This window comes from Sphingomonas sp. PP-CE-1G-424 (genome assembly GCF_004341085.1).
Classification (GTDB): domain Bacteria; phylum Pseudomonadota; class Alphaproteobacteria; order Sphingomonadales; family Sphingomonadaceae; genus Sphingomonas.
The window spans coordinates 627,187-683,235 of the sequence record NZ_SLXW01000002.1 but is presented as its reverse complement, the minus strand read 5'-3'; the positions used below and the strand labels follow the sequence as shown (position 1 = coordinate 683,235).

Sequence of the window (56,049 nt, the reverse complement as noted above, 5' to 3'; positions counted from 1 at the left end):
TGGTCAGATCGGCGGAAAGCTCCAGCTTCTTGAAGTCGAATGCAGCCACCGCCAATCCGCTCAATCCAGCGACCATTGCTCCCACGATCGCCATAACCGTCCCGGCCGAGCCCGGAAAAAGCCTCGACAGGGCGGCGACGCCGGCAGCAATCACGCCGATGCCGATCAACCAAGGTCGCCCGCGCTCCAGCGTCTTTACGCGATCGGTCAGCTTCTTCTGAACGCCGCTGCGATTTTCACGCAGCCTTTCCTCTAAGTGGTCGAAAACGCTCATCGTCGTAGTTAGCCAGGGTTCAACGAACCGGGCAAGCCGCGTCCTATATTAATCGACGCCGCAAGCGTCGACCAGGCAAGCAGGTCGACAAGCGGACGGTCGTCAAGTGGGACGAAGCGGTCGTTCCCGGGGACGGTGGCGAACGGCCGTTCTACCATCTGTTCGTTTTTAATCTTCGTGGCCAGCGAAGTCCTCGCTCGAGACAGGCCGACGTTCCCTTGGTCGGTGTTGCGCGTTAGATTGGCAAGAAGGGGAACCGCGTGACTCACCACGAACTGGCGCTGATGCTCGCCGACATGGCGGGCTTGGAGACTAATTCGCTCCGCGAGGAGCAGCTTGATACGATTAGCCAAGGTCTGGCCCTCTGCGTCAGCATCGCTCGCAAGCAGATGTCAGATCATATCGGAATGTGCGATGCCCACCGGCGCGGTTTCGGTATCCTGCGCTTTAACGAGCAACGCTTCTACAGCGTCAAGCTAGGCAATTTCACGCGCGACAGATTGGGCGCGCTTGGCCTTAGCGGCGCGGTCCTTACGAGTGGCGGGACGCTCGCCGGGCTCGTCGCCGCCGGAGCGTTGCCTAGCTGGGCTGGCGCGGGTGCACTGGTGGCCATCATGCTCGCACTGACCGGCCGGGCGAAACCGCTGGTTACGTCTTTTGGGCTCGACGAAGCCGTCACGCTCGACTTGGCATGGCGCGAAGCGAAGCTCGAACATAACTTTCGGCTGGTCGAGGTCGATGCGCTCGTTGCGCGGATCGTCGACGTCGAAGCGACCTACGGCAATGCCGGTTTCAGCCCAGCGAAACTGACGAACGCGCTCAACAAACTCGAAGCGATCGGGATGATCAAGGGCGCCGGCATCAGGCGCTACCAACTGATCGAGCGCCTCATAATCTCCGACGCCGATCAGCTCGACCTGCAACCGGCATGAACTTCGACCAGCCTTCATTCCTGCGCAGCGTGCGCAGCGCAGGCGTCTTCCACTCATATGGCCAGCGTGGAGTTCCTTTCGATGACAGCGCCGGACGCTTCACGGGCCACCGGTGCTTCGGAGGGTGGGGCATTGTCAGACGCGCCTGAGACGCCCGACCAGTTTGCCGACCGCATCGCCCGAGGCTTTTGGCGCGGACCGCTCGACGACACCGACCCGATGGGCGTGCGCGATTTACTGGTCGAGCGGCAGGCGCGTTATGGCTATCCGCTCGATGCCGACGGCTTCGAGCAAAGCGGCGGCGGACAGGGCCTCATACAGCTCGTTGAGCGCTTCTACGGCGAATTATTGACGCATACGCCGACGGCATTTCAGCGCTTCTGCGCGGCGCATGTTAGTGTCCGCGGCGTACCCTCCTTCACAATCGAGGGCGCGGTCTACGCTTCCGGCCATGGCAGTTACGCCGTAATCGTCACGACCGCGTTCATGACTTTCCTCAACAAGATGAAGAAGCTGCTGTTCGCCGAAACAGACCCGAGCGTGGTTGAGTATTGCAACCGCATGCCTGCCGCCGATCTGACTCCCGACATTGTACGCGGTATGCGCGACGAGGTAGTCGAGGCCTTCAGGCATGGCGATCCCCGCGGCCCCTTACTGCTACTCGATCTAGACCGCGCTGCTGCGGTCACCGTCATGCTGGACATTCAGGAAGCCTTTCTCGTCGCCCATGAGATCGGTCATCTCCTGTCCGACTATCTACTGCGTTCGATGCTGGCCAATACACTCCATGAAAGTTTCGGATCAGCGGACCACCGAGCCGAATATTGCGCCGATATGATTGGATTCGCGCTTACCCTGCGGCGGTCGCTGACCGATACTCTCCTGGCGCCGGACCCAATTTGGAAGAGCCGCACCACCAGCGACAGCGCGCCCGGCATGACTCCGCAGACGACTGACAATATCAATTTTGTGCCGAAGCGCCAGACGCCGACGCACCGCGAAACGGTCCGGATTGCCTCGATCTGCGAGTTTTTCGAGATACTGGAGCTGGCATCGCCCGCAGCCTCGCCTTCCCACCCCGCGCCCGTCGACCGGGCAGCCAACCTACTCGCGACCTTCTACGGCGAGCATTTCGCGGCTCACTATAATGCGGTGCGCGCCGGCGAGGCGCGCTATGATTGGGCGTCGCAGTTCGCCAAAGGGGTGAAGCCGTCGGGCCTTGGGCGAACATGCATGGCCTTGCTAGCTAACGAGAAGGCGTTCGAGGAACTGGTCGAGCTGGCCGCCATCGACGGTCCGGACGCTCTGAAGACTCGTATTGCGTCATCAGCGCCATACGGTTCGGAAGTCTGACCACATCGACGGCAATTCTAATCGGTTACAGTAGGCAGCGAAAATCAACGCTGACTTCTCGAACGCATGCTAGGATTTTTGATCGCCCGTGATTTGAAAACTGAGCTGCTCCGCTTTCTCCTTTTTTATACCAAGATCCCTCATTCACTCGAAGGTCTGGACGGCGAGGGTACGCGCTTGCTTGGCTACTTCGACTGTGGCCGGTCGGCGCAAATGGACGTGGATATCGGCGGGGCTGGTCCCGCGCTCTTGCGCGGCGGCCAGTACTTGCTCTTCCACCGCCCGAAGGGCTGGCGTCGGCACGCTGAGGTCGATCGAACTTGGCTTGCGGAAAGCGCCATCAGGACCTTGATCGACATAAAGCGCGGCACTGCGCACGAATAGCCCGAAATCTAGCGGTGTCCTCGCAAGCTTCGCGAGATGGCCGTCTTGGTCCGTAGAAGCGGCGAGCATCATGAGCTGAACGAGCTGGGCCGACTTGGAGCCATGTAAGCGAAAGCGCTGCCAGAAACGTTTTCACTTTGACGCTGGACCCTCAATCAATCCTTTCGCGCAGATTTCCAGCACCGCGAACTTGCTGAGCTCCCTGCAGGCAGTGTGCAGCAAGGCATAGGCGCGCGCATGCCGCCCGTGCTCTGTTAGAATATCGGCTTCGGCGATAAGCTCGCGGGTGTTGTCGCGGCAGGCTATCATGCCGAGCGCCATCGCCTCGACCAAGACAAGTTTGCTCATAGTCTTTACTGACGAGCGAGGGAGAACAGCGGCGACGGCTTGGCCGCGGTGAATCTCATCGTAACTTCAAGAGTGCCTGAAGTGTCCGTATCGCCATCCCGTAACCAGTGTTCGAAAGCCGGTAGGTCCGGATGCCATTCTTAGTTGACGCTATTTCGTAGAAGGCGTAAAAGTTCTGATTAAAATAACGGCTGACATTGTCCTTGTGCTTTGGCCGAACCGACGGAAGCGCCTTGTTAATTAAACCGGCGATCTCAGTTGTGGTATAAAATTGACGAGCCTCGTCGCTCTCCCAGACGCACAGCAACGCGATCAGAACTGCTTCCTGCAATCCGACTTCGGTGACTTGGTCCAGCCTCGCAAGCCCGGTCGCAACGTCGATATCGATGCCTTGACTATTTTCTGCCAAAACATTGATGTCGCTCAGATAAGCCTCGAGACCCTGCTCGTTACCGATTGGCAAGGTGTCAGCAGCGTGTTCGATCGCATCAAGTCCCATTCTCCGCTGTTGCAGGTCGCGATGTCGAAAATCTTTTAGCGAGATGCCATCCCCAGGACGGCCGCGGCCTTTCAGGCGACGAAAGCGCACATCCTCACCCGCCCGAACGAAACGCCGGCTGAACGCTTTGCCCATGCTTTTCATCGCTCCCTCGAGGTAGGCGACCTCGTCCGGAGAACGAAAACCGGAAACGACGATCGGAGACTCCGGATGAAGACGCATGTATTCAACGATCTTCTCCGCTGCGATCGTCGGCTTCTCTACGAGAGCCATTTCGGCGAAGTCGCCAATCGCGGTCGGCCCCTGATAACCATGCCGATAATAGTAGGCCAAGTGCATGAAGTCGCTGGCTTCGATGTGGAGATACCCAAAGCCGCGAGCGAGGTGTTGGCTCGCGGTCGTCTTTCCAGAGCACGTATATCCGCACAATATGATATTTGTCCGCCGGTCGAGCGCTAGCTCGAACTGGGTCCGTGGGACAGAAAAATAAAAGCGCGCCTCCAGAAAATCGAATAATTGCTCGAGCGACTTTCGCCTGAAGTCTAGCCGGTCAGCAACTTCAATCGAAAGCGCACCCAGTGGCAGCGCCGCGCCGTCGGGAACGAACCATTTGTTGAACGAACGGTTGTCGAGCCACGGATAAACAAGATTTGCTGAGAATTTGTGCTCGACTTCGACGATCCTACCGGTCTGCTCTCCCGTGAACAGGACAAAGTCGCCTTTGAAACCCCAGCTCGATTTAAAGCTTTGCGGAACGTGCAGCAGTATATCGGATCGGACTAGCGCTCGACGATCGTTCCCGGCGTTGCGAAGCTTCTCGTCCAAGCTGGTGAACGCCTGATCTTCCATCCAGTATTTGACATCGACACCAGGAATTTCAGCGTCCAGGCTGCTTAGCGCTTCAATTCGAACCGACGTGTCTTCGAGGATGAAGGGATGGCTGGTTTCCGAATATCCAGCTTTTGCCAGCTGCTCTTTGGCACTCTCATAGCTCGCTTGCAGGATGGCGTCGCGCGTTGCCAGCCGAGGCTCCACATAATCGGCATGGTAAGTGCGTTGGCGAAACCCCTTGATCTGAATCTGACGTCCTTCGGCCACATAGCGGGCGTGGGCGAGCTTCGTCTGATTCGTCGTGAAGAAGGTCAGCTCACGCATTCAAGGATCTCAGCACACGCCCCCGATTGACCGGACGGACCTCTCTAACCTCACAATCTAGACTTTGCGCGACCTGCGATAAGCGCGCAACGTCTCCGGCATCGGCAAGGCAGAATAACAGCGGTCCCAAGCTCGACATGCCGACGCAGCGGGCGCCTGCGTCGAGCAGACCTTCGCTAATGGTTGCCAGTGCCACGCCATATTCGGCGCGCTCGGCCCCTTTCCAAGACGAAAGCTGCATCCTCTCGACGCCGCGACAAAATGCTGCAAAATCGACTTCAGCAGCCGCTGCATAAAGCTCGAATAGCGCGACGTAACTGGCTTTGTAGCTCGCGTACGCCGGAAGGGGCGTGGTTCGTGCGAAAAAAGCAATTTCATCGCCCTGCGTCTTCGATTGAAGGCGTTTCGGCAGGCATAGGAGGATAGGCCAATCGGGCATCCGCACCGAAGGCAGCGCGAGGGCTAACGGCGCTGTCCTCACCTGCGAGGACGGAGCAAAGGGACCACCGCTTTTCCGGCCGAGGTCGCAGACTAGTCCGCCATCGAAGTAGCTGTTCACGCCGATGCCGGACGTGCCACCACGACCCGATGATGCGACCAACACCGCTCGGTCCGCCTCTCTCCCATTTGCCAACGCGAAGGCTTCGAGCGCCGCCAATCGGATGGCAGTTGCCGAACCCATCCCAACATGCGTGCGCATCTCACCCTCCAACTGGATCGAGACACCGCCCCGCATGCAAAGGCGGTCGGCAAAAATAGTCAGGGCTGCGCGAAGTTGATCGAGCTCCGCCGCACCCATTGGCCATCGTCGATGATCTTCAACCGTGACGCTGGCTGCCGGCTTGCCGATGACGGTTGCCTGAGGCCCGTCTATCGCGAAGCCGATACCGCCGTTCATTCGCGGAGCGTCTGCATGCATCGACAAGAGACCGAGGTGCAGCCGGGGGTAGACGGCTATTTCTATGTCAGACAATGTTCGCACTGTCCCACAGACCCTCGAAATAGGCACTGTATTTCTGGCCGAACAGGGTGCGCGTCAGCACGTGAACTGCGGGCGCATGACGGCTCTTGTCTTCCTCGAAAATCGGCCCTGCGACCAAGTCGTCGTCGGCGATCACAAAGCTATGCCGGGCTTGATCGTCGAAGCGCCGCAGTTCAACGCGATTACCGACCGACGTCGTAAGCGCGGCAAGCGTCTTCATGGTCGCTGCCGTCGCATTCCTAACTTCTTGGCTCATATGTGTGTCAGTTGGAATGAGAAGCCGAATGCGAAGTTGTCGACGCCTGTTGAGCGCGTTGATTAGGATGGCGTCATCGTCATCCGGATCAAGAAAATCGCGAACGAACCGGTTGCATGACGCGCCGAGGACATCGACCTTGTAGCGGCTAGTTTTCAATAGCTTCCGATAATAGTCTTTATCGTGTCTGTTTGAGAGGAGTGCTTTAATTCCCATCCGATGGAACCGGTCGAGTTCAATGATTGGACGCAGCAGCGTGATGTAGGTGAACAGGTAAACAATCAAGCCGGTCAGCAGGCCACCGGCGAGTCCCAGCAGCTTCCCGTCTGCCGCATCGATTCTGTAATACCAATAGCCAATGCCGATTGTGATGACAGAGAGGACTATCGTGAGAATCATCCAAAGCGGAACGCGGAAGCGATCAATCTCGAAGTTCATTTGGGCAATCCGATTAACAAGAGCTCTCGCTTTTTTGTCTTGCTGAGCGCGTGGTTATGCGCGGCCGAGTGGACCGACACTTGGTCGAAACGAGACTCAAAATAAGCGAAAAGTTCGGCTTCGCTGGGGATAGCACCGGAAACATATGAAAGCGCCACGATCGAGCTTCGATGCGCATCGATAAAGCCAAACAATCGATCCTTAAATTTGGCCTTTCGGCTCCAGTCTGCAAACCAACTCGAGGGAGGTGCCAACCTTATGTCCGACGTCAGATCGATTGCCGTTGCCCAACTCTCGTAGCCGGCTAGGCCCTCGAGAAAATGATAACGACGCCAGTAATCGTCCCGGTTGTAGCGGTCTTCGCAATTGATGTAGGGTGGGTCCATGTATACCAGATCATAGCCTGGCCTGATGTCCGAGGCATCGCCCGCGGGAAGGATAATCGCAGGCTGGCGAGTTCCGATGTCCGCCTTGGCTAGCTCGTCAAATGCCTGCAGCGCATGGTGACCGAAGCTCCGCTCCCAAGTTGCCGCATTGCCGAAACTGCGTTCGACGCCGTCCTTCGTTCGAAGATTCAAATTTGCTCGGTGAAAGAGGTTGAACGGCCTCTTCTTAAGGCACGCCTGATAGATCAAATACCGCAGCAACGAACGCGCTGGCGGCGCAAGTTCCGCGCCACCAAGCATGGCGCTGAAGCCATCGAGCCACGCATTTTCTTCTGGTTTATAGAATATTCCTTCGAAGTAGCACGCAATGACCCCCGCAATCGGCTCAACAGCTGCCAGCGCTATTTCGACCTGAGATCGCGTAAGCGCGGGCTTGGATGAAAGGACAGTCCGTGCGACATCTTCATTAAAACGAAAGCCATCATGGTAGGTCACGTGCTTATTCATGGCTTGAAACAGTAAGGAGACCGATCCCGTCCCCCCGAACGCATCCAGAACCGTGTTGAACCGTAGCGCGCCGAAGTGGCCGTACATCCAGCGCAGAAGCTTGCGTTTACTGCCATAATACCGGGTGGTCGGAAATCGAGCGATCCGATCAATGACCGGAACGATTACGCTCAGCGACGCACTCTGTCGGTCGCAAGCCGCAAATGCGGACGCGGCTTGACCGACCCTACTGATAACCATTCCTCCCCAACCCGCCTTTTCATCGACGATGCGACCAATCATGCCGCTATACTCAGGTGGTATCGTGCAGCACGAAACAAGGAAAGAAGCGATTACCATCACGCTCGATTATCGAGCTCTGCCTTCAATACAAAGGTGACCTGCCGATATCGTATGAACTCGTCTGAGAGCGTGTGTCCGGCACGCTTTCACATAGATAACGGCTTTCGGGACCGCTGTGATTCATCCAAACTACTGAAGGTGAAGCACATAGCTGACAACCAATTGAGCGTGAACGAATGGCAAGTTTTGCCGATTTGGCGCTCGAAGAAATCTGAGCCGTAATTCACCCGACGAGGCGGCTGCGTGGCCCCCCGCCCCTCAGCCTGAACGAACGTCCGCTTACGCCGATCGCCGCCCGAAAGCGGACAGACCGTTATCCACCAATTTCGTCGGTTCAAAGTTGCACACCCTAATACGGCGAAAGAACCCCCGCCTCGCCCGTTAGCTTCCCATGTGCCTTTTGATGCAATCGGGGAATCTGATGCGCGGCGCGCATAATCACTTGGCCCCCACGCCGCCATGATTCATCCTCCGGTGATGCGAACCGATGCACCCGCAACCCCATTTAACACGCTTATCCCCCCGCCTCGCCCGCGTACTTTCTGTGTCGCAAAAGGTGCAATCCCAGACCGCCCGGAAGCCGGCCCATGTCCTAGGCCGCGCGGCGTTTAGAACTGGCGCGGCGTGGGTGCAGTTTGGTGCACTTCCGGGGGTGCCAGGTGCAGCCTGTGGGGAGTGGCAGTCGAGGGGCGTTTGGGAAGGCCCCGGCACCCAGCCGCACTGGCACCCCGGCCCCGCGTGTCGGATCGATCCCCTCACACCGGCCGCCCTGTCGTAGCCCGCCTCGTGGCTCTTTCGTCTCGTTACCCGAAATACGGCGCAAGAACCCCCGCCTCGCCTGCGAGCTTTTTAGGCGGCTTTGGATGCAGTCTGCGCATCTGCCGCAGACTCGCAGAAAACCACGCCTTTAGGGGCTGTTTCGAGCGCATCGGTTGGATGCAGATTGCTGCAGCTACAGGCTTATTCCGGAGAGCCGATGTCAGATCCCCCCGGAGCCGAATTTAGCTCTTCCATTTGCTTGTCGAGCGCGTCGGCAATTCACGCAACATCGGCGCTTATGCTGCGACAGATTAATCCTTGATCTCAACAAATTCAGCTTTTTTGTCCTTGGTTGAGACCGGGACTGTGATCGAGATGTACGGTTCACATTCCCGACCATCGACATCGAAGGTTGAGTACACCCTGAACTCGACCTCAAACGAAGCCGGCACTTCGGGTGTGCCAATCCTGTTAATGGTCGTGTTCCCTTGAACCTCTAACGTCGTCGGTACGGCGTCCTTACCGTTGATGAACTAGATCTTCCCGTTCGATACGAAGGCGGTCTTAAGCATCACGATGGCGACTGTCTTTAGGCGCGAGAGAATACCGCGGGACCATGTTGCGAACCAGTGCTGATCGGCATCTGGTGAGAATCCTTTGGGGGTCAGTCCGGAGTACCCTTGATCTGGCATACAAGCGTGGCATTACCACCACCTCTGTCGTCCAGATAAAGTTGCGCATAGGGGTTGCTAGCAAGTCCCCTACTGTAGTGGCGGATCTTGTACTTCTTGTAGGATTGAAAATCTATCTGCAGACGGGCGGCATTGACGGCCTGGTTCACGGTCACGCCGTTGTCGAAGACAGTGACGTACATCGCGTTCGCATCGCCGATCATGCCGTTTAACTCCACCGATCGGACAGGCAAGCCGAGAACGGTTAGGCCGGAGGGTGCCGCGATCTTGCCCCCCACGCTCTCAAGATCGCCGTCGCGCCCTTCCCGCGTGAAGCCGAGCGACTTGAGCAGCGTCACGTCGCGTGCGCGCTCGGCTCGCCCCGCCTCCGTCTTATGATAGGTCTGCACGGCAGTGGTGAGCTTCTCGTCGAAGTCGCACGATAGTGCCTTCACGTATTTCGCCGGCAGGTTCTTGCTGGCCACAGCCGACGTTCGGATCGTGTCCTTGCCCGGTTGCGAACTAGCCGCATCAGGGCTTGCCGCGTTGGTGGGAAGGTCCACGTCGGATCGATCCTTAGTTGAGCCACACGCGGTCAGCGCGATCAAGCACAGCAGGAAGGCCTTCATCGCCGGTGCGTCCTTCATCGAGAAAAGTTCACATCGACACCAAATTTGGTGCTTTTCGATAACCGATTGACCAGCCTTCTGACTTCGATCGCGGTCGGCCACAAATGTCTTGGCAAGAGGTTGCTGTTGGGGTTCGTACTCATCTCCGTCCTGAGATCCGAATTGCGGCGGCCAGACGTAACCCCGCCTTGCCGGTTGGCGGGGATGAAAGCGTCCGGCCGCTGAAGCAACAGGCCCTCGCGCCCGTCCGGCTTGAAATAGCCGACACCGGGGTGGCTGTATTCGTCGGGTAGCCCGATGCAGTGACCGAATTCATGACTGAATGTCCACGCCTGTTCGGTCGCCGCGATGTGCATCTCGATCCTGTGCGATTGAGTCCAGGCGCCTGACGTGACGAACGGCGGCCGGTCGGTCCTACCTGGGACCATGGGAAGATCGTTCTGTGTTGGGTACACGCACAAGACGTAGTCGGCGCTCGCCATCGACCGAGTCCATCTGATCCGAAACTCGACATCCAGGCTGCGTGAGACGTCGGTGGACCGTCCTCGCTCGTCCAGCACGAACAATATCAGTCTCAACCTGCGCTGGTTCCACAGCGACCGGACCTGATCAACCAGCGTATCCTTGGCTCTCTGCATCTCGCCCGCAGTCGAAGAAAAGCCGTAGCCAGATAAGGCGAAGAAGTTCAGAGTGACCAGAACCTTTCTTCTGGACGAAGCCATGACGCTTAGGCTGGCCTTATAACCGGGAGCTCGCTCGCCGATCCTGTTCGCGCCTGCCGTATCGGAGTAATTGTTGTAATATACGCCTGCGCTGTTGCTAGTATTTATCCGCCCCAGCGCATCCGGCCAGTGTTGGTCACTCATGCCGCTTTCCTAAATCCATGCCGCGTTTGGCATCTCCCCTACGTAGTCTAACTTACGCGACGCCGCATCGAAGTCCAGCGCCGCGCGACGACCACACCCCACCAATTCCGCGAAATGCGAATGGCCTGTTGGCAGTAAATCACGTTTGGCTTCTGGCACTTTGACAACCTCAATCGCGATGCCTCAGCCGCTACCCGGTCCCCTAACTGCTATGGCGCGCGCCCAGGCCAAACGCCCTCTAACCGAGGATATCCGCGAGCATGGACGTCCGCGGCTGAAATGGCACCGAATTTGCGCATCCTCCCCAGGATGCACGGGACGGCGCAAGCCGGCTCGCTCACCCGCGGTCGCTGGATGTTGAACCCGTCGGGTTAGGGGCCTCGGAGGCTTGGTGGAGCAGCAAATCTGCGCACGCCAACGGCGTTCCTTTTATATTTAACCTTGTAGGGTCGGGTTCTGACCACCCGGTGAATTCGCGTTACAAAGATCTACGCGACGGCCTAGCGAAGCGAGAGCTTTCGCGAGAGGGGACTCGTCGCCGGCACGGAACGCCGCCAGATCCTCGGCCGAGATCGTCGCCAGCATAGCCGCGGTTTCCTCTTCGTTGGCCTTCCTGCGGGTTACCTCGTCGTCTGGCATCGGCCCCTTGCCCATCATGCGGCGGACCATGTCGGCCGCTTCCTTTGGCAAGCCGAACCAATACGCGTTCGTCACCTGCTTCACCTGGGGACCGAAGGCGTCGGGATCCTCGATCGGTTCGAACCGCCGAATCCAGTTGAGGAAGCCATGCTCCTTCAGACGCGCGAGCGCCTTGACGATCGCGCCGCGCGAACGGCTTAGCCGCGTCGCCAACGTCGCGATGGCGGGTTCGAGCCTGCCCGTCTTGAAGTCGATCATTCGCATCAGCTCGCGCAGCACGTCTACGCCGATCGCGCCAAGCGGCCCGTTACGCTTGCCTGCGATCTTGTGCTTCCGGTCGTAGGTTTCCGCAGCACGCATGCGCGCGTTGCGTTCAGCCTTGTTGAACGGCCGCCAATACCGCTGCTCGCGCTCGCCTGCACGATAGCTGCTACGGCGGACCGGCTGCCCGGTCCGATGGCCCTTTGAGGCTTTGCCGCCGACGATCTTGAAGAGGGAGCGCGCGGTCATGCCACTGCTCCCTGACGGGTCAGGCGTGTTGCCGTAGCCCCGTCAGCAATGATTCTAGCGGTGCAAGGTCCTGCACCAGCATATCCGCCCATTCCTGCGCCAGCTCGCGCCGACGCGGCATGTATGCGGCACGGTTGTAAGCGGCCTCGACGCTGTTGCTCGGCACGTGTGCCAGCATGAGGTCGATGATCGCACGATCCCCTACCCTGCTCTCTACCCCTGCCAGTTCGTTCATAACGGTCGAGAAGGTCGATCGCCAACCGTGCGGGACGTGAAGTCCGGTAAACCCGGCCTCGCGATATGCCTTGCTCAACGTACTGTCGCTCAACGGGCGGCGCGGATGGCGCACGCTGCGAAAGATCAACGGCCCCTTCCCAGCGAACTCCATTGCGACCCTCACTGTGTCGACGGCCTGCCGGGAGAGCGGGACGATGAATTCGAAGGCTGCATCTTCCTTCTGGTCGATAACCAGTTTCATCTTGGCTGCCGGGATACGCCAGATCGGCTCCGGCCCGCCCAGTCCCTCGAATTCCTTTGGCTCGGCCATGCGCAACACGCCCGATCGCACGGCCGTCAGCGAAAGGAAGCGCGACGCGAGCTTGGTAAGCGGATGCGCCGGCTGTTCCTCGACCTTCCGCAGGACGATCCGTGCGGCTTCCACCGTCCGCACCGCGGGCTGTTTGCCCCGCTTGATCGGCGACAGCGCACGTTGCGCCACCCCGGCCGGATCCGCCGCCACGATGCCGCTGCCGATCGCTCGCGCGAACACCTCCGAAATCCGCTGCCGGATACGATGCGCCGTCTCGATCGCGCCGCGCTCCTCGACCGGACGTAGAACCTTCAGCACCAACGGCGTGGTGATCGCGTCGATCGGCAAGTGGCCGAGCTTCGGATACACGTCCTGCACGAAGCTGTTCTTCACGTTCTGCGCATACCGCTTGGAGCAGGTCGCTTCTTGGCTGACCAGCCAGTCCTCCGCGATCGTCTTGAACGTTGCGCCCACGCGAGCGACCTGCGCTGCCGCCTGTTGCACTTTGTGGATCGAGGGGTCGACCCCGTCCCGCAGTAGCTTGGCCGCGTTCTCCCGCATGGCGCGCGCGTGAAGCAAAGTCTTGTCCGGGTACGAACCGAAGACCAGGCGCTTCTCCCTGCCCCCGTATCGGAACTTCATGCGCCAGCTGCGATATCCGCTGGGCATGATGTATAAATATAAGCCGCCTGAGTCGCCGAGATTGTAAGCCTTGTCCTTCGACTTGGCCTTTTTGATGGCCGTGTCGGTCAGCATTCGGTGCCCCCACCCAAAGGAATTGGTGCCCCCAAAGTGCCCCCAAATGATAGTCGCTGCATGGTGACAGTGGGATGGAGTGGGACACCGCACAACCCTGTACCAACACCACAAACCGCCCCTTGCGGGACGGTTTGGGATGCGTTGGAATTCGTGGTTGGTGCCCCTGGCCGGAATCGAACCAGCATGCCTTGCGGCAACCGATTTTGAGTCGGTCGCGTCTACCAATTTCGCCACAGGGGCAGCGGCGGGTTGGCTAGACGAAGCTTTCGTCCGCCGCAAGCGGGTTTAGTTGCGCCTTTAGTTGCGGGGCGGCTGGCGGCGGTAGCTTAGCGCTTCGGCAATGTGGATGCGGCCGACTGTTTCGCTGCCGGCGAGATCGGCGATGGTGCGAGCGACCCGGAGGATGCGGGTGTAGCCGCGCGCGGTCAAACGCATCGCTTCGGCAGCCTGGGCGAGGAGTTTGCGACCGGCTTCGTCAGGCGTGGCAACAGAGTCGAGCAGCGCGCCATCCGCCTCTGCGTTCGTTCGAACCGGGTGGGCGCGGTAGCGCTCAGTCTGAATTGCGCGGGCGGCGGCGACACGAGCCGAAAACTCCGCCGAACCTTCGGTGGGCGGCGGGAGGATCAGGTCGGCGGCGCTGACCGCCTGGACGTCGATATGCAGATCGATTCGGTCCAGCAAAGGGCCGGAGACATTTGCCTGATAGTCCGCCGCGCACTTCGGCGCTCGCGCGCAGGCGAGGCTCGCGTCACCGAGATGCCCGCACCGGCACGGGTTCATCGCGGCGATCAATTGTACGCGGGCCGGGAACGTAACGTGCGCGTTGGCCCGAGCGACGCTGACCGTGCCGGTCTCCAGCGGCTGGCGCAGCGAATCGAGGACGGCGCGCTGGAACTCGGGGAGTTCATCGAGGAACAGGACGCCGAGATGCGCAAGGCTGACCTCGCCCGGCTTTACCTTCAGCCCGCCCCCGGTGAGTGCCGCCATCGATGCGGAATGGTGCGGCGCGCGGAAAGGCCGCGTGCGGGTCAGGCGTCCACCAGACAGCGTGCCCGCTACGGATTGCACCATCGACACCTCGAGCGCCTCGGCAGGGTCGAGCGGCGGCAGGATACCGGGGAGGCAGGAAGCCATCAGCGACTTGCCGGAACCCGGCGGGCCAACCATCAGCAGATTATGCGATCCGGCAGCAGCGATCTCCAGCGCGCGCTTGGCGGTCTCCTGCCCCTTCACCTGCCGCAGGTCTGGACCACGGTCGGACTGTTCCGCGATGCCGGGCTTGGGTGGGCTGAGCAGGCCGTGGCCCTTGAAGTGATTCAGCAGCGCCAGCAGGTCGGGCGCGGCGATCACCTCGATCTCGCCGGCCCACGCCGCCTCCGAGCCCTGCGCCGCGGGACAGACGAGCCCCTTACCCACTTCCGACGCGTGCAGCGCCGCGAGCAGCACGCCCGGCGACGCGGTGATCCGCGCATCGAGCCCGAGCTCCCCGACCACAACATAGTCCGCCAGCGCTTCGGCATCGACCACGCCCATCGCCGCGAGCAAAGCGAGCGCGATAGGAAGATCGAAATGCGATCCTTCTTTCGGGAGATCGGCGGGCGACAGGTTCACCGCAATGCGTTTCGGCGGCAGCGACAGTCCCATCCCGGCGATCGCACCCCGTACCCGCTCGCGACTTTCGCCGACCGCCTTATCGGCCAAGCCCACGACGTTGAACGCAGGAAGTCCTGGAATCAGTTGGACTTGCACCTCGACGGCGCGTGCTTCCAGCCCGAGATACGCCACCGTCGCTACGATCGCCGCCATGCCCGCTCCCCCGCGACACGACGTCACGCCTTATTCATACCCGATTTGCCATGTCTGCAAGGACGGGTCGCACCGATCGCCCCACCGTCTTGCCATCCTAATACACCGGACCCACATGCCTTCCGTGAAAGCAGTCCGCTCCCCCGTTCTCCGCTTCGGCCAGTTGCTGCTCGGAATACTGTTGATCCTGAGTGCGCCGATTCTCGCGCCGCTGCCGGGACCGGCGGGGATGTTCCTGTTCGCGGGTGGGATGGTGCTGGTGCTGCGCAATTCGCGCTGGGCGCGGCTGAAATGGGCGCGGCTGAAGCGGCGCTGGCCCAAGACCGGGCATTTCGTCGATCGGATGATGCGTCGGCAGAGCGCGATGCGCCGGCACGAGCGGGCGAAGGCGTTGAAAAGCTCGGCTGCCAAGGTCGGTGTGAATTGACTTACCGCCGCCCTTTCCGTAAGCGCCCAGCCATCAAGGCCGTCCCCGTGGCGGCCGTTTTCTATTTGATGACCTAGGGAATGACCAATGAAGCGGACCTTTCAGCCGAGCAACCTGGTACGCGCACGCCGTCACGGCTTCCGCGCACGGATGGCGACGGTCGGCGGCCGGGCAGTGATCCACGCACGCCGCGCCCGCGGTCGCAAGAAGCTGTCGGCCTAACCATTCTAGATAAGCGCCGCGATTTTCTCGCGGCGAACGCGGGGAAGCGCGCACCGATGCCGGGATTCGTCCTGCTCATGCGCCCCCGCGATGACGGTGATGCGACGATGCGAATCGGCTTCACCGTCACCAAGAAGATCGGCAACGCCGTCGTTCGGAACCGCATGAAACGGCGGTTGCGGGCGTTGGCGCGTGAGCTGTTGCCGGAGCGCGGCGTTGCTGGGGCCGATCACGTGTTGATCGGTCGTAACGGCGGCGTCGAGCGGGACTTCGCGCTGTTGCGGACCGAGCTCGGCAAGGCGTTTCGCAAGGTGACGCCGCAAGCTGCCGACACGTCAGCAGGTAAGGTGGCCACTCCCGCGAACACCACCACCCCGGCGAAGGCCGGGGCCCAGGTGGGAAAGCGCCTGTGATGCAGCACCGCCCTTCGTTAGCTACGCCCCCCAACTCGGCCCCGGCCTCCGCCGGGGTGGTAGCAGGCGTGGGACAGCGCGGTTGCGAGTTCCAACTTACCGTCACCCCCGCTTCCTTGTTCTCCCGCGAAGGCGGGAGCCCAGACTGGGTCCCCGCCTTCGCGGGGAAACAATCTTGCAGCGTGCGCGAGCGTCGGTTTTGACATGCTAGCCCGCCTCCTCATCCTCGTTTCCCGCGCATGGCAACTCGGCCCTTCGCTCGTCCTGCCGTCGAGTTGCCGCTACGATCCTTCGTGTTCCGCCTATGCAATCGAGGCCGTTGGGCGCTATGGCGCGCTCAAGGGGGGCTGGTTGGCGGCGAAGCGTATCGCGCGTTGCCATCCGTGGGGCGGGTACGGACCTGACCCGGTCCCTGACCCAGTCGCCGATAACGACAAGAAACTGAAAGACGCCGCCCTGTGAAAGACGACAAGCAGAATTTCGTGCTGTTCGCGGTGATCGCGGCGCTGATCCTGTTCGGATGGCCGATGATCCAGGGCAAGTTCTTCCCGACCGCGAATCCGCCGGTCACGAAGATCGAGAGCGGCAAGACCAAGGCCGTCGCCAATCCCGCCGCCGACCCGGCCGCGGACGGTGCCGCCGCAGTCCGCGATCGCGCCGCCGTGATCGCCGAAACGCCGCGCATCCGCATCGAAACCCCCCGCGTGTCCGGCTCGATCAACCTGAAGGGCGCGCGTATCGATGATCTCGTGCTCAAGGGCTATGACGAGACCGTCGCGAAGAACTCGCCGCCGATCCGCCTGCTCTCGCCCGCCGGCGCACCAGACGCGTATTTCGCAAGCTTCGGCTGGCGCGCGCAAGGCCTGACCCCGCCCGCCGCCGACGCGGTCTGGACGCCCTCGGGCGCGACCACGCTGACGCCGACCACGCCGGTCACGCTCGACGCGACCAACGCCACCGGGCAACGCTTCCGTATCCAGATCGCGGTCGACCAGGATTACATGTTCACGGTCCGCCAGACCGTCCTCAACGCCGGCACCGCGCCCGTCCCCGTCGCCACCTATGGCCTCGTCAACCGCGTCGGGATCTCGAAGGATCCGTCGTCGATGACGATCCATGTCGGGCCGATGTCGGTCGACAATGGCGGCGCGCATTACCGCCCGAACTACAAGGACATCGACGCCGCCGCGCAGAAGTTCACGACGACCGGCGGCTGGCTCGGCTTCACAGACAAATACTGGCTGACCGCGATCATCCCCGACCAGGGTCAGTCGTTCGACGGCCAGTTCCGCGCCGGCGCCAACAAGGCGTACCAGGCCGATTACGCGCTCCAGCCCAAGCAGCTCGCACCCGGCCAGGCGATCACGCAGACCTCGCGCTTCTTCGCGGGCGCCAAGGAAGTCCGGCTGCTCGATCGCTACACCGACAAGGAAGGCGTCGCGAAGCTCGACTACGCGATCGACTGGGGCTGGTTCCGGATCGTCGAGAAGCCGATCTTCTATTACTTGGACCTGTTGTTCCGCACGATCGGCAACTTCGGTGTCGCGATCATCCTGCTGACCGTGACGATCCGCGGCCTGTTGTTCCCGATCGCGCAGCGTCAGTTCAAGTCGATGGCCGCGATGCGCGCCGTCCAGCCCAAGGCCAAGGCGCTGCAGGAAAAGCACAAGGACGACAAGGTCCGGCTGCAGCAGGAGACGATGGCGCTCTACAAGGCCGAGGGCGTCAACCCGCTCGCCGGTTGTGCCCCGACGCTGCTGCAGATCCCGATCATGTACGCGCTGTACAAGGTGCTGATGCTGACGATCGAAATGCGTCATCAGCATTTCGTGCTGTGGATCAAGGATCTGTCCGCACCCGATCCGCTGACGCCGCTCAACCTGTTCGGCCTGCTCGCCTTCACGCCGCCGCACATGATCGCGATCGGCGTCGTGCCGATCATCCTCGGCATCAGCATGTACTTCCAGTTCAAGCTGAACCCGACGCCGATGGACGACACGCAGAAGCAGGTCTTCGCGCTGCTGCCATGGGTGCTGATGTTCGTGATGGCGCCGTTCGCGGTCGGCCTTCAGGTGTACTGGATCACGTCGAACTGCCTGACGATCATTCAGCAGAAGCTGCTCTACGCCCGCCATCCGGGCCTGAAAGTGCCGGTGACCAAGTGAACGACGTTCCCAACTTAGGTCCTGACCTTGAGCAGACCGACGCACCGTTCACCCCCGAGATGCTGGAGCATGCGCGCAAATTGTTTGCCGGGCATGTCGGCTTCCTGAAGTCGGCGCCGACGCTCGAGTTCCTGCCCGATGCATCGGTGCCGGAAGTGGCGTTCGCGGGTCGCTCGAACGTCGGCAAGTCGTCGCTGTTGAACGCGCTGACCGGTCGCAACTCGATGGCGCGCACTTCGAACACGCCGGGCCGCACGCAGGAGCTGAACTTCTTCGACGTCGGAGCGCCACTCGCGTTTCGCCTCGTCGACATGCCCGGCTACGGGTTTGCCAAGGCCCCCAAGGACGTCGTCAAGAAATGGCGTTTCCTGATCAACGACTTCCTGCGCGGGCGTGACGTGTTGAAGCGTGCGCTCGTGCTGATCGACTCACGCCACGGCATCAAGGACGTCGACCGCGAGATCCTCGAGATGCTCGACAAGGCCGCGGTCAGCTACCGCATGGTCCTGACCAAGGCGGACAAGATCAAGGCCTCGGAACTGGTCGAGGTCACCGAGCGCACGGCGATCGAGGCGCGGAAGCGCCCTGCCGCGCATCCCGACATCCTCGTGACGTCGAGCGAATACGGCATGGGCATCCCCGAACTCCGCGCCGCGGTGGTCGAAGCGGTCAGCTAAAAGAACGATTGCGGATCGATCGCCTGATTCCGCCTGACACCGTTCGTCAAACTCCGTAACGCCCCGTCAAAGGGGAGAATGCGGGATGCGTATGCGTGCAGGGGCGATGCTGGCGATGGCGGCTATGCTGTCGGGCTGTGGGGGTAGCGACAGCGGGTCGGTCTCGACGGGGGGCAGCACATCCGCAACTCCGACGCCAACCGCGACTGCGGGCTGCTCGTTACGGGAGCGCCAGGACTGGGCCGCCGCACAATTGCGCGAATGGTATCTCTTCCCGGACACGTTGCCCGCAACGCTGAGCCCCGCGGCGTACAGCACGGTCGACGATTACATCGATGCGTTGACCGCCACCGCGCGGGCGCAGCGCAAGGACCGGTATTTCACCTATCTGACGTCGATCAAGGAAGAGACCGCCTATTATACGTCGGGCTCGAGTGCGGGGTTCGGCATTCGGTTCGCGCTCGACCAGACCGGCCAGCGGCTGTTCGCGACCGAGTCGTTCGAGGGGGCGCCCGCACTCGCGGCCGGGATCGATCGCGGCACGGAGATCCTGGCGATCGGCACGACGGCGGCTAATCTGCGCACGGTCAGCGCGATCATCGCCGCCGAAGGCACCGCAGGACTGACCACGGCCTTGGGTCCCGACACCACCGGCACGGCGCGCGTGTTCCGCGTGTCCGATGCTGCGGGAGCCCGGAACGTGACGGTTGCCAAGGCCGACTTCACCTTGCTGCCGGTGTCGACGCGGTACGGCGCGAAGATCATCGACGATAACGGCCAACGCGTCGGCTACATCAACCTCCGCACGTTCATCTCGACCGCCGAACCCGCGCTGAAGGCTGCGTTCGCCGACTTCCGCGCCAAGGGCGTGACCAACGTCATCGTCGATCTGCGCTACAATGGCGGCGGGCTGGTCGGGACCGCCGAATATCTCGGCGACCTGCTGGGCGGCGGTCGATCGACGTCGGAAGTGTTCGACTACACGACGTTCCGCACCGAGAAGGCGTCGAACAACACGACGCGCTTTTTCGCACCCCAGCCCGAATCGATCGCCCCGACACGGATCGCGTTCATCGGCAGCGGGGGGACGGCGTCGGCGAGCGAACTCGTCATCAACGCCTTCACCCCCTATCTCCACGGCAATTCCGCGCTGATCGGCACTAACACCTACGGCAAGCCGGTCGGCCAGGTCGCGCTCGACAAACCGGCCTGCGACGATCGCCTCCGCGTGATCGCGTTCGCGACGCAGAATTCCGCGCGCAACGGCAATTACTTCGATGGTCTGGCGTCGACCGTCGAGGCGACCTGCCGAGCGGACGACGACATCGGCTATCCGCTCGGCGACTCGCGTGAAGCCTCCACGCGGCGCGCGCTCGACTTCCTCGCAGGCCGCACCTGCTCGGCGATCACCAGCGATGTCAGCGCGCAATCGGCACGGACCACCGCGAGCACGCGGAAGGACCTGCTGATCCCCGCCGCCCCGACCACCGCGCAACGGATGGTCCCCGGGTCGTTCTAACACGGGGGCGCATACCGGGGACGTCGCCCGCACAGCAACAGGCGACGTCCCGCCGGTGAACCGAGGTCCGCTCGATCCCGTTCAGCCAAGCGAAAGCCAGTCCGGCCGACGGGGGTCGCTTGTTCTTCCCGATGTGATACGCGTTCGCCGACCATGAGTGACGTTTCCATTACAGCCACCCGGCCGCGCGCCGCCGAGTACCGTACCACCGCGCCCGCGAACGCCAGCCTGCCCGACTACGGGTGGTGGGTCGGCGGCGGCATGATCCTCAGCCTGGCGCTGTTGACGGCGATGATGCGCATCGCCGGTCTCTCGATCGATCCGTACGACGCGGACAACATGCCGTTCTACGTCAGCGGCATTGGCCTGTTTGGCGTGCGCTTCGGCCTTCGCGACCGGCCCTGGCGCCATGCCCGCGCGGTCGCCGACTGCGCCGAATATTACGGTTTCTTCACGCTGCTGGCACTGATGGGCGCGGTCGCGAGCTATCCGGTCGCGGCGATGACCCACGGTTTCCACGACGCCGCGCTGCAGCGGATCGACGCGCTGCTGCAGTTCGACTGGCTCGCCTGGTATCGGCTCGTCGCGGCGACGCCGATCCTGCAATCGCTCGGTCTCGCCGCGTATCGCAGCATCTACCTGACGCCCGTCATCCTGTTCGCGACCTTCGCCATCACCGGAGACCGCGTTGCCGCGCACCGTTTTCTCGCAACGTTCTGGCTGACCGCGATCGGCACGCTGATCCTCTACGCGTTCATGCCGGCGATCGGTCCGTTCTCGTATCTGTGGCACGGCCCGATCGCCTATATGCCGGAGAGCGAGCAATGGCAGCAGGGGCTGATCCCGGCGCTCCGCGATCACAGCGTGCGCGTGGTCGATCTCGGTCACCTGCGCGGCATCGTGTCGGCGCCGAGCTTCCACGCTGCCGCCGCGACGCTCTACATCAACGCGGCATGGCGGTTGCCGCGGCTGCGTTGGCCGGTCGTCGCGCTCAACGCCGCTATGCTGCTGTCGACGCCGGTCGAAGGCACACATTATCTGATCGATATCATCCTCGGCACGGTCGTGGCGCTGGCCGCCATCGGTGTGCTCCACCGGATCATGCCGCGTGAACGCGCGGGTGTCGCGGCTATGCCCGACGTTGCCCCCGCCCGCCGACGCGGCTAGCACCGCTGCCATGAAACTGATCATCGGCAACAAGGCCTATTCGTCCTGGTCGCTTCGCGGCTGGCTCGCCTGCAAACAATCCGGGCTGCTCTTCGAAGAGGTGGTCGTGCCAATGTACGACGCCGATTGGGAAAAGCGCCGCTCGGGCGACGAGTTCGCACCATCGTCGGGCAAGGTGCCGATCCTGTGGGACGGCGACGCGGTGGTGTGGGACAGCCTGGCGATCGTCGACTATCTCGCGGACAAGGTCGGCCGCGACCGCTTCTGGCCCGAGGACGACGCCGCACGCGCGATGGCACGGTCGATGGCGGCCGAGATGCATTCGAGCTTTGCCGCGCTGCGTCGCAAGCACAGCATGAACGTCCGCCAGATATTCCCCGCGCAGCAACCCGACGACGACGTGCTGGTCGAATTGCAGCGGGTCATGGAATTATGGGCGCAGGCGCGCGCGCGCTTCGGTGGCGGCGGCGATTTCCTGTTCGGCCAGTTCGGCGCGGCGGACATCATGTTCGCGCCGCTCGTGACGCGGATCGTCACCTATCAACTGCCGATCGCGCGCTTTGCGGCGGGCTACATGCAGGCGATGTTCGAACACCCGTTCATGCAGGACTGGATCGCCGCCGCGCAGGAAGAGGAATGGGTCCTCGAGCAATTCGAGCAGCCGGTGCCGACGCCTGCATGAGCGGCCCGATCGACCCGGTCGCGCTGACACAGGCGTTGCTCCGCGCGGATAGCGTCACGCCCGCGCGCGGCACCGTCTTCGATATACTGGAAGCCGCGCTCGCCCCACTCGGTTTCGCGGTCGATCGCTTCATGAGCGGCGAGGCGCCCGACGGTCCGGTCGAGAATTTGCTCGCGGTACGCGGCGACGGGCCCCGCCATCTCGCCTTCGCCGGTCATGTCGACGTCGTCCCGCCCGGCGAAGGCTGGACCGGGTCGCCCTGGTCCGGCGAGGTTCGCGGCGGTCTGCTGTACGGACGCGGCGCGGTCGACATGAAGGGCGCGGTCGCCGCCTTCGTCGCGGCGGCGAGCCGGAGCGAGGCCGGAACGCTGTCGATGATCATCACCGGCGACGAGGAAGGCCCCGCCACCTACGGCACCGTGGCATTGCTGGAGCGGATGGCAGCGCGTGGGATCGTGCCGGACTTGTGTCTGGTCGGCGAACCCACCTCGACCGCGCGCCTCGGTGACATCATCAAGATCGGCCGGCGCGGCTCGGTCAACATCTGGATCGACGTGCCGGGACGTCAGGGGCATGTCGCCTACCCGCATCTCGCCGACAATCCGATCCCGCGGCTGATCGCGATCCTCGCGGAGATCGATGCCGTGGTGCTCGACGAGGGGACCGAGTGGTTCCAGCCGTCGAACATCGAAGTCACCGACATCACCGTCGGCAACCCCGCGCACAACGTCATTCCCGCCAAGGCGTCCGCGCGGCTCAGCATCCGGTTCAACGATCGCCACCGCGGGGCGGATCTGATCGACCGTATCCGCGCGATCGCCGAGCGTCACGCGCACGGCGTCGTGGTGACGGGCAAGCTTTCGGGCGAAGCGTTTTTGACCGCGCCGGGGGCGTTCTCGACGCTGTTGTCGGAGGCCATTGCGGGTGCGACCGGGATCACCCCGGAACTGTCGACCACCGGCGGCACATCCGATGCGCGCTTCCTGTCGAAACTCTGTCCGGTCGTCGAGTTCGGGCTGATCAACGCGACGATGCACAAGGTCGACGAGGCGGTCGCGGTCGAGGATTTGCGGACGCTGACGGATATATACGCGGCCGTGATCGCGCGCGCACTGGCCTGAGTCGGATATTCCCGTTCGATCCTTCCCGCCAGGGAAGGATCAATGCACTCGTCTACTCCCGGCCGCGGCGCAGGACGATATACAGCGCGCCCTGCCCACCGTGTCGCGGATGCGCGCCGCGGACCGCCGCGATCGAATCTGCGTGACGCGAACCTGCCAGCCAGTCGGCGACCGCGGACCGGATAGCACCTCTGGCGTGCGGGCGTTCGCTTTCGGGTCGGGGCGGCTTTCCCGTGACCAGCAGCAACACGCGGTCGCCACGGGCGATCGCCCGCCCCAGCCCGACATCGAGCAGCGCATGCGCGGACGCCAGCGTATGCCCGTGCAGATCGATCGAACTGTCGGGACTCACCACGCCTCGCGTGAGGCGCTTGTCCCAGCCACCATCGAGCGTGTTGGCGGTGATCGGTTTGGCCGCGGGCCGCGCGACGACAGGCTTGGCCCCCGCACCGCCCCCCGCCCTTGCCGCGTACGGCGTGACGACCGTACGGACGAGCGGCTTCACGCGCCCCATCGGCGCAGGCGGCGCGGGCACGATCTTGCCGTTGGGACCGATGATCGGCTTGGGCGGGGGCGGCAAAGGCGGCGCGCGCTCGGGAATCAGTACGGCGACCACGCGCATCGGTCGCACGGTCTCCATCACCCTTGCCCAAAGCTGGGCTTCGTCAGGGTTGAGTGATCGGCCCGCCATATCGCGCCCCATTACCCTGAGCGTTCAGCCGCGCGACCGTCCCGATCGGCAGCAGCAGATACGCCGTGCCACGTCCGGCCATGCCGCCCGCCGTCGCCTCTGCCGCCGCGCCCGCACCCCAGAAGGTGTCGAAACGATTGCTGCCCTTGATCGCGCCGCCGGTATCCTGCGCAATCCACAGGCCGCTCGCGTCCTGACGATCGAGCGACAGGAACACGGGCGCACCGAGCGGCACGAACTTGACGTCGGCGGCGGCGCTCACCTGACCCGTGACCGGCAAACCGAGTGCCCCCAGCGGTGCCCCCTCCAATTCGCGGAAGAACACGAAGCTCTTGTTCTCGCGCATGATCGCCTGCCCGTCGGCGGGATGCGCGTGGAGCCACGCGACGATGCCCTGCATCGAGGTCTGGCCCGGCTGGAGCAGCCCGCGCGACTTCATCAGCGCGCCGATGCCGGTATAATCACGGCCGTTCTGCGTTGCATAGCCGATCCGCAGGATTTCGCCGTCGGGCAGCCGCAACCGCCCGGACCCCTGGATCTGGAGGAAGAACAGTTCGACGGGATCGCGCGCCCAAGCGAGAATCGGCGCACGCCCCGATATCGCGCCCTGCTCGATCGCAGTCCGGTCGTAATAGGGGACGAGGTTGCTGCCATCGACGCGACCGCGAACCTTCTTGCCCTTGAGCGCGGTCGAAAACGCGCCGAGATCGACATCGATCAGATCGTTCGGCCGCCCGTAGATCGGCGCATAGCCATCGCGGCGCTCGAGCGACCCGGCGATCTCGGGTTCGTAATAGCCCGTCGCGAACGCCTTGCCGTCGCCGATCTGCGCCGCCTCGAACCATTGCGCGAAGAACGCCCGCGCATCGCGACGATCGGTCGACGCCGCCGCGGTGCACGCCGGTTGCCAATCCGTACCGCGCGTCAGACCCGAGGCATCGTTTCGGCGCATCAGCGACGGACAACTCGTGACGAACGCGGCCAGCGCGGCCTGCGCCTGTACGTCGTCGAACGGCAACGTGGCGACCGCCGGTCCCGGCACCGCGCCGGCCGCAGCAGCGTTCAAAGGCTCGATCGCAGGCACGACCGGTGCTGCCAGCATAGGTACCGCACCGACGATCCGCGCCGGCGTTTGAATCCCGCGAATGTTCGGTGAAGCCCCGGTATCACGCGAGGGATGGACGCGGACCGGTTCGCTCGGTCGCTCCGCTGGCCGCCCAGTCGGACGGTCGATCGGCCCCGGCCCGGATCGGGGCGGTTCGACGCCGCCGACGCACGCGCTCAACAGCAGCGCCAGTCCCAGGCTCGCGAGCCCGCCCCCCCTGAAATCGCGCATCAGGCTTCGTCGGTGTCCGCGAGCTTCCAGTTCGGATCGCTGCTCTTCAGCGTCCGCGCGAACGTCCAGACGTCATGCGTCTCGACGGCGTCGGTCAGCGAGCCGGCGAGGACGACGCCCTCCGCGTCCCGCGTGACCGCTGCAATGTCCGCATCGAAGCGTACCGTGATCTGGGCGTCGCGCCCTGAAACGCTCGCATCAGCGATCACCGCGCGCTCGATCGACACCAGCCGGTTGTCGAGCACTTCGCCCGCCTCGCGACGCGCGGCGATCGCCTCTACGAAGGCGGCGCGGACGTCGTCGATCGCGAGATCGGCCAACGCATCCTCGTCACCCTTCCAGAACGCTTCGAGGATCATGCGGTACGCGGCCTGCGACCCTTCGAGGAAGCGGCCGACGTCGAAACCCGGCTCGCCCGCGACGATCGCGCGAAGCCCGGCTTCCGCCTGCGGCTCGATATTGCGGTTGGCGACGTCGCGCGGCTCGGCGACGGCATCGATCGTCCGCGGTACCGACACCGGTACCGGACGCTCTTCGGCCGCACGCGGCAACGGCTGTTCATGCCCGGTTCGCTTACCAAGCACGCTGTAAAGACGCATGGCGAGGAACCCGGCCACCATCGCGAGAAGAACTACGTAAAACAACGGTGCCTCCGATCTTGCGTCCAACATAGGCCAAAGCTGTGGTTATTCAAACCCGCGCCCGTTGAAACACCCCCCCGGCACTGCTAATCGCACCGGCTCGACCGATGGGAACGCGCCAGCGATCCGGTTCGGTCCCGATTTTACGGCCTAGCCATAGCTTCAAGGACATGACGAATGGATGACCAGGATAACGGCGTGACGACGCCCGACCAGATGCTGGCGAACGGCGAGGACACGATCCCCGCCGCCGGGCTGATCTCGCAATACGTCAAGGACCTGTCGTTCGAGAACCCGAACGCCCCTGCCGTCTACCAGAACCAGACGCCCCCGGCGATCGACGTGCAGTTCAACATCGGCGCGGCGCAGGTCGGCGACGAGGTGCACGAGGTCGTGCTCAAGATCGATGTCCGCGCCGAGAGCGAGGGCCAGGTCGCGTTCATCGTCGACCTTTCGTATGCGGGCCTGTTCGGGCTGCGCAACATCCCGGCCGAGCATGTCCAGCCGTTCCTGCTGGGCGAGGCGCCGCGCCTGCTGTTCCCGTTCGCGCGCCGCGTGCTGTCGGATGCGGTGCGTGACGGTGGCTTCCCGCCGCTGCTGCTCGAGCCGATCGACTTCGGCCAGCTGTACCTGACGCAGTCGGAGCAGCAGGGCGTCCAGCCGAACGTCGGCGATTTCGGCCAGGCCTGAGCGACCGGAGGCGGAATACATGAACCTTACCAAGGCGCTGGGATCGGTCGGCGGGCTGACGCTCGCCAGCCGGATCCTGGGGCTGGTACGCGACTCGCTGTTCGCGCGGTTCGTCGGCGCAGGGTTCGCGTCGGACGCGTACCTGATCGCGTTCCGCCTTCCCAACATGTTCCGCGCCCTCTTTGCCGAGGGTGCGTTCTCCGCCGCGTTCATCCCGATGTTCAACCGGAAGGTCGGCGACAAGTCCGGCCGCGGGCTGCCCGACGGGATCGCGTTCGCCGAGGATGCGCTGTCGGTGCTGCTGCCGACGCTGATCCTGATGACCGTGCTCTTCGAGATCGCGGCATGGCCGCTGACGTGGCTGCTCACCTTCGGCTTCAACGGCGCGAGCGCGGAGCGGTTCGACTATGTCGTCCATCTTTCGCGGATCATGCTCCCCTATCTGCCGCTGATCAGCCTGGTGTCGCTGCTCGGTGGCATCCTCAATTCGCTGCACAAGTTCTGGATCAACGCCGCGGCGCCGATCCTGCTGAACGCGACGCTGATCGCCGCACTGCTGCTGTTCCACGAACACCAGCCGCTGCTGACCGCCCGCAACCAGGCGATCGCGGTCACCGTCTCGGGCGCGCTCCAGCTGCTCTGGCTGATCTACGCGTGTCGCGCGTCCGGGGTGAAGCTCCGGCTCAAGCGTCCGCAGCTCAACCCCGACGTGAAGAAGCTCATGTCGCTGATCTGGCCCGCCGCAGCCGGCGCGGGCGCGGTACAGATCAACCTCGTCGTCTCGACCGCGCTGGCGGCCGCACTGCTGCCTGCGGGCTCGGTGTCGTACATCTATTTCGCCGACCGACTGAACCAGCTTCCACTCGGGCTGATCGGGATCGGGCTCGGCACCGTCCTGCTGCCGACCATCTCGCGCCAGCTCGGCCGCGGCGAGGACGCCGAGGCGATGACCACGCAGAACCGCGGGATGGAACTGGCGCTGTTCCTGACCCTGCCCGCGACGGTCGCGCTGATCGTGTGCGGCGGGCCGATCATCGCCGCGCTCTTCCAGCACGGCAAGTTCACCGCCGCGCAGACGCTGCCGACCGCGCAGGCGCTCGCCGCGTTCTCGATCGGGTTGCCGTCGTACATCCTCGTGAAGGTCCTGACGCCGGGCTATTACGCGCGCTCCGACACGAAGACGCCGGTGCGTTATGCGACGATGTCGATGGTCGTGAACCTCGTGCTCAACCTCGCGTTCATCAAGCCGCTCGGCCACATGGGCCCGCCGCTCGCCACCGCGATCGCCAGCACGGTCAACGTCGCCATGCTGTACCGGACGCTGGTCCGTCGCGGGCACTTCACGCCCGACGCGCGGCTGCGGCGGCGGACGTGGCGGCTGCTGGTCGCCGCACTGATCATGGGCGTCGTGATGTATTTCCTCAACGACCTGTTCCAGCCGTTCGTGACGGGCATCAGCATCCAGCGCTGGGGGGCGATGCTCGTGCTGGTGACGACCGGCGGTGTCGTCTATGCGATCGCGACCCTGCTCACCGGCGCGTTCCGGCTGGGCGACATCTCCACGCTTCTGCGTCGTTCCAAGTAAGGTTTCTCCATGCGCGTCCTGTCCGGCATCAAGCCCACCGGTAATCTCCATCTCGGCAATTACCTGGGGGCGGTGAAGCAGTGGGTGACGCTGCAGGACGACGTCGCGGCGCAGGGTGGCGAGTCGATGTTCTTCATCGCCGATCTCCACGCGCCGACCGAATGGATCGCGCCCGCCGAGCTCTCGTCGCACACGATCGAGGTCGCCGCGACGATGATCGCAGCGGGGATCGATCCGGCAAAGTCGATCCTGTTCAACCAGGCGCGCGTCCCCGCACACAGCGAAATGGCATGGCTGCTCAACACCGTCGCCCGCGTCGGCTGGCTCAACCGGATGACGCAGTTCAAGGACAAGGCGGGCAAGAACCGCGAGGGCGCGAGCGTCGGGCTGTACGATTACCCGGTGCTGATGGCCGCCGATGTGCTGCTCTACAACGCGACGCATGTGCCGGTCGGCGAGGACCAGAAGCAGCATCTCGAACTCGCGCGCGACATCGCCACCAAGTTCAACGGCGACTACGGCGTCGACCTGTTCACGCTCCCCGCGCCGCTGATCAGCAAGGCCGCGCCGCGGATCATGAGCTTGCGCGATGCGTCGGCGAAGATGTCGAAGTCGAATCCGTCCGAGCAGTCGGTGGTCAAGCTGATCGACAGCGACGACACGATCGCCGACAAGTTCCGCAAGGCGAAGACCGATCCGGACGTGTTGCCCGCGACGGTCGAGGAGCTCGGCGACCGTGCCGAGGCGCGCAACCTGCTGACGATATACGCGGCGCTGGCGGATAGCGATGTCGCGACCGTGCTAGGCGAGTTCGGCGGCAAGGGCTTCGGCGCGTTCAAGCCAGCGCTGGCGGATCTTGCGGTGGCAAAACTGGGCCCGATCCGTGACGAGATGGTGCGGCTGCTCGATGACCGCAGCGCGGTGACGGCGGTATTGCAGGCGGGTGCGGAAAAGGCACGTGCGTTGGCCGCTCCGGTGCTGAAGCAGACGCAGGACGCAATGGGGCTACAGGTTTAACCCGAACCGACCTGCCCCCCTCCCTGGAAGGGAGGGGTTGGGGGTGGGTCGGCTTCCGCAGTGTGGAACCGGTGTGCCTCAAACCGACCAACCCACCCCCAGCCCCTCCCTTCCAGGGAGGGGAGCAGAAATTAGTACGGACATCAGCATGTTCCCCCGCGAAGGCGGGGGTCCCAGTCTGGGCTCCCGCCTTCGCGGGAGAACAAGGAAGTACGGGCTAGCCTAGCCTTCGAGTTCGCGCATCAGCACGCGCACCGCGGCATCGATATCGCGGTCCGAATCACGCAGCTCCTCGATCTTCCGCACCGCATGGATCACCGTCGAGTGGTCACGTCCCCCGAATTTCCGCCCGATCTCCGGCAGCGACCGCGTCGTCAGCCGCTTAGCCAGGTACATCGCGATCTGCCGCGGCCGCGCGACAGCCCGGGCGCGCCGCGCGGAAATCAGATCAAGCGGCTTCAGTTCGAAATGCGCCGACACCAGCTTCTGGATCTCGTCGATCGTCACGCGCTTCTGCGCGCCGCGCAACACTTCGCCCAACGTCGCCACCGCGAAGTCGAGGTCGATCGTGTCGCCGGTCAGCTGCGCATACGCCACCACCCGATTCAGCGCGCCCTCCAGCTCGCGGATATTCGCATGGATGCGCGCCGCGAGCAGGTCGAGCACGTCGGTCGGCACCCGCATGTCGGGCAGGTCGACGAGTTTCCGGTCGAGGATCGTCCGGCGCAAAGTAAGATCAGGCGCCTTTATATCCGCGACCAGGCCAACCGACATCCGGCTGACGATCCGCGCCTCGACGCCTTCGAGCGCTTGCGGGCAGCGGTCGGCGGAGATCACCAGCCGCTTGCCCGCCGCCATGATCTCGTTGACCGTATGGAAGAATTCTTCCTGCGTCGCGTCCTTGCCGGCGATGAACTGGAGATCGTCGATCAGCAGCAGATCGGCACCGCGCAGCCGCTGCTTGAAGGCATGCGTATCGCGCGCGCGCATCGACGCGACGAAATCGTACATGAACCGCTCGGCGGACATGCACAGCACGATCGCGTGCGGGTTATGCTCGAGGAACGCGTGACCGATCGCGTGCATGAGGTGGGTCTTGCCCTGCCCCGTGCCGCTGTGAAGGAACAACGGGCTGAACCGGACCGGGCCCGGCTCGGCGAGCACCTTGGCCGCGTTGAACGCGACCTTGTTCGACGGATCGACGACGAATCGCGCGAACGTATAGCGCGGATCGAGCGGCGGCCGCTCGGCCGGCACGCCAACGGGCGCGGAGGCCACGACCGGCGCCGGCGCAGGCTTCAGCGAAGGATCGACACCGAACTTCATCGAGACCTGCGCAGGCTCCGCGACCGGCTTGGGAGCCGGCTTGGCCTCGACCGGTACCGGATCGGCGACGGGCTTGGCTGGAATGGCGTCGGCGACCGGCTCGATCGCGAGCACGACGGGCGCGCGACCCGGCGCCCGGGTCTCGATCTGAACGGTGCGGACGTGGGGCAGGATCTGCTTGAATTCGAGCACGAGTCGGTCGGCATAGTGATTGCGGACCCAGTTCGTCATGAACGCCGAGGGCAGCGCCAGCCGGATCGTATCGCGATCGTCACCCGGAACGAGTTCGATCGGTTTCAGCCACTGCTCGAACAGGCGTGCCCCCGCCGACTCGCGCAAGGATGCACGCACGCGGGCCCAGGCCTTCTCGGCCTCGGTCGCGTGCGTCATTGATCCTTGCCACTTCGTCACGCGCACGCTTCTCCGACCCCGCGAGATTGCTCGCGCGGGTGATATAGTCCCGACAGAAAATGGTCCCCCGACGACCCCAAGGGTCATCCGGCATCTTCGCCCTGTGTGTTTGATGCAGCGGTGGAAACCACCGTCGCTGTGAGCCCCGTTATGAAGCGATCGGCGATCCGGGCAAGACCCCGACGCGTCACATTTTCGAAATAAAGCGGGTTGACTTGATCAAGCCGCGGAAATGCGTCGATATTTTTATAAGTGGCTGTGTTTACGTATTTTTTGCGAATTCAATCATTCCATGACTTGACTTCGGACCACTCGAATCGCGGGGAATCCGTGGGTTACGCACCGTCGCACTTGGTTCCTTTCGCAGACGCAAAAAACCCGCCGGGAATGTCCCGACGGGTGATCCGCTTTCGACAGTGATCGGTCGCTTAGGCGAGCCCGGTCACGGCCTTGGTCAGACGCGCGAACTTGCGGCTCGCGGTGTTCTTGTGCAGCACGCCCTTGGCGACGCCACGCTGCAGCTCAGGCTGTGCGGCCGCGAGTGCGGTGGTCGCTGCGCCCTTGTCGCCCGATGCCAGTGCGGCCTCGACCTTCTTGATGAAGGTACGGATACGGCCGACGCGGTTGCCGTTCACTTCCGCGCGACGGTCGTTGCGACGGATACGCTTTTTCGCCTGCGGCGTGTTCGCCATGAAGCCCTCTGGATGTTCGAATGAATAAAAAGGGGCGCCGGATTGCTCCTACGCCCTCTCGAAGCCGCGGCCCTAGCCACTTTGTCCTAGATCGTCAACCGCGTTGGCACTTCGGACACCAGAACGTCGAGCGCCCGCCCTCGGTCCGCCGCTTCACGGTAGCACCACATTCGCACGGCTCGCCCTCGCGCCCATAGACGCGCCATTGCTTCGAGAAATAGCCGAGTTCGCCGTCCGGCCGGACGTAATCGCGCAGAGACGAACCACCAGCCAGGATCGCCGCCGTCAGCACCGTCCGAATCACCTCGACGAGCCGCTCGAGTCGAAACAGCGAGATCCGCCCCGCCGCGCGTGACGGCGCGATCTTCGCCATGTGCAGCGCCTCGCACACATAGATGTTGCCGAGACCCGCGACGATTCGCTGGTCGAGCAGCATCGCCTTGATCGACGCCCCCCGCCCTTCGAGCGCCTGGAGCAGATACGCGGCGGTCAGGTCCGGCCCGAGCGGCTCCGGCCCCATGCTGAGGAATGGCGGGTAATTCGCGATGTCGTCGGTCGCCCACAGATCGAGAAAACCGAATCGCCGCGGATCGTTGAGCGCGACCGTCCGCCCCGCCTCGGTGCCGATCAGCACATGATCGTGCGCAAGCAATTCGCTCGGATCGACTCGCCAGCGCCCCGACATGCCGAGGTGGAAGACGAGCGTATCGCCGCGATCGGTATCGATCAGCCCGTATTTGGCGCGCCGCCCCAGCGTCGTGACGGTCGCCCCGGTCATGCGCTGGCGCAGGTCGACCGGGATCGCTTTGCGCAGGTCGGCGCGGCGCGGCTCGACCGAGGTCAGGCGCTGGCCCTTCAGCACGGGCTCCAGCCCGCGCACGGTGGTTTCGACTTCTGGTAATTCTGGCACGGTTTGCAGCTAGGTTGCGTTTGCTCGCGCCACAAGGCGCGGCTAGAGCGCAGGATATGAACGACTTGATCGCGCCCGCGCCCGCACTCACGCCCGATACCGTCTCCTTCGGCTACGAAGACATCCCCGCCACCGAGAAGACCGCCCGCGTCGGCGGCGTCTTCTCGAACGTCGCAGGGAAATACGACCTGATGAACGATGCGATGTCGGGCGGCATGCACCGCCTGTGGAAGGACCGCTTCGTCCGCCGCGTGAAACCGCGCGAAGGCGAGCAGATTCTCGATATGGCCGGCGGCACGGGCGACATCGCCTTCCGCATGGAGCCGTCGGGCGCGTCGATTACGGTCGCCGACATCAACCCGCAGATGCTCGAAGTCGGCATGCAGCGCGCGCAGAAGCGCGGGATCGACGGCCTCGTCTGGACCGAAGCCAACGCGGAAACGCTGACCTTCCCCGACAAGTTCTTCGACGCCTACACGATCGCGTTCGGTATCCGTAACGTGACCGACATACCCAAGGCCTTGCGCGAAGCCCACCGCGTCCTGCGCCGTGGCGGGCGGTTCTACTGCCTCGAATTCTCGACCACCGTATGGCCCGGGTTCGCCGAGGTATACGACGCCTATTCGCACAAGATGGTCCCCAAGCTCGGCCAGCTCCTGGCGCAGGACGCCGACAGCTACCGCTACCTGATCGAATCGATCCGCCGCTTCCCCGACATGCCCAAGTTCAAGGGCATGATTGCCGACGCCGGCTTCGTGCAGACCAAGGTCGAACCGCTGCTGGGCGGCCTAGTCGCGATTCACAGCGGGTGGAAGATCTAGTGATCACGCGAAGGCGCGCGAAGATTTGTTCGCGCAGAGGCGCAAAGGCGCGGAGAGTAAGTGGGCGCGAGGGCGCCAAGGCGGCTCTTGCGCATCAGCGCTATGACGCCCTGACGTTGGTTATTAAAAGCCGCATCCGCGGCGAAGAACAACACCCCCGCGCCTCTGCGCCTCTGCGCGAACCAGTTCTTCCTTCTCTCCGCGTCTCCGCGTCTCCGCGTGAACCAATCTCTTCTCTTCGCGTCTCCGCGTCTCCGCGCGAACAAAACCCTTCTCAAGGCGCCCTCGCCCAGTGACCGCGTCCACAACCCACGTCTGGCGCCTCCTCAAATGGGGCCGCATCCTCGCCCGTCACGGCGCCCTGCGCGGGATCGAGCGCGACCCGAACACCCCCGCCCCTGTCCGTCGCCTCGCGCGGATCGCGCGGTTCGGAGCGCGCGTGCCGGCAGTGCCGCGCTATGCGGATGCGTTCCAGGCGATCGGGCCGGCGGCGATCAAGCTCGGGCAGACGCTCGCCACGCGGCCGGATCTCGTCGGCGAGGACGCCGCGCATGACCTGCTCAGGCTCCAGGACCAGCTCTCCCCCGTCCCCTACGAGACGATCGAGGCGGCGATGCTGGCGAGCTTCGGCAAGCCGCTGGAAACGCTGTTCTCGCGCATCGAACCGATCCCGGTCGGCGCCGCATCGATCGCGCAGGTCCACCGCGCCGTCACCACCGACGGCCGCCAGGTCGCGGTGAAAGTTCTCCGCCCCGGCGTCGAGGACGATTTCGCGCGCGCGATCGACACCTATAGCTGGGCTGCAGCACAACTCGAGGCACTCAGCCCCGAAGCGATGCGCCTGCGCCCGCGCCTGACGATCGAGACGTTCAAGCGCTGGACCCTGCGCGAACTCAACTTCCGCCGCGAAGCCGCGTCCGCGTCCGAACTCGCGGAAGGCATGACCGCTGAGCCCGATTTCGTCATCCCCGCGATCGACTGGGCGCGCTCGACCGCCAAGGTCATGACGATCGAGTGGATCGACGGCATCAAGCTGTCCGACCGCCCCGCGCTGGTCGCCGCCGGCTACGACCTCCCCGCGCTCGCGCAGACATTGGTCCGCGCGTTCCTCCGCCAGGCGATCGCCGACGGCTTCTTCCATGCCGACATGCACCAGGGAAACCTGTTCGCGCTGCCTGGCAACCGCATCGCCGCGATCGACTTCGGCATCATGGGCCGGATCGACCGGCGCGCGCGCGTCTGGCTCGCCGAGATTCTCTACGGCCTGATCACCGGCAACTACAAACGTGTCGCCGAGATCCATTTCGAAGCCGGCTACGTCCCCGCGCATCACGACGTCGCCGAGTTCGCGACCGCACTCAGGGCTGTCGGCGAGCCGATGCGCGGGTTGCCGGTCAAGGACATGTCGATCGGCATGATGCTCGACAGCCTGTTCTCGATCACGCGCGATTTCGACATGGTGACGCAGCCGCATCTGCTGCTGCTCCAGAAGACGATGGTGATGGTCGAGGGCGTCGCGACCAGCCTCAACCCCGACATCAACCTGTGGGAAACCGCCGAGCCGTTCGTCCGCGACTGGATCCGCGGCGAGCTCGGCCCCGAGGCGATGATCGCCGAACGCCTGATCGCCGACGTCCAGACGCTGACCCGGCTCCCCGAACTGGTCCGCCGGATCGAGGCGCACTACCCCGCCCCCGGTGGCGCTCCCCCGACGATGCCGCTGCGCGAGATCGAGGTGATCCGGATCGGTGGCGGCTGGCGTTACGGTCTGGTCGCGGTGCTCGCCGCCGCTGCCGGGGTCGCGACGACGCTGCTTCTTGGTTGAGAGCATGAAGACGCGCCGCGGCGCTCCGGTATGGACGACCGGCGCGACCCGGTTCGCGGGCATGCCGTCGGCGCACGCGCGGATCGGTATCGTGGTGTTGCTGGTGTTCCTGGCGGCGTGCCTCGGCGCGATCACCTCACCCGGCCCGCGACCGAGCAGCGCGTCCGGGATCGCCGCCGGTTCGGTGGCTGCCGACCCGCCGCCGCCGGGCCAGACCGACCTCCTGCTGTATCAGTCGATCGTTGCCGGAATCCGCGGCGGCTCGCCCTACTACACCGCCGCCGCCGAGGCGCAGCGCATGGGGCATTACCCCCTGAAACCCTTCTTCGCGGTCCGCCTGCCGACGCTGGCGGTCGTCGAGGCGGCTCTGCCCCCGATGCTGGTGAACCTGCTGCTGCTGGGGTTGTGCGTCGGAACGATCCTCGCCTGGGTCGCGCGGCTTCGTCCGGCGATGACCGGCTTGGTGCCGCTCGGGGCGGCGGGCTTGCTCGCCGTCGCGGGGCTCTTCGTAAACCTCGATCCGAGTTTCGTGGTGTTCCACGAGGTGTGGGCGGGCCCGCTGATCGCAGTGTCGCTCGCGCTGCGCCGTCCCGGCCACTGGTTGCCCGCGGTCGCGTTCGGGCTGTCGGCGATGCTGATCCGCGAGACCGCGTTGCTGTACGTCGCGATCATGGCGGTGTTCGCGTGGCTCGAAGGCGAGCGCCGCGAGACGCTGGGCTGGCTCGGTGCTATCGCAATCTTCGCGGTCGTCCTTGCCGCCCACGCGCACGCGGTGTCGCTGGTCGGCGGGCCGCTCGACCGCGTGTCGCAAGGCTGGAACGGGCTCGAAGGGTTCGGGTTCTACGTCCGGCTCGCGACCATCTCGTCGGGCCTCGATATCCTGCCGCAATGGCTCGCTTCGCTGGTCCTCGGCATGGCGCTGTTCGGCTGGCTCGCGTGGCGCGATGCGGTCGCGACGCGCGCGCTGGTCGTGTTCGCCGCCTATGCCGCGCTGATTTCGCTGTTCGCGCGCAGCGACAATTTCTACTGGGCGCTGATGACCACGCCGGTGCTGCTGGTCGGGCTGGTGTTCGCGGTCGACGGCTTGCGCGACATGATCGCCGCCGCACGCGATACGCGACGCATTACGGTGACGCGCGTTATCCGCTAGAACTGCGCAGATGAAACGCATCCTCCTGATCGTCGGCGGCGGGATCGCGGCCTACAAGGCCGCCGAACTGATCCGCCTGCTCAAGACCAGCGGCCACGCGGTGCGCTGCGTGATGACCGAGGCGGCGCATCATTTCGTGACGCCGATGACGCTCGCCGCGCTCAGCGAGGACAAGGTTTACACGACGCTCTGGGACCTGAAGGACGAGGCGGAAATGGGTCATATCCAGCTCAGCCGGGAAGCCGACCTGATCGTCGTCGCCCCGGCGACCGCGGATCTGATCGCGCGTATGGCGAACGGCATGGCGAACGATCTCGCGACGACGCTGCTGCTGGCGACCGACACGCGCGTGCTGGTCGCGCCGGCGATGAACGTCCGCATGTGGCAGCACGCCGCGACCGTCCGCAACGTCGCGCAGCTTCGGGCCGACGGGATCACGGTCCTGCAACCCGACGAGGGGATGATGGCCTGCGGGGAATTCGGCCCCGGCCGCCTGCCCGAACCACCGGCGATCATGGCGGCGGTCGAAGCGATGCTGGCCCCGCCCCGCCCTCTCAGGCTGCGCGGTCGTCATATCCTCGTCACCGCCGGCCCGACGCATGAGCCGATCGACCCGGTTCGCTACATCGCCAACCGATCCTCCGGCAAACAGGGGTTCGCGATCGCCGCGGCGCTGGCCGATCTCGGCGCGCGCGTCACGCTGGTCGCCGGCCCGGTCACGCTTCCCGCGCCTGCCGGAGTCGACCGGATCGACGTCGAGACCGCGCGGCAGATGGCGAGCGCAGTCGACGCTGCGTTGCCGGTCGACGCCGCCGTGATGGTCGCGGCGGTCGCCGACTGGCACGTCGACGCCGCTCCGCAGAAGATCAAGAAAAACGGTGCGACCCCGCTGCTCTCGCTCGCGGAGAACCCGGACATCCTCGCCACGCTCGCGCACGGTCCGCAGCGGCCGGCGCTGGTGATCGGCTTCGCGGCGGAGACCGAAAACGTGATCGAACACGCGACCGCGAAGCGCCTCCGCAAGTCGGCCGACTGGATCGTCGCGAACGACGTATCGGGCGACGTGATGGGCGGCGCCGACAACAGCGTCCACCTGGTCACCGCGACCGGCATTGAAAGCTGGGAGCGGCTGCCGAAGGATACGGTCGCGGCACGACTGGCGGACCGCATCGCCGATGCGCTAGAACCCGAGTCATGATCGGGATCGAACTCAAACGCCTGCCGCACGGCGAAGGCCTGCCGCTGCCCGCCTATGCGACCGATGGCGCCGCCGGGATGGACGTGGTCGCCGCCGAAGCGCTGACTCTCGCGCCCGGTGACCGCGCTGCGGTCGCGACGGGGTTCGCGATCGCGATCCCGCCCGGTCACGAAGTCCAGGTCCGCCCGCGCTCGGGCCTTGCGCTGAAACACGGCGTCACCTGCCTCAACACGCCCGGCACGATCGACAGCGACTATCGCGGCGAAGTGAAGGTGATCCTCGCCAATCTCGGCCGCGAGCCGTTCGCGATCGCGCGCGGCGACCGCATCGCGCAGCTCGTTCCCGCGATCGTCCTGCGTGCAACGCTGATCGAAGTCGCGACGCTCGACGACACGACGCGTGGCGCAGGCGGATTCGGATCGACCGGACGATGATCGGCGCCCTGCTCGCCCTCCTCCAGGTCGTCGCCCCACCCGGTGCGATCATACCCACGCCTCCGGCTGCACAGACATCGCCCAGCACGCCGTCGAGCGGCGGGGCCTCTGCTGGCGTACCGCTGGCGCCGCAGGATTGGAGTGCCTTGCCGGTCCTGCGCATCCGCCAACGCTCGACGACGCTGGCCAACACGTCGGCCTATGTGCACGGCGAAGTCATGGCCGGGCGGTGCGCAAGGGCGATCCGGACGACACAGGGCTGGACGCTCAGCATCGACCTTGCGGTGCTGATGACCCCCGATGGTCGCGTCCGGCGGATCACCCCGCGTGCGATCGACTGCCCGACGGTCGAGCAATATGCGGCCGGCGTCATCCTCGGCGCGCGCGATGCGATCGACGTGGTCGATACCGATACCGACACTTGGTATCGCACCAGCCTGACGTTCGCCTGGGGCGCATGATCCTCTCCGACGACGAACTCACCCGGTATGCGCGGCATATCGTCCTCAAGGAATTCGGCGGCACCGGCCAGGCGCGACTGAAGGCCGCGACCGTCGCTATCGTAGGGGCCGGCGGCATCGGCTCGCCCGCACTCCAATATCTTGGGGCTGCCGGAGTCGGTCGACTGATCCTGATCGACGACGATTCGGTCGAACCGTCGAACCTGCAGCGCCAGACGATCTTCACGACCGCCGACACCGGCGTCGCCAAGGTCGACGCGGCGGCGGCGGCGGTCGGGCGAATCAATCCTTACGTGACAGTCGACGTGCACCGCACACGCATCGACCCGACCAATGCCGCTGCACTGTTGGCGGGCGCCGACGTCGTGCTCGACGGATGCGACAATTTCGCTACGCGGTTTTGCGTCGCGGATGCCGCCTACGCGCTACGCATCCCGCTCGTGTCGGCCGCCGTCGGCCAGTTCGAAGGACAGTTCGCGACCTACCGGGGGTGGGAACTCGACAAGCCATGTTACCGCTGTTTCGTCGGCGACGATCCCGAGCGCGCCGAGACGAGCTGCGCGGAAGACGGCGTGCTGGGCCCGGTCACCGGCGTGCTTGGCAGCCTCGCCGCGCTCGAAGTCCTGCGCGCGATCGCACCGTTCGGCGACGATCAGGCGGGCAAGTTGCTGCTGATCGACTTGCTCGGCCTGCGATTCCGCACGATCAGATTGCCCAAAGACCCCGGATGCCGCGGCTGCGGGCGAAATGCCTCGCAGCCCCCCAACGAAGTTAGCTGATCGGCCCGCCCCGTCCTCGCTGAAAGAGACTGGGCGGGCCGGTTCGGCTCAGCCCTGAAGCAGGCCCTTGGCGAAGTCGCGAACCGCCGGACCGATATCGGCGCGCGACAGCGCAATCGCGAGATTGGCCTGGATGTACCCAGCCTTGTCGCCGCAATCGTAGCGCTGACCATCGAAAGTGAAGCCGTGGAACGGCTGGTTGCCGATCAGCTGCGCCATCGCGTCGGTCAGCTGGATCTCGCCGCCCGCACCCTTTTCCTGCGTCTCGAGGATCCGCATCACGTCGGGCTGCAGGATGTAGCGGCCGGGGATCATCAGGTTCGACGGCGCAGAACCCTGTTTGGGCTTTTCGACGAGCGCCTTCACTTCGGTCAGCCGGCCATCGATCGCGCCGGGCGAGATGATGCCGTACTTGTCCGTTTCCGAATCGGCGACTTCGAGCGCACCGATCACGTTGCCGCCGACCCGGTTATACGCCTCGACCATCTGCTTCATGAAGCCCGGCTTGCCTACCATCAGCTCGTCCGGCAGCAGCACCGCGAACGGCTCGTCGCCGACGATCTCGCGCGCGCACCAGACGGCATGGCCGAGGCCCAGCGGCTCCTGCTGGCGGACATAGACGGGCGAACCCGGCTTCATCCGGATATGGCTGATCGCATCGAGCGACTTGCCCCGCGCCTTCATCGTCGCTTCGAGCTCGTACGAGATATCGAAATGATCCTCGAGCGCGCCCTTGCCGCGGCCGGTCACGAAGATGATCTGCTCGATCCCCGCTTCCAGCGCTTCCTCGACCGCGTACTGGATCAGCGGCTTGTCGACGACGGTGAGCATTTCCTTGGGCATCGACTTGGTCGCCGGCAGGAAGCGCGTGCCGAGTCCGGCGACGGGAAATACGGCCTTGCGAAGCGGCTTGATCGTCATTCGGAGCTCCAATTATGTCGTCGAGGTCGTTTAGTTGCGGTGCACCATTTACCGATCGTTACGCACCCGCGCAATTCCGAACAGCCGACCAAAGAAACGCTGTAACCGGTTAGCGCGTCCTTAAATATCCTGGGCTAGAGAGGTTCCATGTCCAAGATCCTCGTCATTTTCGGAACGCGCCCCGAAGCGATCAAACTCTTTCCGGTGATCCGCGCGCTGGCGGCGATATCTGGGCTCACGGTGCGAACCTGCGTGACCGCCCAACATCGCGGGTTGCTCGATCAGGTGCTCGCGATCGCCGACCTCGCTCCCGACATCGATCTCGACCTGATGGAGCCGGGGCAGACGCTCGACCGCCTGACCGCGCGCCTGCTGACGGGGCTCGGCGAGGTGATGGATGCCGAACGCCCCGATCTGGTCGTCGTCCAGGGCGACACCGCCACCGCGATGACCGGCGCGCTCGCCGCCTATTACCGAAAGGTGCCGGTCGCGCATGTCGAGGCGGGGCTGCGCTCGGGCGACATCTACCAACCCTGGCCCGAGGAAGTGAACCGCCGGATCGTCGCGCCGATCGCCGCGCTCCACTTCGCGCCGACCGACACTGCGGCCGAGGCGCTGCGCCGCGAGACGATCGCCGCCGAGACGATCCACGTGACCGGCAACACGGTCATCGACGCGTTGCACTGGACCGCCGACCGGGTCGCCGCCGATCCTTCGCTGGCTGCCGGGCTCGACGACATCGCGATGCGGTTCGCGGGGAAACGCCTGATCCTGGTGACGACGCATCGCCGCGAGAATTTCGGCGACGGCATGGCGGCGATCGCGCGCGCGATCGGGCGAATCGCGGCGCGCGAGGATGTCGCGGTCCTGTTTCCGGTCCATCCCAACCCGAACGTCGTCTCGGTGATGGACGCGGTCCTCGGCGACCGCGCCAACGTCGCGCGGATCGCGCCGCTCGATTACCCGCATTTCGTCCGCGCGCTCGGGATGGCCGACATCGTCCTGACCGACTCGGGCGGCGTGCAGGAGGAGGCGCCCGCGCTCGGCAAACCCGTCCTGGTAATGCGCGAGACGACCGAGCGACCCGAGGGAATCGCCGCCGGCACCGCCAAGCTGATCGGCACAGACGAGGACCGCATCGTAACCGAGATCTTTACACTGCTCGACGACCCCACCGCCCATGCCGCAATGGCGCGCGCGCACAATCCGTTCGGCGACGGTCACGCCGCCGCGCGGATCGCCGACGTCATTGCCCGAACTCTCGCCCGAATTCCCGCCCCGAAGGACGCCGCCGCGCATGCTCTCTGATCCCGAACTCTCCGTCGTCGTCATGGGTCTCGGCTATATCGGCCTCCCGACCGCGGCGGTGATCGCCCGCACCGGCGCGCGCGTGCTCGGCGTCGACGTGACCGAATCGGTCGTCGAAACGGTGAACTCGGGTCGCGTGCATATCGAAGAGGTCGATCTCGACGGCCTCGTCTCGGGCGTCGTCGCGCGCGGTACGTTACGTGCGTCGATGACGATCGAGCCGGCCGATGTGTTCGTGATCGCGGTCCCGACGCCATTCGACACCGACCACGCGCCCAACATCGGCTATGTCCTCGACGCCGCGACGACCATCGCGACAGTGCTGAAAGCCGGCGATACGATCATCCTCGAATCGACGTCCCCCGTCGGCACCACCGAACAGGTGCGCGACGTATTGGCCAAGCTGCGTCCCGATATCCGGGTGCCCGGACGCGCGGGCGAACAGGCCGACATCGCGATCGCCTATTGCCCCGAACGCGTGCTGCCCGGCCGCATTCTGGTCGAGCTGATCGACAACGACCGCGTGATCGGCGGAATCACACCTAGGTGTGCGCGGAAAGCGCTGACCTTCTATCGCCGCTTCGTCCGCGGCGCCTGCGTCACCACGACCGCGCGCGCGGCGGAGATGACCAAGCTCACCGAGAACGCGTTTCGCGACGTTAACATCGCGTTCGCCAACGAATTGTCGCTGATCGCTGACACGATGGGCGTTGACGTGTGGGAGGTGATCCGCCTCGCCAACCGCCATCCCCGCGTCAACATCCTCCAGCCCGGGCCCGGCGTCGGCGGGCATTGCATCGCGGTCGACCCGTGGTTCCTCGTCCACGCCGCCCCCGACCAGACCCCGCTGATCCGCACCGCGCGCGAAGTGAACGACGGCAAGACCGACCATGTCATCGGGCAGGTCTCGGCGCTGGTCGACTCGATGCCCGATGCGGTGGTCGCCTGCCTAGGCCTCGCGTTCAAGGCGAACATCGACGACTTCCGCGAAAGTCCGGCGCTGAAAGTCGCACAGGCGGTGGCGGACGCGTTCGGCGACCGCGTGCGGATCGTCGAGCCCTATGCCAAGTCGCTGCCGATCGCGTTAGCCGAGACGGGGGCGACACTGATCGACGTCGATAGCGCGATCGAGACGTGCGCGATCATGGTCGTGCTGGTCGATCACGACGTCTTCAAGTCGATCCCGCTGGAAGAGCGCGCCGACAAGACCGTGCTCGATACGCGCGGCATCTGGCCGGACCAGCCCCGTCCGGTCCCCCCGCCCCGCCCCGCCGCTGATCACTATCACTAATCGCCGCGCATACTAAAACGCGCCCGACGGCAAGGCCACGGGCGCGTTTTAGTATCTCGGCCGTGCCGAATGCAGCCGGACGATCGTCCGGCTGACGACGATTACGGCTGAGGCTGACCCTGGGGCTGACCCTGCGGCTGCATCTGTGCGCCGCCTGGCATGCCACCCGGGGCGCCACGACCCATCTGCGCCTGTGCCTGCATCTGCTGCACTACGCTCTGCGGCAGGAAGTCGAGCAGCTCGACATCGAACACCAGCGTCGAGTTGGCCGGGATCGGGCCGGCGGCCTTGTCGCCATAGCCAAGCGACGGCTTCATCCAGAACCGGTACTTCGACCCCTTCGGCATCAGCTTCAGCGCTTCGGAGAAGCCCGGGACGACGCCGGTTACCGGCATCGGCATCGGCTGCTGCGACTTGTCGAAGGTCGTCCCGTTAAGCAGCTTGCCCTCGTAGTTCACCAGCGCGACGTCCGCATCGGTGGGCTTTGCCGCACCGGGCTTGCCGGGCGCGATCACCTTGTACTGCAACCCGGACGCGGTGACGACCACGCCGCGGGCACGCGCATTTCGCGCCAAGGGGTCGTCGCCCTGCCGCGCAAGCGCTACTGCGGCGATCAGCGCGAGCGCGATACCGACCCAGAGATAGACAAGGTAGCTGCGCTTGGTGGGCTGCAGCGGCACTGCGGTGACGGTCGACATCGGATCAGGCCCCGGTCATCTGGTCACGCCGGAGCGCCGTGCGTGCCGTTGGAAAGCAAACGGGGGCGCCGATCACGACACCCCCCGAAACTATCGGCCTGCCCGTTCGCCGGGCCTGGCCGACCAAATCTTACCGTGCGCCGTCGCGCTCTGCGCGCTTGCGGTCGAGCTTGCGCGAGCGACGAATCGCCGCTGCACGCTCACGTGCACGCTTCTCCGACGGCTTCTCATAGTGCCGGCGCAGCTTCATCTCGCGATACACGCCTTCGCGCTGCAGCTTCTTCTTGAGCGCGCGAAGGGCCTGGTCGACGTTGTTGTCGCGTACGATGATCTGCATAAACCCGTTAAGCTCCGGTCGAATAGATTTTTGCCGTCGCGAATAGGTCCGCGCCGCATGAACTGGGGCCTATCAGGGGAGTGCGGGGGTTTCAAGCCAAACCGCGCTTCCCCGTATATCGGCACGCCACTTTGCTGCCTTTGCGGCCGCACCAATGCATCGCTAAGAGCAGCCGCATGACCCGCATTCCCCTGACCCTGTATAACAGCCTCACGCGCCAGCTCGAGACGTTCCAGCCGATCGACCCAACCGATGTCGGGCTCTACACCTGCGGGCCGACCGTCTATAATTACCAGCACATCGGCAACATGCGTGCCTTCCTGTTTGCCGACACGCTGGGCCGCGTGCTGCGGTGGAAGGGATGGCCGACGACTCACGTCATCAACATCACCGATGTCGGGCACCTGACCTCCGACGCCGATGTCGGCGACGACAAGATGGAGAAGGCCGCTGCCGCACAAGGACGTTCGATCTGGGAGATCGCGGCCTATTACACCGACGTGTTCAAACGCGATGTCGCGCGCCTCAACATCGTTTCGCCAGCACGCTGGGCGGTCGCGACGGATCATATCGCCGAGATGGTCGCGTTCGCCGAACAGATCGCACCGAAGCACTGCTATATGCTCGACAGCGGGCTGTATTTCGATGTGGCGACGGTCCCGGACTATGGCCGCCTCGCACGTGCCGGGAACGACGACATCGAAAGCCGAATCGAACCCGTCGCCGGCAAGCGCAACCCGCAGGACTTCGCGATCTGGCGCACCTCGACTCCGGGCGAAAACCGCCAGATGGAATGGGATTCACCCTGGGGCCGCGGCGCTCCCGGCTGGCATCTCGAATGCTCGGTGATGAGCAAGCATTACCTCGGCGCGCATTTCGACATCCACACCGGCGGGATCGATCACCGCGAGATTCATCATCCCAACGAGATCGCGCAGAACCAGGCGCATTGCGAGTGCGGCGATACCGGTGCGAGCGTCTGGATGCACAACAACTTCTTGGTCGAACGCGCGGGCAAGATGTCGAAGTCGACCGGCCAGTTCACGACGATGCAGACGATCGTCGATCGCGGCTTCCACCCCCTCGCCTACCGCCTGATGTGCCTTCAGGCGCACTATCGCAGCGAGCTTGAATTCTCTTGGGAGAACCTCGCGGCGGCAGCGATCCGCCTGAAGCGGATGGTGCAGGCGGTCGAGACGTTGCGTGCCCGCGAGCCCGGCGGCCCGTCGGGCAGCGCGCATGCCTATGCCGATCGGCTGGAAGAGGCCGTATCGGACGATCTCGCGACGCCTCGCGCGCTGCCGATCCTCGACGAACTGCTCGCGGACAAGCGAGTCGCTCCAGCGGACCGGATCGCCGCGCTGGACGATTTCGACGCGGTGCTGGGACTCGATCTCGCGACGATCAGCCGCGAGGACCTGCGGATCCGCCCGGTAACGGCAACGATCGACGAAGCCACCATCGCCGCGCGTCTCTCGGACCGCCGCGACGCCCGCGCCGCAAAGGATTTCGAACGGTCGGATGCGATCCGCGACGAACTCGCCGCCGCCGGAGTCGAGGTGATGGACGGCGACTCGCTCGGCTGGGACTGGAAGATCGCGCTCTAAGTAACGCTCACCAGCTTCGGCGCTATCCGATCCTCCCCCGCCAGGGGGGAGGTGGCTGGCCCTTGCCAGACGGAGGGGGAGGAAAAGGCAACCTTTATGCGTGCCCTCCCCCTCCGTCGCATGCGGCGCCACCTCCCCCTGGCGGGGGAGGATGGAGAAGTCGTACGCGAACCAACTCGTTCCTATCCCGCCACAACTTGACATGCCTCGCCGCGCGCCGATGCTCTCCCAATGAAAGCCGTCCTCCCCGCCGCCGCCCGCCCGCTCCTCGAACCGCACCTCCCCGCGGACCTCGACATCGCCTGGTTCACCAAGCCCGCCGAGGCGAACGCGATGATCGCCGATGCGGACATAGCCTGGGTCGACATGCAGCCGACCGAGCTCGTCGCCGACGCGATCCGCCACGCCGGGCCGACCCTCAGATGGGTCTCGACGATCTACGCCGGGCTCGACGCGTTCCCGCTCGGCACGCTGCGCGAGAACGGCGTCACGCTGACCAACGGTGCGGGCATCAACGCCGTCGCGGTCGCCGAATACGCCGTGATGGCCGTGCTCGTCGCCGCCAAGCGCTTCGACACCGTCGTTCGCGCGCAGGACCGCCACGAATGGCTCAAGGACGCGCCCGGCAAGATCGAACTCGCCGGCACCAAGGCCCTCGTCATCGGCTACGGCACGATCGGCAAGATGATCGGCGATCGCCTGAGCGCGTTCGGCGTCGACGTCACCGGCGTCACGCGCACCGGCCGCGACGGCACGCTCACACCCGACGCGTGGCGCGATCGGCTCGGAGACTTCGACTGGATCATCCTGGCCGCCCCCTCGACCGGCGCCACGCACGCGATGATCGGCCGCGACGAACTCGCGGCGATGAAACCGTCCGCATGGCTGATCAATATCGCCCGCGGCGACATGATCGACGACGACGCACTGATCGCCGCGCTCACCGCGGGCGGCATTGCGGGTGCGGTGCTCGACCCGACCAGCCCCGAGCCGCTGCCCCCTGAGCACCCGCTGTGGTCGACGCCCAACGCAATCGTGACGATGCATCTGTCGGGCCGCAGCCAGACGACCATGTTCGCGCGCGGCGCCGCGCTATTCCTCGACAACCTTGCCGCGTTCCTAGCGAACAAACCGATGAGGAACGTCGCCGACCTCAACGCGGGCTATTGAAACCAGCCGACACACCCGCCCCAAAGCTTTACTTCATTGCGCGAAAAGGCATTTTCCCGCATGGCCAGCCCCACAATTCATCAATCGGACGACATGATATGGCCGCGAACTGGGCCCCCGACAGCTGGACGCGTCACGAAGCACGACAGCTCCCCACCTATCCCGACGCCGCCGCGCTGACCGCGGCGACCGACCAGCTGGCCACGTTCCCGCCGCTCGTGTTCGCCGGCGAAGCGCGCAACCTTACCGCGTCGCTTGCCGAAGTCGCCGCCGGCAAGGCGTTCCTGCTCCAGGGCGGCGATTGCGCTGAGAGCTTCGCTGAGCATAGCGCCAACAATATCCGCGACACGTTCCGCGTCATCCTCCAGATGGCCGTCGTGCTCACTTACGCGTCGAAGCTGCCGGTCGTGAAGCTCGGCCGCATGGCGGGACAGTTCGCCAAGCCGCGCTCGACCGATACCGAGACGATCGGCGGCGTCGAGCTGCCCTCGTACCGCGGCGACAACGTCAACGATATCGCCTTCACCGCGGAATCGCGCGCGCCCGACCCTCAGCGGATGATCCGCGCCTATTCGCAGTCGGCGGCGACGCTCAACCTGCTGCGAGCGTTCGCACAGGGCGGCTACGCGAACCTGCATCAGGTTCACCGCTGGACGCACGACTTCATGGGCCGCAGCCCCTGGTCGAAGAAATACGCCGAGACCGCGGACCGGATCGGCGAGGCGCTCGAGTTCATGGCCGCCTGCGGGATCGATCCCGAGACCGTGCCGCAGCTCGCGCAGACGCATTTCTACACCAGCCACGAGGCGCTTCTGCTCCAGTACGAGCAGGCGCTGACCCGGCAGGATTCGCTGACCGGTGACTGGTACGATACCAGCGCGCATTTCCTGTGGATCGGCGATCGCACGCGCTTCGAGGGTTCGAGCCACGTCGAATACCTCCGCGGCATCGGCAACCCGATCGGCATCAAGTGCGGCCCGAGCCTCGAGCCCGACGCCTTGTTGCGCATGCTCGACACGCTCAACCCAGGCCGCGTCCCCGGCCGGATGACGCTGATCACGCGCTATGGCTATGACAAGATCGAGGCCAACCTGCCCCGCCTGGTCCGAGCCGTCACGCGCGAGGGCCATCCGGTGGTGTGGAGCTGCGACCCGATGCACGGCAACGTCGTCAAGGCCGCCAACGGCTACAAGACGCGGCCGTTCGATCGCATCCTCGCCGAAGTCCGCGGCTTTTTCGCGGTCCACCGCGCGGAAGGCACGCACGCTGGCGGCATCCATGCCGAGATGACCGGGCAGAACGTGACCGAGTGCACGGGCGGTGCGGTCGACGTGACCGAGCAGTCGCTAGCCGACCGCTATCACACCCATTGCGACCCCCGCCTCAACGCCAGCCAGAGCCTCGAGCTCGCGTTCCTGCTGGCCGAGATGCTCAACGAGGAAATGGCCGAGCGCAAGAAGGCTGCCGCCTGACAAAACGGGCGCCTGACGAAACGGGCGGGCGTCTAAGGAATTATCGGCAAGCGTCTTGACGCCTGCCACCCCATTCCGTAGACGCCCGCATCTGCTAACGGCCCCTTCGTCTAGCGGTTAGGACGACGCCCTCTCACGGCGTAAGCACGAGTTCGATTCTCGTAGGGGTCACCAGCTGTCATTGAAAACACGTAGCGCTGGAATATGCGCAGTCTTTCAACATCCCAAAGTACATAATTAGCTGGCCAAAACGGCCGCGCCGTAACGCCACTCCACGCCGCCTATTTTCTGGTCGGCGGCGTAACCCACCGTCGCTAGGCGCGCGACTTTTTCTGACGAACCGCATGATCGGCAGCACGGGCGGTCAGCGCCATAAAAGTCAGTGACGGGTTTACGCACGAGATCGAGGCCATTTGCGCCCCGTCGGTCACATACAGGTTGGACGCCGCGTGCGCCTGGCTCCATTCGTTGAGCACCGAGGTGCGCGGATCGCGGCCCATGCGGGCACCGCCCATCTCATGGATCGCGTCGCCGGGGACGTGCTCGCTCTCCGAACTCTTGACGTTGGTGAGCCCTGCACCTTTCAGCATCGCCTCGCCCTGCGCCCGTGCGTCGGTCATCATCTTCAGTTCGTTGTCGCGGAAGCGCACGTCGAAACGGACCAGCGGCACGCCGAACCGGTCGACCTTGGTAGCGTGCAGCGAAACCTTGTTGTCGGCATAGGGAAGGCACTCGCCGAACGCGCCCATGCTGAACCGCCACGGCGCGTATTTCCGCATGCCCTGCTTCATAGATGCGCCGAAGCCGACCGGGGCGGCGGGGTTGCGATAGGCGCTGCCCTGATAGCCATAGCCGCGCTTGAAGCCGACGCCCTCGTTGCCGCCGATGTTGCGAAAGCGCGGGATGTAGACGCCGCCGGGCCGGCGACCGAATTCGATGAACTCCTCCATGCCGGGGATGTCGCCTTCGATCCCGACGCGGAAGATGTGGTCCATCACATAGCGGCCCAGCGTGCCGCTCTCGTCGAAATAGCTGCGGTCACTGCCCGGCGCGCGCGAGTTCAGCAGGATCTGCGTCGAGGCGATCGCCGACGCGCAGAGGAAGACGAGGTCGGCGTTGACGGTTTGCGCCTGGCCGGTCTTGGCGTCGATATAGCGGACGCCGGTAACCTTTTTCCGTGCCGCGTCGTACACAAGGTTGGTGACGACCGAGTCCGACTTGAGCGTCAGGCGACCGGTCGCGCGGGCGGCTGGCAGGGTAACGGCCTGAGTCGAGAAATAGGCGCCGAACGAGCAACCATTGCCGCACTGGTTGCGGAACTGGCATTTCGTGCGGTTCTGGTCGGGCTTGTCCTCGGTCATGTTCGACAGCCGCGTGTTGATCAGTTTGCGGCCGGGGAACTTGGATTCGAGACCTTGCTTCAACCACTTCTCGGCGACGTTCATTGGCATCGGCGGCTGGAATTCGCTGTCGGGCAAATAGGCGAGGTTCTCGCGCGAGCCGGACACGCCGATGTATTTCTCGACATAGCTGTACCACGGCGCGACGTCATCATAGCCGATCGGCCATTCGCCATCGATGCCGTCGCGCTTGTTCGCCTCGAAGTCTTGCGGGCTCCAGCGGAAGCACCAACGGCCCCATATCAGCGACTTGCCGCCGACCGCGCCCGGCCGGATCCAGTAGAACTTGCTGCCCTCGTCATAGGCGTACGGGTTCAGCCGGTCGTCATTGTGGAACTCGCGGTTACTGGGCTGGACATAGCCGTGCTTGGCGATGAAATAGTCGCTCTCCACCAATGGCTTGGGCATGATGTTGCGCGCGGGCACCTCGTATGCGGGCTTGCCGTCATAGGTGTAGCCTTCGCCATGCTCGACCATCTTGCCGCGATCGAGCATCAGGACGCGGAGGCCCTTCTCGGTCAATTCCTTCGCAGCGAAACCGCCGCTGACGCCCGAACCGATTACGATCGCGTCGAACCTGTTGGTCTCGGCCATGATCTTCCTCTCCTAATCTCTTGTAAGAACGCGCCCGATCAGAAACGAAGCGCGCGCAACGTCCGGAAACTCGTGGTGATGTCGGGCAGGTATGGTGCCGGGGCCTGGTCGTTCTCGACGTAGAAATGCCGGACGCCGGCGCTGCCCTTCAGCTTGAACAGCGCGGCGAAATCGACTGTGCCTGCGCCGACCGCCGCCATGCTGCGATCGGGGCGCATATCCTTGACGTGGTAGGCATAGATCCGCTGCGACAGGCGTTCGATCAGCGTCGTCAGGTTCTCGCCCGCATGCAGCGCCCAGTATAGATCGAGTTCGAGCTTCACGAGCGCGGGGTCGGTCTCCTTCAGCAGCCGCTCGTACAGGCTGACGCCGCCCGGCTTAGTGGTGAACTCGAAATCGTGATTGTGATACGCAAAGCCCAGCCCGGCCTTTTTCAGGTCGGTGGCGAACCGGTTGAAGTTCGGCAGTGCCGCGGTCCAGCCCGCTTCGTTGCGATGCTCGTCGGTCATGTACGGCAGCACGACCGTGGTCGCACCGAGCGTCTTGGCCATCGTCACCGACTGGTCGAACCGCTGGAGCAGCGCGTCGTAGCCGATATGCACCGAGGGCGCGGTCAGGCCGAGCTTGTCCATCGTCCGGCGCAGCTGCGCGTGGTCCATGCCCTCGTAGCCGCCACCGCCAAATTCGACCTCGCGGTAGCCGATCTTGGCGACCTGCCCGAGCGTACCGAACGGGTCCTTCGAGAAGATGTCGCGGATGGTGTAGAGTTGCAGGCCGATCGCCTTCAACTGTGCCGCGGAGGCGGTCGGCACGAATGCGAGCGCTGCAACCGCGCCGGAGCCGGCGAGCAGGTTTCTACGGCTGAGGATCATGCGGAATACACCTTGTTGACCTGAGAATAGGGGAAAGCGCCGTTATACTCGCCCGGCACCGGCAGATATTCGCGCTCCTGCGTCATGCCGATTTCCGACGTGTAATAGCCGGTGACGACGAGCTGGCGGAACGCCTCGAAGAAGACGCCGCCCGACGGGATCTGGTCGTTCATCGCGAGCGTGAGCAGCGCGTCGTGCTGTGCCGCGGTCGCCTTTGCGCCGGGGACCTTGTAGTCCGCCAAGCTTCGCGCTTCGATCGCGTCGAGGCCGGCGAGGATCGGGACGCGATCGGCGGGTGCGGCCCAGTCGGCGAGCAACTTTTCGATAAACGCGGGGACGCCCGCGGCAATCGCGCCCGGCGTGTCGGTGGTCGGCAGGACACGTTCGCTGAGTGCGGTCATCAGCGCGCGCTGGGGGGCTGTGAAGACCGCGACGCTCGGCGGACCTTCGCTGATGACGGGGATGCCCGCCGCCGCGCCCGGTGTTGCCGCGACCCCGGCTGCGCGTGCGATCGGCGCATATAAAGCCGTGCCGAACATGGCGACGACACCGGCGAGTGCTGTTCTGCGGTCGATCATTTACCGTCCTTCTTCAGGTCCTGCGCGATTGCCGCTTCGGTCAGCGGACGGACCCAGATGTTGCGGAACGACACCGGCGAGTCGTGATCCTGCAACTGGATCGGCGCGGCGTCGGCGTGCGCGATGTAACTGGCGACCTTGCGCCAGATGGTGGTGCCGAGCATCGCCTGGTGGTTCTGGACGAGCACGCCGTTCAATAGCGCGGTAACGTAGGCGGGGCGAAGCAGGCTACCGTCGGCGGCGAAGCGCGGGTGCTCAAACACGATGTCGTAGGTCTGCCACTCGCCGGGACGGCGCGCGGCGTTCACCAGCGGCGGCTTCCAGCCATAGACCGCGCCGACGGTGCCATCGGCATAGGTCGGGTTTTGCGAGCCATCGAGGATCTGCAGTTCGTAGCGCTGCATGAACCAGATGCCGCTGTTGCCGCGATCCTGCGAGCTTTTCGTCGGCGGGTTGGGCGAGCGGAATTCGAGATGCATCTGCACGTCGCCAAAGCTCTGTTTCGAGACGAGGTTGTTCTCGCCGCCGCTTTTCGCGCGTGACGGGATCGTCAGCGCACCGTTGGCGATCGGCCAAGCGATGCGGTCAGGCTTCCATGCGTCGAGCGAACGCCCGTCGAACAGCACCACGGCGTCGGCGGGCGGACCACCGGGGGTAGTGGCCGGCGCGACCACGATCGGCGCGGGGCGGTCAGCGTCGTGGACGTGCCACTGGCCGCCGGGCAGCATCGGCGTGTCCTTGAAGCCAGGCTTGTCCTGCGCCGCGACCGGGCCCACCGTCGTCAACGCCATCGCCACGATGACACTCGCCATCACCACCGTCTTCATCCCCATCCCCTTCATGCTGCGTCGATCTCGCGATAGGCGGCGATCAGGCGATCCTCGCCTGCGCGGCCGGCGATCGAATTGCCGTGTTCCATACCGATCACGCCGGTGTAGCGTTTCGCCTTCAGCCATTTCACGATCGAGGCGAAGTTGATCTCGCCGGTCGACGGCTCGTTGCGGCCCGGATTGTCGCCGAACTGGATATAGCCGATCTCGCTCCAGCAGGTCGCCAGCGTCGGGATCAGATTCCCCGACTGGATCTGCTCGTGATACAGGTCGGCGAGGATCTTCACCGCGGGGCTGTTGGCACCGCGCGCGACCGCATAGCCCTGCGAGATCGTCTGCATGTAGACGCCGGGATGGTTGGTCCGCGTGTTGAGCGGCTCCATCACCATCGCCGTGCCCGACGACGCGACGATATCGCCCGCGCGGCGCATTACGTCGATCACGCGGGCGGTCTGGATATCCACGGGCACCTTCGGGTCCATGAAGCCGGTGACGACGGTCATGTGCTTCGCGTTCAGTCGCTTGGCGACGTCGAGCGACGCGCGGATGTCGGCGAGGAATGCCTCGCGCTCGGCGCCGTCGTTCGCGCCGAGGAGCGGCCGCGACTGCGACCATTTCGGCATGCTGGCGACGAACACGCCCATCGTCATGCCGCGCTGCGTGAGCGCCTTGGCCATCTGCTCCTGCTCGGCCACCGACCGCGTTGCCGCCTCGTTGTCCTCCCAGGCGGTGAAGCCCTGGTCGGCGGCGTAGGCGATCTGCTCGATCCGTCCGCCGCGGCTGGCGAAGCTGCCTTCGTGCGGGGCGTAGCCGAGCGAGAAGCGTGCGGCATTCGTGCTACGACGCTGGGCGGCGATCCCGGCGGGGATCAGCGAGGCGGCGGCACCGGCGGCAAGCAGGGTGCGGCGCGAGAGCGTCATGCGCGCGGCGCGATCACTTCGCGCCCTCCGCCTTGAGATACGCGATGATCGCCCCGCGCTTGGCGGCATCGGGCGTCGCGATCAGCATTCGCGTGCCCGGCACCTTCTTCTGGGGAGCTGCGAGATACTCGTTCAGCGTCTGCTCGTCCCAGCGCAGTTTCGACGCCTTCATCGCAGCGGAATAATTGAAGCCGGGCGTCGCTGCGGCGGCACGACCAACCACGCCGTACAGGTTCGGGCCGATGCCGTTGCGGCCGCCCTTCACCACGGTATGGCACGCGCGGCAGGCCGCGAACGCCGGCGGCGACGCTGCAGTCGATTGTGCGGTGGTCGGCACGGATATCGTGACCGCCGCAACCGCCGCGATGCTTCCCGCGACCAAGGCCATGAGCAACTTCATTCAGAGTCTCCCGAATCCATTGATGTCCATTTCCGGTCCGACCCGGCGTTAGCGATGACCGCCTCGATAAAGCGCATCGTGCGCAGGCCATCGGTCACGCCCGGAACCCAGCGTTTGTCGCCATCACCGCGGATTGCCGAGGCGAATGCGCGGTAGAGGTTGGCGAACGCCTCGATATACCCCTCGGGATGCCCCGCCGGAGTCCGCACCAGCGTGGTGGTCGCGTCGAGCATGCCCGGGCCGCCGGTACGCACGATCTCCGCCGGGCGGTCGAGCCAGCGGAGCGTCAGCGTGTTGGGCTCCATCTGTGACCAGTCGAGCCCGCCGTGTTCGCCGTGGATACGCAGTCGAAGCCCGTTCTCCTCGCCCGCCGCGACCTGGCTCGCCTTGAGCACGCCGCGTGCGCCGCCCTCAAAGCGGAGCAGTGCGCTGACGTCGTCGTCAAGCCGCCTGCCTTCGACATGCGTGGTGAGGTCCACCGAGACCGACTCCACCGACAGGCCGGAGACATGCTCGGCAAGCTGGAACGCATGCGTGCCGATGTCGCCGAGACAGCCGCCGAGACCGGCGCGCGCAGGATCGGTGCGCCATTCGGCCTGCTTGTTGCCATTGGTGTCGATCGGTTGGCTGAGCCAGCCTTGCAGATATTCGACCTGGACCAGACGGATCGCCCCGAGATCGCCGCGTTCGACCCGCGCGCGCGCCTCTTCGATCATGGGGTAGCCGCTATAGGTGAACGCCAGCGCAAACTGGCGGCCGCTGGCCTTGGCGGCAGCGGCGATCGCCTCGGCCTCGACAACGCTCATCGCCATCGGCTTTTCGCAGAATACGTGGAATCCGGCGTCCAGTGCCGCGATCGCCATTGGCGCGTGAAGGTAGTTCGGCGTGACGATCGCGAGCGCCTCGATTCGTTCGTCCACGGGCAATGTGCGTTCGTGCGCGATCAAGGCGTCGAGCGATGGGTAGACCCGCTGCGGGTCCAGTCCGAGCCGCTCGCCGGTGCGCGTGTTGCGCCCGCCATCGGTGCTGAACGCACCCGCCACCAGGTCCCAATCGCCGTCGAGCGCCGCCGCCATCCGGTGGACGGCGCCGATAAAGGCCCCCTCCCCGCCGCCGGCCATGCCGAGACGAAGCCGGCTCATGCCTGCCCCTCGGACAGTCCGAGTAGCTTGCGAATCGCGGTGCGATCGATGCCGCTAGCGGCGAAGTCGTCGAACGGGCGCTCGGTCAGGCGGATGATGTGGTCGCGGATGAACGGTGCACCTTCGCGGGCGCCGTCATCGGACCGTTTCAGCGCGCACTCCCATTCGAGCACCGCCCAGCCGTCATAGCCATATTGCGCCATCTTGCTGAAGATGCCGGAGAAATCGACTTGCCCGTCGCCGAGTGAGCGGAAGCGGCCAGCGCGATCGACCCAGTTCTCGTAGCCGCCGTACACGCCGGTGCGACCGTTCGGGTTGAACTCGGCATCCTTGACGTGGAAGCACGAAATCCGATCGTGATAGCGGTCGATGAAGTCGAGATAGTCGAGCTGCTGCAGCACGAAATGCGACGGATCGAACAGCAGGCGCGCACGAGGATGGTTGTCGACGGCCGCCAGGAACCGCTCCCAGGTCGCGCCGTCATGGACGTCCTCGCCGGGATGCACCTCGAACGCACAATCGACGCCCAAATCCTCGAACACGTCGAGGATCGGAGTCCAGCGACGCGCGAGTTCGGCGAACGCTTCCCCGATCAGCCCGGCGGGACGTTGCGGCCATGGATAGACGTACGGCCATGCCAGAGCGCCCGAGAATGTCGCATGCGCCGACAGGCCAAGGTTGGCGCTCGCCTTCGCCGCCAGTTTCACCTGCTCAACCGCCCAAAGCTGACGCTCGGCGGGTTTGCCGTGGACCTCGGGGGGGGCGAAGCCGTCGAACAGCGTGTCGTACGCCGGATGGACGGCAACGAGCTGGCCTTGCAGATGCGTCGACAATTCGGTCACTTCGATGCCGTGCTTCGCCAGCCGCCCGCGAAGATCGTCGCAATACGCCTTGCTTTCCGCGGCAAGCTTCAGGTCGATCAACTGCGCGTTGCAGGGGATCTGGACGCCGACATAGCCGAGCCCCGCCGCCCATTCCGCCAGACCGTCGAGCGTGTCGAACAGCGCTTCGTCGCCAAGGAACTGGGCGAGGAATATCCCGGGGCCCTTCATACCGGTCATGCTGCACTCTTTCTGGTGTCGTCGCGGAACGTGAACTGGAACAGCAGCGCGATCACTGCGGCGG

At 64.6% G+C, this 56,049-nt stretch carries 57 protein-coding genes and 2 tRNA genes (2 of these 59 cut by a window edge); 28 read left to right on the top strand and 31 right to left on the bottom strand.

The features are described 5' to 3' along the window. Positions 1 to 274 carry the 5' portion of a hypothetical protein gene (locus C8J43_RS08260; protein WP_133030464.1) on the bottom strand. 728 nt of this gene lie to the left of the window's left edge, so the window shows 274 of its 1,002 coding nt (coding positions 1-274); the start codon lies at positions 272 to 274; its stop codon lies off the left edge, out of view. 284 nt (positions 275 to 558) lie between these two features. On the opposite strand from C8J43_RS08260, the gene C8J43_RS08255 reads away from it, so the two are divergent. Beyond that, positions 559 to 1,206, top strand: a complete 648-nt coding sequence (locus tag C8J43_RS08255; RefSeq protein ID WP_133030463.1) for a hypothetical protein — start codon at positions 559 to 561, stop codon at positions 1,204 to 1,206. 81 nt (positions 1,207 to 1,287) lie between these two features. Continuing rightward, on the top strand, positions 1,288 to 2,559 hold the full coding sequence (locus C8J43_RS08250; RefSeq protein WP_133030462.1) for a hypothetical protein: 1,272 nt from the start codon (positions 1,288 to 1,290) through the stop codon (positions 2,557 to 2,559). Between the two features lie 144 nt (positions 2,560 to 2,703). On the opposite strand, the gene C8J43_RS08245 is transcribed toward C8J43_RS08250, so the two are convergent. The 12 genes from C8J43_RS08245 to C8J43_RS08190 form a co-directional block, all read right to left on the bottom strand. Continuing rightward, complete coding sequence (locus C8J43_RS08245) at positions 2,704 to 3,015, bottom strand: hypothetical protein (protein WP_133030461.1); 312 nt, start codon at positions 3,013 to 3,015, stop codon at positions 2,704 to 2,706. 60 nt (positions 3,016 to 3,075) lie between these two features. Continuing rightward, complete coding sequence (locus C8J43_RS08240; protein ID WP_133030460.1) at positions 3,076 to 3,291, bottom strand: AbiV family abortive infection protein; 216 nt, start codon at positions 3,289 to 3,291, stop codon at positions 3,076 to 3,078. A 55-nt stretch (positions 3,292 to 3,346) separates the two neighbouring features. Then, entirely contained in the window at positions 3,347 to 4,945 is a 1,599-nt protein-coding gene (locus C8J43_RS08235) for a non-canonical purine NTP pyrophosphatase (protein ID WP_133030459.1), read from the bottom strand. After that, positions 4,938 to 5,927: a beta-ribofuranosylaminobenzene 5'-phosphate synthase family protein gene (locus C8J43_RS08230; RefSeq protein WP_279388826.1), complete on the bottom strand. Its 990-nt coding sequence runs from the start codon at positions 5,925 to 5,927 to the stop codon at positions 4,938 to 4,940. The genes C8J43_RS08235 and C8J43_RS08230 overlap by 8 nt, the downstream gene beginning before the upstream one ends. After that, positions 5,911 to 6,621 carry a hypothetical protein gene (locus C8J43_RS08225; protein ID WP_133030457.1) on the bottom strand — a complete coding sequence of 237 codons (711 nt, stop codon included), beginning with the start codon at positions 6,619 to 6,621 and terminating at the stop codon, positions 5,911 to 5,913. The genes C8J43_RS08230 and C8J43_RS08225 overlap by 17 nt, the downstream gene beginning before the upstream one ends. Continuing rightward, entirely contained in the window at positions 6,618 to 7,796 is a 1,179-nt protein-coding gene (locus C8J43_RS08220; RefSeq protein ID WP_165899572.1) for a DNA adenine methylase, read from the bottom strand. The genes C8J43_RS08225 and C8J43_RS08220 overlap by 4 nt, the downstream gene beginning before the upstream one ends. 1,483 nt (positions 7,797 to 9,279) lie before the next feature. Beyond that, a complete protein-coding gene (locus C8J43_RS08215) occupies positions 9,280 to 9,933 on the bottom strand; it encodes a hypothetical protein (protein ID WP_133030455.1) in 654 nt (217 codons plus the stop codon). Beyond that, positions 9,930 to 10,781: a hypothetical protein gene (locus C8J43_RS08210; protein WP_133030454.1), complete on the bottom strand. Its 852-nt coding sequence runs from the start codon at positions 10,779 to 10,781 to the stop codon at positions 9,930 to 9,932. The genes C8J43_RS08215 and C8J43_RS08210 overlap by 4 nt, the downstream gene beginning before the upstream one ends. A 435-nt stretch (positions 10,782 to 11,216) precedes the next feature. Beyond that, positions 11,217 to 11,930: a hypothetical protein gene (locus C8J43_RS08205; protein ID WP_060526759.1), complete on the bottom strand. Its 714-nt coding sequence runs from the start codon at positions 11,928 to 11,930 to the stop codon at positions 11,217 to 11,219. Positions 11,931 to 11,949: 19 nt separating this feature from the next. Next, positions 11,950 to 13,215: an integrase arm-type DNA-binding domain-containing protein gene (locus C8J43_RS08200; protein WP_133030812.1), complete on the bottom strand. Its 1,266-nt coding sequence runs from the start codon at positions 13,213 to 13,215 to the stop codon at positions 11,950 to 11,952. Between the two features lie 158 nt (positions 13,216 to 13,373). Then, positions 13,374 to 13,458 (bottom strand) — tRNA-Leu (locus C8J43_RS08195). A 57-nt stretch (positions 13,459 to 13,515) separates the two neighbouring features. Continuing rightward, the gene (locus C8J43_RS08190; protein ID WP_133030453.1) at positions 13,516 to 15,024 is read right to left on the bottom strand and encodes a YifB family Mg chelatase-like AAA ATPase; all 1,509 of its coding nucleotides are present in this window, start codon (positions 15,022 to 15,024) and stop codon (positions 13,516 to 13,518) included. Between the two features lie 124 nt (positions 15,025 to 15,148). Between C8J43_RS08190 and C8J43_RS08185 the strand changes: the two genes are divergently transcribed. The 10 genes from C8J43_RS08185 (at position 15,149) to dapE (ending at position 23,417) form a co-directional block, all read left to right on the top strand. Then, entirely contained in the window at positions 15,149 to 15,451 is a 303-nt protein-coding gene (locus C8J43_RS08185; RefSeq protein WP_243645472.1) for a hypothetical protein, read from the top strand. Positions 15,452 to 15,538: 87 nt separating this feature from the next. After that, positions 15,539 to 15,673 (top strand): 50S ribosomal protein L34, encoded by a 135-nt coding sequence (gene rpmH, locus C8J43_RS08180; protein WP_031393806.1) that lies wholly within the window; start codon positions 15,539 to 15,541, stop codon positions 15,671 to 15,673. Between the two features lie 56 nt (positions 15,674 to 15,729). Further along, entirely contained in the window at positions 15,730 to 16,086 is a 357-nt protein-coding gene (gene rnpA, locus C8J43_RS08175) for a ribonuclease P protein component (protein ID WP_243645471.1), read from the top strand. A 204-nt stretch (positions 16,087 to 16,290) separates the two neighbouring features. Then, on the top strand, positions 16,291 to 16,548 hold the full coding sequence (gene yidD, locus C8J43_RS08170; RefSeq protein ID WP_133030451.1) for a membrane protein insertion efficiency factor YidD: 258 nt from the start codon (positions 16,291 to 16,293) through the stop codon (positions 16,546 to 16,548). Next, positions 16,545 to 18,251: a membrane protein insertase YidC gene (gene yidC / locus C8J43_RS08165; RefSeq protein WP_133030450.1), complete on the top strand. Its 1,707-nt coding sequence runs from the start codon at positions 16,545 to 16,547 to the stop codon at positions 18,249 to 18,251. The genes yidD and yidC overlap by 4 nt, the downstream gene beginning before the upstream one ends. Before the next feature lie 59 nt (positions 18,252 to 18,310). Continuing rightward, entirely contained in the window at positions 18,311 to 18,928 is a 618-nt protein-coding gene (gene yihA / locus C8J43_RS08160; protein WP_056052878.1) for a ribosome biogenesis GTP-binding protein YihA/YsxC, read from the top strand. A gap of 85 nt (positions 18,929 to 19,013) precedes the next feature. Continuing rightward, positions 19,014 to 20,447 carry a S41 family peptidase gene (locus C8J43_RS08155; protein ID WP_243645470.1) on the top strand — a complete coding sequence of 478 codons (1,434 nt, stop codon included), beginning with the start codon at positions 19,014 to 19,016 and terminating at the stop codon, positions 20,445 to 20,447. Positions 20,448 to 20,600: 153 nt separating this feature from the next. Continuing rightward, on the top strand, positions 20,601 to 21,614 hold the full coding sequence (locus C8J43_RS08150; RefSeq protein WP_133030449.1) for a phosphatase PAP2 family protein: 1,014 nt from the start codon (positions 20,601 to 20,603) through the stop codon (positions 21,612 to 21,614). 10 nt (positions 21,615 to 21,624) lie between these two features. Beyond that, positions 21,625 to 22,296 carry a glutathione S-transferase gene (locus C8J43_RS08145; protein ID WP_133030448.1) on the top strand — a complete coding sequence of 224 codons (672 nt, stop codon included), beginning with the start codon at positions 21,625 to 21,627 and terminating at the stop codon, positions 22,294 to 22,296. Then, entirely contained in the window at positions 22,293 to 23,417 is a 1,125-nt protein-coding gene (dapE, locus tag C8J43_RS08140) for a succinyl-diaminopimelate desuccinylase (RefSeq protein ID WP_133030447.1), read from the top strand. Before C8J43_RS08145 ends, dapE begins: the two co-directional genes overlap by 4 nt. A gap of 52 nt (positions 23,418 to 23,469) precedes the next feature. Here dapE and C8J43_RS08135 read toward each other — a convergent pair whose 3' ends face one another. The 3 genes from C8J43_RS08135 to C8J43_RS08125 are packed head-to-tail and all read right to left on the bottom strand — an operon-like array spanning position 23,470 to position 26,088. Further along, positions 23,470 to 24,108 (bottom strand): Smr/MutS family protein, encoded by a 639-nt coding sequence (locus C8J43_RS08135; protein WP_133030446.1) that lies wholly within the window; start codon positions 24,106 to 24,108, stop codon positions 23,470 to 23,472. Beyond that, positions 24,083 to 25,444 (bottom strand): murein transglycosylase A, encoded by a 1,362-nt coding sequence (locus tag C8J43_RS08130; RefSeq protein WP_133030445.1) that lies wholly within the window; start codon positions 25,442 to 25,444, stop codon positions 24,083 to 24,085. The genes C8J43_RS08135 and C8J43_RS08130 overlap by 26 nt, the downstream gene beginning before the upstream one ends. After that, positions 25,444 to 26,088 carry a Tim44/TimA family putative adaptor protein gene (locus C8J43_RS08125; protein WP_133030444.1) on the bottom strand — a complete coding sequence of 215 codons (645 nt, stop codon included), beginning with the start codon at positions 26,086 to 26,088 and terminating at the stop codon, positions 25,444 to 25,446. Before C8J43_RS08125 ends, C8J43_RS08130 begins: the two co-directional genes overlap by 1 nt. 174 nt (positions 26,089 to 26,262) lie before the next feature. Here C8J43_RS08125 and secB point away from each other — a divergent pair, with 174 nt between their 5' ends. From secB to trpS, 3 genes are read left to right on the top strand one after another with little or no spacing between them, the layout of a single operon-like run. Next, complete coding sequence (gene secB / locus C8J43_RS08120) at positions 26,263 to 26,775, top strand: protein-export chaperone SecB (protein ID WP_056051217.1); 513 nt, start codon at positions 26,263 to 26,265, stop codon at positions 26,773 to 26,775. A gap of 19 nt (positions 26,776 to 26,794) precedes the next feature. After that, positions 26,795 to 28,360, top strand: a complete 1,566-nt coding sequence (gene murJ, locus C8J43_RS08115; protein WP_060526750.1) for a murein biosynthesis integral membrane protein MurJ — start codon at positions 26,795 to 26,797, stop codon at positions 28,358 to 28,360. A 9-nt stretch (positions 28,361 to 28,369) separates the two neighbouring features. Further along, on the top strand, positions 28,370 to 29,377 hold the full coding sequence (gene trpS, locus C8J43_RS08110) for a tryptophan--tRNA ligase (protein WP_133030443.1): 1,008 nt from the start codon (positions 28,370 to 28,372) through the stop codon (positions 29,375 to 29,377). A gap of 222 nt (positions 29,378 to 29,599) precedes the next feature. On the opposite strand, the gene dnaA is transcribed toward trpS, so the two are convergent. From dnaA to mutM, 3 genes are all read right to left on the bottom strand, one after another. After that, positions 29,600 to 31,093, bottom strand: a complete 1,494-nt coding sequence (gene dnaA, locus C8J43_RS08105) for a chromosomal replication initiator protein DnaA (RefSeq protein WP_133030442.1) — start codon at positions 31,091 to 31,093, stop codon at positions 29,600 to 29,602. A gap of 449 nt (positions 31,094 to 31,542) precedes the next feature. Continuing rightward, on the bottom strand, positions 31,543 to 31,806 hold the full coding sequence (rpsT, locus tag C8J43_RS08100) for a 30S ribosomal protein S20 (protein WP_031394736.1): 264 nt from the start codon (positions 31,804 to 31,806) through the stop codon (positions 31,543 to 31,545). 94 nt (positions 31,807 to 31,900) lie between these two features. Continuing rightward, the gene (mutM, locus tag C8J43_RS08095) at positions 31,901 to 32,716 is read right to left on the bottom strand and encodes a bifunctional DNA-formamidopyrimidine glycosylase/DNA-(apurinic or apyrimidinic site) lyase (protein WP_133030441.1); all 816 of its coding nucleotides are present in this window, start codon (positions 32,714 to 32,716) and stop codon (positions 31,901 to 31,903) included. 56 nt (positions 32,717 to 32,772) lie between these two features. Between mutM and C8J43_RS08090 the strand changes: the two genes are divergently transcribed. The 7 genes from C8J43_RS08090 to moeB all read left to right on the top strand — a co-directional run bounded on the left by C8J43_RS08090 (position 32,773) and on the right by moeB (position 39,384). Continuing rightward, the gene (locus C8J43_RS08090; protein ID WP_056051226.1) at positions 32,773 to 33,537 is read left to right on the top strand and encodes a class I SAM-dependent methyltransferase; all 765 of its coding nucleotides are present in this window, start codon (positions 32,773 to 32,775) and stop codon (positions 33,535 to 33,537) included. A 292-nt stretch (positions 33,538 to 33,829) separates the two neighbouring features. Continuing rightward, positions 33,830 to 35,362: a 2-polyprenylphenol 6-hydroxylase gene (gene ubiB / locus C8J43_RS08085; RefSeq protein WP_133030440.1), complete on the top strand. Its 1,533-nt coding sequence runs from the start codon at positions 33,830 to 33,832 to the stop codon at positions 35,360 to 35,362. 4 nt (positions 35,363 to 35,366) lie between these two features. Next, entirely contained in the window at positions 35,367 to 36,512 is a 1,146-nt protein-coding gene (locus C8J43_RS08080) for a hypothetical protein (protein ID WP_133030439.1), read from the top strand. A 10-nt stretch (positions 36,513 to 36,522) separates the two neighbouring features. After that, positions 36,523 to 37,710, top strand: a complete 1,188-nt coding sequence (coaBC, locus tag C8J43_RS08075; RefSeq protein WP_133030438.1) for a bifunctional phosphopantothenoylcysteine decarboxylase/phosphopantothenate--cysteine ligase CoaBC — start codon at positions 36,523 to 36,525, stop codon at positions 37,708 to 37,710. Further along, entirely contained in the window at positions 37,707 to 38,144 is a 438-nt protein-coding gene (dut, locus tag C8J43_RS08070; RefSeq protein WP_133030437.1) for a dUTP diphosphatase, read from the top strand. Before coaBC ends, dut begins: the two co-directional genes overlap by 4 nt. Beyond that, positions 38,141 to 38,605, top strand: a complete 465-nt coding sequence (locus tag C8J43_RS08065; RefSeq protein WP_133030436.1) for a hypothetical protein — start codon at positions 38,141 to 38,143, stop codon at positions 38,603 to 38,605. Before dut ends, C8J43_RS08065 begins: the two co-directional genes overlap by 4 nt. After that, the gene (gene moeB, locus C8J43_RS08060) at positions 38,602 to 39,384 is read left to right on the top strand and encodes a molybdopterin-synthase adenylyltransferase MoeB (protein ID WP_133030435.1); all 783 of its coding nucleotides are present in this window, start codon (positions 38,602 to 38,604) and stop codon (positions 39,382 to 39,384) included. The genes C8J43_RS08065 and moeB overlap by 4 nt, the downstream gene beginning before the upstream one ends. Positions 39,385 to 39,432: 48 nt before the next feature. Here the strand turns inward: moeB and galU are convergent, their stop codons facing one another. Further along, positions 39,433 to 40,305 (bottom strand): UTP--glucose-1-phosphate uridylyltransferase GalU, encoded by an 873-nt coding sequence (gene galU, locus C8J43_RS08055; protein ID WP_133030434.1) that lies wholly within the window; start codon positions 40,303 to 40,305, stop codon positions 39,433 to 39,435. A gap of 147 nt (positions 40,306 to 40,452) precedes the next feature. On the opposite strand from galU, the gene wecB reads away from it, so the two are divergent. Then, positions 40,453 to 41,613 (top strand): UDP-N-acetylglucosamine 2-epimerase (non-hydrolyzing), encoded by a 1,161-nt coding sequence (gene wecB / locus C8J43_RS08050; protein WP_133030433.1) that lies wholly within the window; start codon positions 40,453 to 40,455, stop codon positions 41,611 to 41,613. Beyond that, a complete protein-coding gene (wecC, locus tag C8J43_RS08045; protein WP_133030432.1) occupies positions 41,603 to 42,904 on the top strand; it encodes a UDP-N-acetyl-D-mannosamine dehydrogenase in 1,302 nt (433 codons plus the stop codon). Before wecB ends, wecC begins: the two co-directional genes overlap by 11 nt. Before the next feature lie 101 nt (positions 42,905 to 43,005). Here wecC and C8J43_RS08040 read toward each other — a convergent pair whose 3' ends face one another. Beyond that, entirely contained in the window at positions 43,006 to 43,602 is a 597-nt protein-coding gene (locus tag C8J43_RS08040; RefSeq protein ID WP_121904151.1) for an FKBP-type peptidyl-prolyl cis-trans isomerase, read from the bottom strand. 130 nt (positions 43,603 to 43,732) lie between these two features. Next, a complete protein-coding gene (gene rpsU / locus C8J43_RS08035; RefSeq protein WP_055878578.1) occupies positions 43,733 to 43,939 on the bottom strand; it encodes a 30S ribosomal protein S21 in 207 nt (68 codons plus the stop codon). Between the two features lie 176 nt (positions 43,940 to 44,115). Here rpsU and cysS point away from each other — a divergent pair, with 176 nt between their 5' ends. The 4 genes from cysS (at position 44,116) to C8J43_RS08015 (ending at position 48,362) form a co-directional block, all read left to right on the top strand. Beyond that, positions 44,116 to 45,546, top strand: coding sequence for a cysteine--tRNA ligase (gene cysS / locus C8J43_RS08030; RefSeq protein WP_133030431.1), 1,431 nt, complete (start codon positions 44,116 to 44,118; stop codon positions 45,544 to 45,546). Between the two features lie 231 nt (positions 45,547 to 45,777). Next, positions 45,778 to 46,716, top strand: coding sequence for a D-2-hydroxyacid dehydrogenase (locus C8J43_RS08025; protein ID WP_133030430.1), 939 nt, complete (start codon positions 45,778 to 45,780; stop codon positions 46,714 to 46,716). A gap of 98 nt (positions 46,717 to 46,814) precedes the next feature. Continuing rightward, positions 46,815 to 48,188: a 3-deoxy-7-phosphoheptulonate synthase class II gene (locus C8J43_RS08020; RefSeq protein WP_133030429.1), complete on the top strand. Its 1,374-nt coding sequence runs from the start codon at positions 46,815 to 46,817 to the stop codon at positions 48,186 to 48,188. 99 nt (positions 48,189 to 48,287) lie between these two features. Further along, positions 48,288 to 48,362: transfer RNA gene (locus C8J43_RS08015), tRNA-Glu, on the top strand. A gap of 140 nt (positions 48,363 to 48,502) precedes the next feature. Here the strand turns inward: C8J43_RS08015 and C8J43_RS08010 are convergent. The 9 genes in view from C8J43_RS08010 to C8J43_RS07970 are tightly spaced (at most 38 nt apart) and all read right to left on the bottom strand, a layout consistent with a single transcriptional unit that may run on beyond the window. After that, complete coding sequence (locus C8J43_RS08010) at positions 48,503 to 50,182, bottom strand: GMC family oxidoreductase (RefSeq protein WP_133030428.1); 1,680 nt, start codon at positions 50,180 to 50,182, stop codon at positions 48,503 to 48,505. A 38-nt stretch (positions 50,183 to 50,220) separates the two neighbouring features. Further along, positions 50,221 to 51,054, bottom strand: a complete 834-nt coding sequence (locus C8J43_RS08005) for a sugar phosphate isomerase/epimerase (protein WP_133030427.1) — start codon at positions 51,052 to 51,054, stop codon at positions 50,221 to 50,223. Next, positions 51,051 to 51,632 (bottom strand): gluconate 2-dehydrogenase subunit 3 family protein, encoded by a 582-nt coding sequence (locus C8J43_RS08000; RefSeq protein WP_133030426.1) that lies wholly within the window; start codon positions 51,630 to 51,632, stop codon positions 51,051 to 51,053. The genes C8J43_RS08005 and C8J43_RS08000 overlap by 4 nt, the downstream gene beginning before the upstream one ends. Further along, positions 51,629 to 52,474, bottom strand: coding sequence for a DUF1080 domain-containing protein (locus C8J43_RS07995; protein ID WP_243645469.1), 846 nt, complete (start codon positions 52,472 to 52,474; stop codon positions 51,629 to 51,631). The genes C8J43_RS08000 and C8J43_RS07995 overlap by 4 nt, the downstream gene beginning before the upstream one ends. Further along, positions 52,471 to 53,382, bottom strand: coding sequence for a TIM barrel protein (locus tag C8J43_RS07990; RefSeq protein WP_133030425.1), 912 nt, complete (start codon positions 53,380 to 53,382; stop codon positions 52,471 to 52,473). Before C8J43_RS07990 ends, C8J43_RS07995 begins: the two co-directional genes overlap by 4 nt. Before the next feature lie 13 nt (positions 53,383 to 53,395). Next, a complete protein-coding gene (locus tag C8J43_RS07985; RefSeq protein WP_133030424.1) occupies positions 53,396 to 53,782 on the bottom strand; it encodes a c-type cytochrome in 387 nt (128 codons plus the stop codon). Further along, positions 53,779 to 54,924, bottom strand: coding sequence for a Gfo/Idh/MocA family oxidoreductase (locus tag C8J43_RS07980; RefSeq protein ID WP_133030423.1), 1,146 nt, complete (start codon positions 54,922 to 54,924; stop codon positions 53,779 to 53,781). Before C8J43_RS07980 ends, C8J43_RS07985 begins: the two co-directional genes overlap by 4 nt. Further along, a complete protein-coding gene (locus tag C8J43_RS07975) occupies positions 54,921 to 55,985 on the bottom strand; it encodes a sugar phosphate isomerase/epimerase (RefSeq protein ID WP_133030422.1) in 1,065 nt (354 codons plus the stop codon). Before C8J43_RS07975 ends, C8J43_RS07980 begins: the two co-directional genes overlap by 4 nt. Further along, positions 55,982 to 56,049, bottom strand: partial view of an MFS transporter gene (locus tag C8J43_RS07970; protein WP_133030421.1) — the final stretch only. 1,177 nt of this gene lie beyond the right edge of the window; the window shows 68 of its 1,245 coding nt (coding positions 1,178-1,245); the start codon falls outside the window, past its right edge; the stop codon is at positions 55,982 to 55,984. The genes C8J43_RS07975 and C8J43_RS07970 overlap by 4 nt, the downstream gene beginning before the upstream one ends.

Coding starts and splice junctions, on each gene's coding strand:
- C8J43_RS08255 (WP_133030463.1), top strand. CDS start 559: ATGCTCGCCGACATGGCGGGCTTGGAGACTAATTCGCTCCGCGAGGAG.
- C8J43_RS08250 (WP_133030462.1), top strand. CDS start 1,288: ATGACAGCGCCGGACGCTTCACGGGCCACCGGTGCTTCGGAGGGTGGG.
- C8J43_RS08245 (WP_133030461.1), bottom strand. CDS start 3,015: ATGATGCTCGCCGCTTCTACGGACCAAGACGGCCATCTCGCGAAGCTT.
- C8J43_RS08240 (WP_133030460.1), bottom strand. CDS start 3,291: ATGAGCAAACTTGTCTTGGTCGAGGCGATGGCGCTCGGCATGATAGCC.
- C8J43_RS08235 (WP_133030459.1), bottom strand. CDS start 4,945: ATGCGTGAGCTGACCTTCTTCACGACGAATCAGACGAAGCTCGCCCAC.
- C8J43_RS08225 (WP_133030457.1), bottom strand. CDS start 6,621: ATGAACTTCGAGATTGATCGCTTCCGCGTTCCGCTTTGGATGATTCTC.
- C8J43_RS08220 (WP_165899572.1), bottom strand. CDS start 7,796: ATGATTGGTCGCATCGTCGATGAAAAGGCGGGTTGGGGAGGAATGGTT.
- C8J43_RS08215 (WP_133030455.1), bottom strand. CDS start 9,933: ATGAAGGACGCACCGGCGATGAAGGCCTTCCTGCTGTGCTTGATCGCG.
- C8J43_RS08210 (WP_133030454.1), bottom strand. CDS start 10,781: ATGAGTGACCAACACTGGCCGGATGCGCTGGGGCGGATAAATACTAGC.
- C8J43_RS08205 (WP_060526759.1), bottom strand. CDS start 11,930: ATGACCGCGCGCTCCCTCTTCAAGATCGTCGGCGGCAAAGCCTCAAAG.
- C8J43_RS08200 (WP_133030812.1), bottom strand. CDS start 13,215: ATGCTGACCGACACGGCCATCAAAAAGGCCAAGTCGAAGGACAAGGCT.
- C8J43_RS08190 (WP_133030453.1), bottom strand. CDS start 15,024: ATGGCGGCGATCGTAGCGACGGTGGCGTATCTCGGGCTGGAAGCACGC.
- rpmH (WP_031393806.1), top strand. CDS start 15,539: ATGAAGCGGACCTTTCAGCCGAGCAACCTGGTACGCGCACGCCGTCAC.
- rnpA (WP_243645471.1), top strand. CDS start 15,730: ATGCCGGGATTCGTCCTGCTCATGCGCCCCCGCGATGACGGTGATGCG.
- yidD (WP_133030451.1), top strand. CDS start 16,291: ATGCTAGCCCGCCTCCTCATCCTCGTTTCCCGCGCATGGCAACTCGGC.
- yihA (WP_056052878.1), top strand. CDS start 18,311: ATGCTGGAGCATGCGCGCAAATTGTTTGCCGGGCATGTCGGCTTCCTG.
- C8J43_RS08155 (WP_243645470.1), top strand. CDS start 19,014: ATGCGTATGCGTGCAGGGGCGATGCTGGCGATGGCGGCTATGCTGTCG.
- C8J43_RS08150 (WP_133030449.1), top strand. CDS start 20,601: ATGAGTGACGTTTCCATTACAGCCACCCGGCCGCGCGCCGCCGAGTAC.
- C8J43_RS08145 (WP_133030448.1), top strand. CDS start 21,625: ATGAAACTGATCATCGGCAACAAGGCCTATTCGTCCTGGTCGCTTCGC.
- dapE (WP_133030447.1), top strand. CDS start 22,293: ATGAGCGGCCCGATCGACCCGGTCGCGCTGACACAGGCGTTGCTCCGC.
- C8J43_RS08135 (WP_133030446.1), bottom strand. CDS start 24,108: ATGGCGGGCCGATCACTCAACCCTGACGAAGCCCAGCTTTGGGCAAGG.
- C8J43_RS08130 (WP_133030445.1), bottom strand. CDS start 25,444: ATGCGCGATTTCAGGGGGGGCGGGCTCGCGAGCCTGGGACTGGCGCTG.
- secB (WP_056051217.1), top strand. CDS start 26,263: ATGGATGACCAGGATAACGGCGTGACGACGCCCGACCAGATGCTGGCG.
- murJ (WP_060526750.1), top strand. CDS start 26,795: ATGAACCTTACCAAGGCGCTGGGATCGGTCGGCGGGCTGACGCTCGCC.
- trpS (WP_133030443.1), top strand. CDS start 28,370: ATGCGCGTCCTGTCCGGCATCAAGCCCACCGGTAATCTCCATCTCGGC.
- dnaA (WP_133030442.1), bottom strand. CDS start 31,093: ATGACGCACGCGACCGAGGCCGAGAAGGCCTGGGCCCGCGTGCGTGCA.
- rpsT (WP_031394736.1), bottom strand. CDS start 31,806: ATGGCGAACACGCCGCAGGCGAAAAAGCGTATCCGTCGCAACGACCGT.
- C8J43_RS08090 (WP_056051226.1), top strand. CDS start 32,773: ATGAACGACTTGATCGCGCCCGCGCCCGCACTCACGCCCGATACCGTC.
- C8J43_RS08080 (WP_133030439.1), top strand. CDS start 35,367: ATGAAGACGCGCCGCGGCGCTCCGGTATGGACGACCGGCGCGACCCGG.
- coaBC (WP_133030438.1), top strand. CDS start 36,523: ATGAAACGCATCCTCCTGATCGTCGGCGGCGGGATCGCGGCCTACAAG.
- dut (WP_133030437.1), top strand. CDS start 37,707: ATGATCGGGATCGAACTCAAACGCCTGCCGCACGGCGAAGGCCTGCCG.
- C8J43_RS08065 (WP_133030436.1), top strand. CDS start 38,141: ATGATCGGCGCCCTGCTCGCCCTCCTCCAGGTCGTCGCCCCACCCGGT.
- moeB (WP_133030435.1), top strand. CDS start 38,602: ATGATCCTCTCCGACGACGAACTCACCCGGTATGCGCGGCATATCGTC.
- galU (WP_133030434.1), bottom strand. CDS start 40,305: ATGACGATCAAGCCGCTTCGCAAGGCCGTATTTCCCGTCGCCGGACTC.
- wecB (WP_133030433.1), top strand. CDS start 40,453: ATGTCCAAGATCCTCGTCATTTTCGGAACGCGCCCCGAAGCGATCAAA.
- wecC (WP_133030432.1), top strand. CDS start 41,603: ATGCTCTCTGATCCCGAACTCTCCGTCGTCGTCATGGGTCTCGGCTAT.
- C8J43_RS08040 (WP_121904151.1), bottom strand. CDS start 43,602: ATGTCGACCGTCACCGCAGTGCCGCTGCAGCCCACCAAGCGCAGCTAC.
- rpsU (WP_055878578.1), bottom strand. CDS start 43,939: ATGCAGATCATCGTACGCGACAACAACGTCGACCAGGCCCTTCGCGCG.
- cysS (WP_133030431.1), top strand. CDS start 44,116: ATGACCCGCATTCCCCTGACCCTGTATAACAGCCTCACGCGCCAGCTC.
- C8J43_RS08025 (WP_133030430.1), top strand. CDS start 45,778: ATGAAAGCCGTCCTCCCCGCCGCCGCCCGCCCGCTCCTCGAACCGCAC.
- C8J43_RS08020 (WP_133030429.1), top strand. CDS start 46,815: ATGGCCGCGAACTGGGCCCCCGACAGCTGGACGCGTCACGAAGCACGA.
- C8J43_RS08010 (WP_133030428.1), bottom strand. CDS start 50,182: ATGGCCGAGACCAACAGGTTCGACGCGATCGTAATCGGTTCGGGCGTC.
- C8J43_RS08005 (WP_133030427.1), bottom strand. CDS start 51,054: ATGATCCTCAGCCGTAGAAACCTGCTCGCCGGCTCCGGCGCGGTTGCA.
- C8J43_RS08000 (WP_133030426.1), bottom strand. CDS start 51,632: ATGATCGACCGCAGAACAGCACTCGCCGGTGTCGTCGCCATGTTCGGC.
- C8J43_RS07995 (WP_243645469.1), bottom strand. CDS start 52,474: ATGAAGGGGATGGGGATGAAGACGGTGGTGATGGCGAGTGTCATCGTG.
- C8J43_RS07990 (WP_133030425.1), bottom strand. CDS start 53,382: ATGACGCTCTCGCGCCGCACCCTGCTTGCCGCCGGTGCCGCCGCCTCG.
- C8J43_RS07985 (WP_133030424.1), bottom strand. CDS start 53,782: ATGAAGTTGCTCATGGCCTTGGTCGCGGGAAGCATCGCGGCGGTTGCG.
- C8J43_RS07980 (WP_133030423.1), bottom strand. CDS start 54,924: ATGAGCCGGCTTCGTCTCGGCATGGCCGGCGGCGGGGAGGGGGCCTTT.
- C8J43_RS07975 (WP_133030422.1), bottom strand. CDS start 55,985: ATGACCGGTATGAAGGGCCCCGGGATATTCCTCGCCCAGTTCCTTGGC.